This is a genomic window from Anabaena sp. CCY 9402-a, assembly GCF_963920945.1.
GTDB lineage: Bacteria > Cyanobacteriota > Cyanobacteriia > Cyanobacteriales > Nostocaceae > Trichormus > Trichormus minutissimus.
The window spans coordinates 1-57,671 of the sequence record NZ_CAWUDL010000043.1; the positions used below are offsets into that span (position 1 = coordinate 1).

General features: G+C 40.4%; 51 protein-coding genes, 1 tRNA gene, 1 pseudogene and 1 CRISPR repeat array (1 of these 54 running past the window's edge). Of the genes and pseudogenes, 34 read left to right on the plus strand and 19 right to left on the minus strand.

The genetic code is table 11. The annotated features are described in order from the left end of the window. Positions 1 to 218: 218 nt before the first annotated feature. Both ACM0OR_RS16615 and ACM0OR_RS16620 read left to right on the plus strand, forming a co-directional pair. Complete coding sequence (locus tag ACM0OR_RS16615; protein WP_414577488.1) at positions 219 to 734, plus strand: DUF192 domain-containing protein; 516 nt, start codon at positions 219 to 221, stop codon at positions 732 to 734. Positions 735 to 1,266: 532 nt separating this feature from the next. Further along, positions 1,267 to 1,458: a DUF2949 domain-containing protein gene (locus ACM0OR_RS16620; protein ID WP_242039351.1), complete on the plus strand. Its 192-nt coding sequence runs from the start codon at positions 1,267 to 1,269 to the stop codon at positions 1,456 to 1,458. A 254-nt stretch (positions 1,459 to 1,712) separates the two neighbouring features. On the opposite strand, the gene ACM0OR_RS16625 is transcribed toward ACM0OR_RS16620, so the two are convergent. From ACM0OR_RS16625 to lpdA, 3 genes are all read right to left on the minus strand, one after another. Further along, positions 1,713 to 1,946 carry a DUF5340 domain-containing protein gene (locus ACM0OR_RS16625; protein WP_190701809.1) on the minus strand — a complete coding sequence of 78 codons (234 nt, stop codon included), beginning with the start codon at positions 1,944 to 1,946 and terminating at the stop codon, positions 1,713 to 1,715. Between the two features lie 303 nt (positions 1,947 to 2,249). Then, positions 2,250 to 3,140 carry an indole-3-glycerol phosphate synthase TrpC gene (gene trpC, locus ACM0OR_RS16630; RefSeq protein WP_414577490.1) on the minus strand — a complete coding sequence of 297 codons (891 nt, stop codon included), beginning with the start codon at positions 3,138 to 3,140 and terminating at the stop codon, positions 2,250 to 2,252. A 250-nt stretch (positions 3,141 to 3,390) separates the two neighbouring features. Further along, positions 3,391 to 4,818, minus strand: a complete 1,428-nt coding sequence (gene lpdA, locus ACM0OR_RS16635) for a dihydrolipoyl dehydrogenase (RefSeq protein ID WP_414577492.1) — start codon at positions 4,816 to 4,818, stop codon at positions 3,391 to 3,393. A gap of 302 nt (positions 4,819 to 5,120) precedes the next feature. Here lpdA and ACM0OR_RS16640 point away from each other — a divergent pair, with 302 nt between their 5' ends. Further along, positions 5,121 to 6,896, plus strand: a complete 1,776-nt coding sequence (locus ACM0OR_RS16640) for an SWIM zinc finger domain-containing protein (protein WP_414577494.1) — start codon at positions 5,121 to 5,123, stop codon at positions 6,894 to 6,896. A gap of 36 nt (positions 6,897 to 6,932) precedes the next feature. Here the strand turns inward: ACM0OR_RS16640 and ACM0OR_RS16645 are convergent, their stop codons facing one another. Beyond that, positions 6,933 to 8,099, minus strand: a complete 1,167-nt coding sequence (locus ACM0OR_RS16645; RefSeq protein ID WP_414577495.1) for an MFS transporter — start codon at positions 8,097 to 8,099, stop codon at positions 6,933 to 6,935. Positions 8,100 to 8,309: 210 nt separating this feature from the next. Between ACM0OR_RS16645 and ACM0OR_RS16650 the strand changes: the two genes are divergently transcribed. Next, on the plus strand, positions 8,310 to 9,074 hold the full coding sequence (locus ACM0OR_RS16650) for a transposase (protein ID WP_414577497.1): 765 nt from the start codon (positions 8,310 to 8,312) through the stop codon (positions 9,072 to 9,074). A 52-nt stretch (positions 9,075 to 9,126) separates the two neighbouring features. On the opposite strand, the gene ACM0OR_RS16655 is transcribed toward ACM0OR_RS16650, so the two are convergent. From ACM0OR_RS16655 to ACM0OR_RS16690, 8 genes and pseudogenes are all read right to left on the minus strand, one after another. Further along, on the minus strand, positions 9,127 to 10,263 hold the full coding sequence (locus tag ACM0OR_RS16655; RefSeq protein ID WP_414577498.1) for a GUN4 domain-containing protein: 1,137 nt from the start codon (positions 10,261 to 10,263) through the stop codon (positions 9,127 to 9,129). A 344-nt stretch (positions 10,264 to 10,607) separates the two neighbouring features. Beyond that, on the minus strand, positions 10,608 to 11,780 hold the full coding sequence (gene moeB / locus ACM0OR_RS16660; RefSeq protein ID WP_414577500.1) for a molybdopterin-synthase adenylyltransferase MoeB: 1,173 nt from the start codon (positions 11,778 to 11,780) through the stop codon (positions 10,608 to 10,610). Between the two features lie 157 nt (positions 11,781 to 11,937). Continuing rightward, on the minus strand, positions 11,938 to 12,405 hold the full coding sequence (locus ACM0OR_RS16665) for a Mov34/MPN/PAD-1 family protein (protein ID WP_414577502.1): 468 nt from the start codon (positions 12,403 to 12,405) through the stop codon (positions 11,938 to 11,940). A 101-nt stretch (positions 12,406 to 12,506) separates the two neighbouring features. Beyond that, positions 12,507 to 12,809 (minus strand): hypothetical protein, encoded by a 303-nt coding sequence (locus tag ACM0OR_RS16670; protein WP_414577503.1) that lies wholly within the window; start codon positions 12,807 to 12,809, stop codon positions 12,507 to 12,509. A 13-nt stretch (positions 12,810 to 12,822) separates the two neighbouring features. Next, positions 12,823 to 13,383, minus strand: a pseudogene (locus tag ACM0OR_RS16675) (heavy metal translocating P-type ATPase); the annotation flags it as partial. A gap of 34 nt (positions 13,384 to 13,417) precedes the next feature. Continuing rightward, a complete protein-coding gene (locus ACM0OR_RS16680; RefSeq protein ID WP_414577505.1) occupies positions 13,418 to 15,142 on the minus strand; it encodes an ankyrin repeat domain-containing protein in 1,725 nt (574 codons plus the stop codon). 82 nt (positions 15,143 to 15,224) lie between these two features. Continuing rightward, entirely contained in the window at positions 15,225 to 15,956 is a 732-nt protein-coding gene (locus ACM0OR_RS16685; RefSeq protein ID WP_414577506.1) for a carbonic anhydrase, read from the minus strand. Positions 15,957 to 16,131: 175 nt separating this feature from the next. Beyond that, entirely contained in the window at positions 16,132 to 16,875 is a 744-nt protein-coding gene (locus tag ACM0OR_RS16690; RefSeq protein WP_414577508.1) for an ABC transporter ATP-binding protein, read from the minus strand. 1,223 nt (positions 16,876 to 18,098) lie between these two features. On the opposite strand from ACM0OR_RS16690, the gene ACM0OR_RS16695 reads away from it, so the two are divergent. The 13 genes from ACM0OR_RS16695 (at position 18,099) to ACM0OR_RS16755 (ending at position 35,539) form a co-directional block, all read left to right on the plus strand. Next, positions 18,099 to 20,141: a polysaccharide biosynthesis protein gene (locus ACM0OR_RS16695; protein ID WP_414577509.1), complete on the plus strand. Its 2,043-nt coding sequence runs from the start codon at positions 18,099 to 18,101 to the stop codon at positions 20,139 to 20,141. 37 nt (positions 20,142 to 20,178) lie between these two features. Further along, positions 20,179 to 21,453 carry a lipopolysaccharide biosynthesis protein gene (locus ACM0OR_RS16700; RefSeq protein ID WP_414577511.1) on the plus strand — a complete coding sequence of 425 codons (1,275 nt, stop codon included), beginning with the start codon at positions 20,179 to 20,181 and terminating at the stop codon, positions 21,451 to 21,453. Beyond that, positions 21,401 to 23,329 carry a glycosyl hydrolase family 28 protein gene (locus ACM0OR_RS16705; protein WP_414577513.1) on the plus strand — a complete coding sequence of 643 codons (1,929 nt, stop codon included), beginning with the start codon at positions 21,401 to 21,403 and terminating at the stop codon, positions 23,327 to 23,329. Before ACM0OR_RS16700 ends, ACM0OR_RS16705 begins: the two co-directional genes overlap by 53 nt. Before the next feature lie 4 nt (positions 23,330 to 23,333). Then, positions 23,334 to 24,530: a glycosyltransferase family 1 protein gene (locus tag ACM0OR_RS16710; RefSeq protein ID WP_414577515.1), complete on the plus strand. Its 1,197-nt coding sequence runs from the start codon at positions 23,334 to 23,336 to the stop codon at positions 24,528 to 24,530. Continuing rightward, entirely contained in the window at positions 24,527 to 26,020 is a 1,494-nt protein-coding gene (locus ACM0OR_RS16715) for a hypothetical protein (RefSeq protein ID WP_414577516.1), read from the plus strand. Before ACM0OR_RS16710 ends, ACM0OR_RS16715 begins: the two co-directional genes overlap by 4 nt. Before the next feature lie 28 nt (positions 26,021 to 26,048). After that, positions 26,049 to 27,233, plus strand: a complete 1,185-nt coding sequence (locus ACM0OR_RS16720; RefSeq protein ID WP_414577517.1) for a glycosyltransferase — start codon at positions 26,049 to 26,051, stop codon at positions 27,231 to 27,233. After that, a complete protein-coding gene (locus ACM0OR_RS16725) occupies positions 27,230 to 28,396 on the plus strand; it encodes a glycosyltransferase family 4 protein (protein WP_414577519.1) in 1,167 nt (388 codons plus the stop codon). The genes ACM0OR_RS16720 and ACM0OR_RS16725 overlap by 4 nt, the downstream gene beginning before the upstream one ends. A 264-nt stretch (positions 28,397 to 28,660) precedes the next feature. Further along, positions 28,661 to 29,383, plus strand: a complete 723-nt coding sequence (locus tag ACM0OR_RS16730; RefSeq protein WP_414577521.1) for a sugar transferase — start codon at positions 28,661 to 28,663, stop codon at positions 29,381 to 29,383. A 12-nt stretch (positions 29,384 to 29,395) separates the two neighbouring features. Continuing rightward, positions 29,396 to 30,088, plus strand: a complete 693-nt coding sequence (locus tag ACM0OR_RS16735; RefSeq protein WP_414577523.1) for a WbqC family protein — start codon at positions 29,396 to 29,398, stop codon at positions 30,086 to 30,088. 8 nt (positions 30,089 to 30,096) lie between these two features. After that, the gene (locus tag ACM0OR_RS16740) at positions 30,097 to 30,765 is read left to right on the plus strand and encodes a PIG-L deacetylase family protein (protein WP_414577524.1); all 669 of its coding nucleotides are present in this window, start codon (positions 30,097 to 30,099) and stop codon (positions 30,763 to 30,765) included. Positions 30,766 to 30,915: 150 nt separating this feature from the next. Then, positions 30,916 to 31,989, plus strand: a complete 1,074-nt coding sequence (locus tag ACM0OR_RS16745; RefSeq protein ID WP_414577526.1) for a GNAT family N-acetyltransferase — start codon at positions 30,916 to 30,918, stop codon at positions 31,987 to 31,989. Positions 31,990 to 32,128: 139 nt separating this feature from the next. Beyond that, entirely contained in the window at positions 32,129 to 33,280 is a 1,152-nt protein-coding gene (locus ACM0OR_RS16750) for a DegT/DnrJ/EryC1/StrS family aminotransferase (RefSeq protein ID WP_414577527.1), read from the plus strand. 72 nt (positions 33,281 to 33,352) lie between these two features. Further along, complete coding sequence (locus ACM0OR_RS16755; protein ID WP_414577529.1) at positions 33,353 to 35,539, plus strand: GumC family protein; 2,187 nt, start codon at positions 33,353 to 33,355, stop codon at positions 35,537 to 35,539. Positions 35,540 to 35,753: 214 nt separating this feature from the next. Here the strand turns inward: ACM0OR_RS16755 and ACM0OR_RS16760 are convergent, their stop codons facing one another. The 6 genes from ACM0OR_RS16760 to ACM0OR_RS16785 all read right to left on the minus strand — a co-directional run bounded on the left by ACM0OR_RS16760 (position 35,754) and on the right by ACM0OR_RS16785 (position 40,957). Further along, complete coding sequence (locus tag ACM0OR_RS16760; protein WP_190701510.1) at positions 35,754 to 35,978, minus strand: indolepyruvate ferredoxin oxidoreductase subunit alpha; 225 nt, start codon at positions 35,976 to 35,978, stop codon at positions 35,754 to 35,756. Positions 35,979 to 36,167: 189 nt separating this feature from the next. Beyond that, entirely contained in the window at positions 36,168 to 37,379 is a 1,212-nt protein-coding gene (locus ACM0OR_RS16765; protein WP_414577531.1) for an ATP phosphoribosyltransferase regulatory subunit, read from the minus strand. Between the two features lie 290 nt (positions 37,380 to 37,669). Beyond that, positions 37,670 to 38,620 carry a J domain-containing protein gene (locus ACM0OR_RS16770; protein ID WP_414577532.1) on the minus strand — a complete coding sequence of 317 codons (951 nt, stop codon included), beginning with the start codon at positions 38,618 to 38,620 and terminating at the stop codon, positions 37,670 to 37,672. Positions 38,621 to 38,747: 127 nt separating this feature from the next. Next, positions 38,748 to 39,560 (minus strand): inositol monophosphatase family protein, encoded by an 813-nt coding sequence (locus ACM0OR_RS16775; RefSeq protein WP_414577534.1) that lies wholly within the window; start codon positions 39,558 to 39,560, stop codon positions 38,748 to 38,750. A 352-nt stretch (positions 39,561 to 39,912) separates the two neighbouring features. Further along, entirely contained in the window at positions 39,913 to 40,464 is a 552-nt protein-coding gene (locus ACM0OR_RS16780; RefSeq protein WP_323267776.1) for a thermonuclease family protein, read from the minus strand. Between the two features lie 124 nt (positions 40,465 to 40,588). Further along, a complete protein-coding gene (locus tag ACM0OR_RS16785; protein ID WP_323267775.1) occupies positions 40,589 to 40,957 on the minus strand; it encodes a 2Fe-2S iron-sulfur cluster-binding protein in 369 nt (122 codons plus the stop codon). A 104-nt stretch (positions 40,958 to 41,061) separates the two neighbouring features. Here ACM0OR_RS16785 and ACM0OR_RS16790 point away from each other — a divergent pair. Further along, a tRNA-Ser gene (locus ACM0OR_RS16790) sits at positions 41,062 to 41,148 on the plus strand. 261 nt (positions 41,149 to 41,409) lie between these two features. Here the strand turns inward: ACM0OR_RS16790 and ACM0OR_RS16795 are convergent. After that, positions 41,410 to 42,276, minus strand: a complete 867-nt coding sequence (locus ACM0OR_RS16795) for a WYL domain-containing protein (RefSeq protein WP_414577535.1) — start codon at positions 42,274 to 42,276, stop codon at positions 41,410 to 41,412. A gap of 169 nt (positions 42,277 to 42,445) precedes the next feature. Here ACM0OR_RS16795 and ACM0OR_RS16800 point away from each other — a divergent pair, with 169 nt between their 5' ends. The 16 genes from ACM0OR_RS16800 (at position 42,446) to cas2 (ending at position 57,225) form a co-directional block, all read left to right on the plus strand. Continuing rightward, the gene (locus ACM0OR_RS16800) at positions 42,446 to 42,706 is read left to right on the plus strand and encodes a DUF433 domain-containing protein (RefSeq protein ID WP_414577536.1); all 261 of its coding nucleotides are present in this window, start codon (positions 42,446 to 42,448) and stop codon (positions 42,704 to 42,706) included. A gap of 2 nt (positions 42,707 to 42,708) precedes the next feature. Further along, a complete protein-coding gene (gene cas3, locus ACM0OR_RS16805) occupies positions 42,709 to 44,886 on the plus strand; it encodes a type I-D CRISPR-associated helicase Cas3' (protein WP_414577557.1) in 2,178 nt (725 codons plus the stop codon). 322 nt (positions 44,887 to 45,208) lie between these two features. After that, a complete protein-coding gene (locus ACM0OR_RS16810) occupies positions 45,209 to 45,406 on the plus strand; it encodes a hypothetical protein (RefSeq protein WP_109012385.1) in 198 nt (65 codons plus the stop codon). Positions 45,407 to 45,656: 250 nt separating this feature from the next. Further along, positions 45,657 to 45,878 carry a DUF433 domain-containing protein gene (locus tag ACM0OR_RS16815; RefSeq protein WP_414577539.1) on the plus strand — a complete coding sequence of 74 codons (222 nt, stop codon included), beginning with the start codon at positions 45,657 to 45,659 and terminating at the stop codon, positions 45,876 to 45,878. A gap of 17 nt (positions 45,879 to 45,895) precedes the next feature. Next, positions 45,896 to 46,915, plus strand: a complete 1,020-nt coding sequence (locus ACM0OR_RS16820; protein WP_414577540.1) for a PDDEXK nuclease domain-containing protein — start codon at positions 45,896 to 45,898, stop codon at positions 46,913 to 46,915. 58 nt (positions 46,916 to 46,973) lie between these two features. After that, positions 46,974 to 47,426, plus strand: a complete 453-nt coding sequence (gene mntA / locus ACM0OR_RS16825) for a type VII toxin-antitoxin system MntA family adenylyltransferase antitoxin (protein ID WP_414577542.1) — start codon at positions 46,974 to 46,976, stop codon at positions 47,424 to 47,426. Beyond that, positions 47,423 to 47,866, plus strand: coding sequence for a type VII toxin-antitoxin system HepT family RNase toxin (gene hepT / locus ACM0OR_RS16830; protein ID WP_214439767.1), 444 nt, complete (start codon positions 47,423 to 47,425; stop codon positions 47,864 to 47,866). The genes mntA and hepT overlap by 4 nt, the downstream gene beginning before the upstream one ends. After that, positions 47,859 to 51,221: a type I-D CRISPR-associated protein Cas10d/Csc3 gene (cas10d, locus tag ACM0OR_RS16835; RefSeq protein WP_414577544.1), complete on the plus strand. Its 3,363-nt coding sequence runs from the start codon at positions 47,859 to 47,861 to the stop codon at positions 51,219 to 51,221. Before hepT ends, cas10d begins: the two co-directional genes overlap by 8 nt. Before the next feature lie 65 nt (positions 51,222 to 51,286). Continuing rightward, positions 51,287 to 52,303, plus strand: coding sequence for a type I-D CRISPR-associated protein Cas7/Csc2 (gene cas7d, locus ACM0OR_RS16840; RefSeq protein ID WP_414577546.1), 1,017 nt, complete (start codon positions 51,287 to 51,289; stop codon positions 52,301 to 52,303). Next, positions 52,303 to 53,010 (plus strand): type I-D CRISPR-associated protein Cas5/Csc1, encoded by a 708-nt coding sequence (gene cas5d, locus ACM0OR_RS16845; RefSeq protein WP_414577547.1) that lies wholly within the window; start codon positions 52,303 to 52,305, stop codon positions 53,008 to 53,010. The genes cas7d and cas5d overlap by 1 nt, the downstream gene beginning before the upstream one ends. 20 nt (positions 53,011 to 53,030) lie before the next feature. Continuing rightward, positions 53,031 to 53,642 carry a 2OG-Fe(II) oxygenase gene (locus ACM0OR_RS16850; RefSeq protein WP_237990531.1) on the plus strand — a complete coding sequence of 204 codons (612 nt, stop codon included), beginning with the start codon at positions 53,031 to 53,033 and terminating at the stop codon, positions 53,640 to 53,642. Positions 53,643 to 53,672: 30 nt separating this feature from the next. Then, positions 53,673 to 54,491 (plus strand): CRISPR-associated endoribonuclease Cas6, encoded by an 819-nt coding sequence (gene cas6 / locus ACM0OR_RS16855; RefSeq protein WP_414577549.1) that lies wholly within the window; start codon positions 53,673 to 53,675, stop codon positions 54,489 to 54,491. A 149-nt stretch (positions 54,492 to 54,640) separates the two neighbouring features. Then, on the plus strand, positions 54,641 to 55,006 hold the full coding sequence (locus ACM0OR_RS16860) for a four helix bundle protein (RefSeq protein WP_414577551.1): 366 nt from the start codon (positions 54,641 to 54,643) through the stop codon (positions 55,004 to 55,006). Next, positions 55,006 to 55,641, plus strand: coding sequence for a CRISPR-associated protein Cas4 (cas4, locus tag ACM0OR_RS16865; protein WP_414577553.1), 636 nt, complete (start codon positions 55,006 to 55,008; stop codon positions 55,639 to 55,641). The genes ACM0OR_RS16860 and cas4 overlap by 1 nt, the downstream gene beginning before the upstream one ends. Positions 55,642 to 55,726: 85 nt before the next feature. Continuing rightward, the gene (gene cas1d / locus ACM0OR_RS16870) at positions 55,727 to 56,731 is read left to right on the plus strand and encodes a type I-D CRISPR-associated endonuclease Cas1d (RefSeq protein WP_414577554.1); all 1,005 of its coding nucleotides are present in this window, start codon (positions 55,727 to 55,729) and stop codon (positions 56,729 to 56,731) included. 206 nt (positions 56,732 to 56,937) lie between these two features. Then, on the plus strand, positions 56,938 to 57,225 hold the full coding sequence (cas2, locus tag ACM0OR_RS16875; RefSeq protein ID WP_414577556.1) for a CRISPR-associated endonuclease Cas2: 288 nt from the start codon (positions 56,938 to 56,940) through the stop codon (positions 57,223 to 57,225). Between the two features lie 212 nt (positions 57,226 to 57,437). After that, a CRISPR array of direct repeats spans positions 57,438 to 57,671; the repeat unit is 37 nt; unit sequence ATTGCAATTTCATTAACTCCCTATCAGGGATTGAAAC; it runs 461 nt beyond the window's last position.

Here is a 57,671-nt window from a genome sequence, read left to right on the forward strand (position 1 = left end):
GTAGTGAGTAGTGAGTAGTGAGTAGTGAGTAGTGAGTAGTGAGTAGTGAGTGCTGTTAGCGGTAGCGCGGCGTTTAGCCGGTGCTGAGTGTCTTTAATTTTGAATTTTGTAGGCGCAAGACTTGCCGTAGGCTATTTTGAATTTTGAATTATAAAGCATGGGCTATTTGTGAGAAATTTCTGTAAAATCGAAATCTAAATTACCAAATTAAAAATTGTATGATGCGTTGGTTAACTTTTATTCCGATGCTGCTGAGTATTTTTTTGATCGGGTGTTCTGTGCAGTCAACAGCTAAATCTCCTGAAAAAACTGCTCAAGTACCAGTATCATCGGGGCAAACATTACCCATTTCTGCCAAGGCAATCGTTCCCAATGGTACAACGATACAGTTAGAAGTGGCGCAGACACCTGAACAGCAATCACTTGGACTGATGTATCGCCCAGCCTTACCAGACAATCGAGGAATGCTATTTCAATTTTCCTCTGCACAACCGGTGAGCTTTTGGATGAAAAATGTCCCTGTGGCTCTGGATATGGTCTTTTTACAAAATGGTGTAGTTAAGTATATTAAAACTTCTGCCCCGCCATGCACTAGTGAACCTTGTCCTACCTATGGACCGAACGTACCTATTGATAAAGTCATTGAATTGCGATCGGGACGGGCGAAAGAATTAAATCTTCAGGAAGGTGATAGTATCAAAATTGAGTTTTTAGATACGCGAGGTTTACCGTAATTAACCTTGGTATGGCTGATTTCACAGGTCTAGAGCAAATGAGCATTCATAAGTTTTACGTAAAAAATATATCAAGTATACGTAAAACGACAAATTTTGAGGTTACTATTTAATATAATCTCAAAAATAGTTAATCCTACGATTTATCAGGTAAAATCACAACCTAACGAATTAGATAGCTAAAAATCTTACTTTTGGCATAAGTGTAATCAGTCGTCAATAAGGCAGTATTAGCTAGGGAATCTTGATTACTAGATGTGTAGTCAAAAAGCATTATAGTAGCAAAGATAAATCCATGCTTCAGAATCACTTTTAGTCAAAATAATCAGTAGGGGAATGGTGTTAGAGCTAGGAAAAGCTATTTTTTTCTAGGTTTTGCAGACGATATGCCCCTTTTTAAGGAAATTAGCTAAATTGACTAGTGTGTTTATCCGGTAATCGTAAATTCACGGGTGAAGTAATAGTTGCAGGCTACAGATAAATGAGAAACCAATACTTGACGGTACATATTAAGGAAGGAGGTGAGTTACAAATGTCACCATCAACATATTCACGACTAATTCGTTTCTTACAGGAAGATTTGTCTATTTCAGCCGCATCTTTAGGAGTGGCGTTGCGCCATCGAGAACAAGATCCGGGACCTTTACCGATGATTCTTTGGCAGTACGGTTTGATTACTTTAGACCAACTAGAACAAATTTATGATTGGTTGGAAACAGCGTAGAACATGAGTTCTCATCAAGGAGAATCAAAGTATGGCAAATCTACTCTGTCTTTTACCAAGGCTAACAGATAGAGAAGTTGATTTTTGGATTTTCTATTTATTTCCAGACGAATTCGATAAAAGAGCGAGTTAATTAGTTAACTCGCTCTTTTATTTGAGTCAGAGGGTAAGAAGAAGAAGGAGGGGAGTGGGGAAGCAGAGGAGAAAAATTAATGCCCAATGCCCAATATTAATTACGAATTACGAATTACGAATTACGAATTATTCTGATGATTAATTGACCAACGGTGTTCTACTGGTACAGAAGAACCTTGACAGCTTTCTTCTAAGTGCTTTTGTTGAACTACTGCTTTACGGAGAGTAATAATTAGTTGATTAACCTGATATCGCAGTTCAGGGTTATTATTGACTGCTGACATGGTTTGTCTTTCTAATAATTGAAGTATAAGTTCGTAGTGAATAGGTGATGGTAGAGGGATTTGCTCCATGTAGTTAATTGATGATTTCAATTAGGTAATTTTTTGATGTTTAATTTTTATTTGCTGTCAAGTCAATTTTGACACAATAAATAAATATTTAATACTAATTCAAAAAATAATTGCTACAAATGTAGGTTGGGTTGAAGAACAAAACCCAACGCCTCAAAGTCTTATCTCTGTTGGGTTCACTTCATTCAACCCAACCTACCGATCTGTTTCATTTTTTTCTAAAATTGGTATAACTGAGATTTTTAGATAATCAACTAACTAGCCCCTAGTACCGCTTATTTCCGCCAAGCTATACTAAGGTGATCAAGTAGAGGGGGAAAATAAAAGCGCGATCGCTAATTCTGGATCTGGCTGTTTGACTAAGGATTCGCCAATCAACACGGCCGCTGCACCAGCTTGTGATACTAAATTTAAATCCTCTGGGGTATGTAATCCTGACTCGCTCACAACTAGAATATTTTTTTCCTGTAATTGGTTACCCCTGGCGGCTAAAATTTGGCAAGTGGTTTGTAGATCAACAGAAAAATCTTCTAAATTCCGGTTATTGATTCCGACTAAAGATACACCATCTAAAGCCAATACACGGTCAAGTTCTTCGAGATTATGAACTTCAATCAATGCTGCCATATTAAGACTCTTGGCAATTTTGAGGAAGTATTGCAAGTCTTGATCGCTGAGGATAGCTGCAATTAATAAAACTGCATCTGCACCTCGCAAGCGGGCTAAGTACATCTGATAAGGATAGATGACAAAATCTTTACACAGTAGCGGCAAATCTACAGCAGTACGTACTTTAGATAGATTATCAAAGCTACCTTGAAAAAACTTACTATCCGTTAAAACAGAAAGACAACTAGCACCACCTTGTTGATAGGATAGAGCGATCGCTACGGGGTCAAAATCTTCCCGAAATACGCCTTTACTGGGGGAAGCTTTTTTCACTTCCGCAATTAACGCTGGTTTGGTTCTACCTTGTTTTAAGGCAGCGATAAAATCACGAGTTGGTGGTGCGGTGAGTGCTTGCTTCTGCAATTCTCGCAAAGGCACTCTTTCGCGCATTTGTTCAACTTCTATTTCCTTCTGCCAGACGATTTCCTCTAGGATGTGCTGTGGTTCTGCATCTGGTACAGCAGCTTGATAGCGCAATATAGAGACATTTATAGCCGGGTTTGGTTGACGGCGACGGATTTGCATATTCAGTGCTGAGTTGTGAGTGCTGAGTGATGAGTGATGAGTGCTGAGTGATGAGTGCTGAGTGATGAGTGATGAGTGATGAGTGATGAGTGATGAGTGCTGGGTGCAAAATGTGGTCTGATCCCCCTAAATCCCCCTTCAAAAGGGGGACTTTGATTCTAGTTCCCCCTTTTTTAAGGGGGGTTAGGGGGGATCAAAATGATGGGGGATAAGGTTATCGGACTTGTGTGTACACCGTAGCCTCTACACCCTAGACAATTGCTCGTTTATATGCTTCATCCAACACTTCTGACAGAGTTGGGTGGGCGTGAACTAGATGGGCTAGGGTTTGGACAGATTGACGGTTAGCGACGGCGGCGGATGCTTCGTGGATTAAGTCGGAGGCGTGTAAGCCAAAAATATGTACGCCTAAAACTTCTCCGGTGTCTTTGCGGTAGATGACTTTGGCTATACCGTCGGCTTCGTTTTCTGCCAAGGCTTTGGAATTGCCTTTGAAGTAACTTCTACTGGTAGCGACTTCAAAACCTTCGGTTTGTCCTAATTCTTTCGCGGCTGTTTCAGTTAAGCCAACATAGCTAACTTCGGGATGGGTAAATGCGGCGGCGGGAATGCTGCGATAATCGACTGTTCTATCATGTCCGACCATATTTTCGACAGCGATGATACCTTGGGCTGAGGCTGCGTGTGCCAGCATCATTTTGCCGTTAGCGTCACCAATTGCCCATAAATGGGGTACAACTTCACCTGCTGATAACACTGCCATGCGATCGTCAACAGGAATAAAATTGCGGCGGTCAAGTTCTACACCCACAGATTCTAAACCGAGATTTTTGGTAGCTGGGATGCGTCCTGTGGCTACTAAGCAAGCATCCACTTCGATGACATCAACATCTTCTTTGGTTTTGAAATCTGCCAATTCAATTACTACAGGCGAACCGGGAATAACTTTTTTGGCGTAGATTCCCACTTTGGTTTCAATGTCTCGGGGTGTAATGAGTACCCGTTCCGCGAGTTTAGCAATATCGCGGTCAAACCCTGGCATGAGTTGATCGAGGGCTTCAATCAAGGTGATTTCACAGCCCAAAGCTGAGTAAACATCAGAAAATTCTAAACCGATGTAACCACTACCAATAATGGCTACCCATTCTGGGAGTGTTTCTAGCTTCACGCCTTGGTCGCTAGTAAACACAGTTTTGCCGTCTACTTCAATCCCTGGGGGGACGAAGGGTACAGAACCAGGAGAAAGAATTATATCTTTAGCGGTGATGGTTTTTTCGCCACCGTCTCCTGTCACCGTGACTTTTTGTGTGCCGGCGAGTTTACCCCAACCCCTGATGATATCGACTCCCAGGCGTTTGAGGCTGTTTGTTAAATCCCCTTGAATTTTGGAAACAAGATTATTGGCGTGATCTGCGATCGCTTGACGATCAAATTCTACACCGCCAATTTGGATTCCCAAAGACTTCAGGTGATGGGCATCGCGCAGTTCCCGCACACGTCCAGATGCGGCTAACAACGCCTTAGAAGGAATACAGCCTCGGTTGACACAAGTTCCCCCCATATCGGCTGCTTCGATAATCGCTGTTTTTAAGCCGCAACTTACGGCGTGTAGGGCTGCGCCATGTCCCCCTACACCAGCTCCTATAATTACTAAATCGTAATCAAAGTCATGACTCACGTTAGTTTCCCCGTGTGCTTCGCATTATCTATTCTCAACTTCACTCGTCATCAGTGCAACCCCTATTAAAAATTCAAAATTCAAAATACCCTACGGGAAGCAAGCTACAAAATTCAAAATTAAAGAACTTCTGCCTCTTTGCTTCCCGTGCTTCCCAATCCCCAGGAGTTATTTAATTAATTTTGACTTTTGACTTGATTTGTCCCTATTCCATTATGACCGTGAAAGTATTTGCAGGGCGATCGCGCAACGAGTAATCTTGAATTAAAATCACCTATAGGATTCTTCCAGGCGATCGCTTAATGTCTTTTCCCAATATCAGTGAATTTACAGTCCGCCGTTATGCTAACTCCAAGTCTTTTCAACGCGGTGAGGCATATTTTCAATCAGGTGCTGTGACCAAAATTACCCAACGGGGTCAGCAGATACAGTCTGAAGTTGAAGGTCGTGAAGTCAAACCTTATCAAGTCTGCTTGAATTTTGACGACAAAGCCATAACCTCAGCCTACTGTAATTGTGCTTACAACTTTGATGATTGGTGTAAACATATTGTGGCGACGGCACTGGTATTAACTCGTCAACCAGATATTATTGAACAACGCCCCACCCTAGAACAGTTACTAAATCGTCTCGATGCTGTGCAGACTCAAAGGCTAGTACAGGAATTGGTGGCAGAAGAACCCCAACTAATTGATATTATTGATCAGCACGTCAGTTGGATGACAAGTCCTGTATCTAAACCCCTATCTGCCAAATCTGAACGACAAATTACTGTGAATCTCCCAGCTTTGCGAGGGCAAATTCAGCAAATTCTTCGGGAGGCGGTGAGTTATTTTGAGGAGGGGTATGAGGAAGATCCCCTGACAGAAGAATTATTTAGTTTGGTGCAAGGGGCTTTAGAGTTTAGCGAACAGGGAGAAAGTTATAATGCGATCGCAGTTCTCGAAGCTATTACCGCTACCTGTGCAGAAAATTGGGATGAGGTTTTAGAATACGGTGGTGATAATAATGAAATCGCCTGGGAATTGAATATTGCTTGGTGTGAGGTGATTCTCTCGGCCGAACTCACCCCAGAAGAAAAGGTTGATATTCAAGTCAATTTGGAAGTTTGGCAAGATGAATGGAATACTGATTTTGGTATGAGTTTAGCAGCCTTACGCCAAGGCTGGGATGATCCGCAATTGATGCAGGTTCTCCAGGGAAATATCAGTGAAAGAGGAGTTTGGGAACAAGAAATACCAGACTACGCTGATGATTTAGCCATGATTCGCCTGAAAATTCTCGAACATCAAGAACGTTATCAAGAATACCTCTATTTAGCCCAGGCAGAAGGACAAACCCAAGCCTATCTCACCATGCTAGGACGCTTAGGCAGAGTAGAAGAAGCTGTGATAGCTGCCCAGACTGAAATGAGTTCAATGGAAGAAGCCTTCGCTTTAGCCAAAACCCTCGCTGAACAAGGTTCATTACCGCAAGCCTTGGAAATTGCCCAAACTGGGTTTAAGTTATGGGGAAATTGTCAGTACGCATTAGGCATTTGGACAAGTGATTTAGCCTTAGAGTTGGGTAATAGTGAAGTTGCATTGTTAGCACTCAAGGCGGCTTTTGAAGTCAAGCCTCACTTTGTTGATTATCAAAAGATAGCAGAATTAGCCGGGGAAGACTGGGAGAACATCAAACCCGACTTATTGAAAGTTATCAGCACTTCTGAGCATTGGGAAATACAAGCAGCCAAAGTAGACATCCTGTTACATGAAGGTTTAATTGATGATGCTATTACAAGTGTTAGCGAACTGAGCCATTATCATGTAGCTTTAGTTCACCGCGTCATGGAAGCCGCCATTTCTCACAATCCTGACTGGGTGATTGCTAACTCTCGCCGCCGTGCTGAAAGAATTATGGATGAGGGGAAAGCAGAATATTATGGTGAAGCGAATGAATGGTTGAAACAAGCACGCGCCGCTTACATAGCATCTGGAAGACAAGCACATTGGGCGAGTTATCGTGAACAGTTGATGGAAATCCACGGACGTAAGCGTAAATTAATGGGGATGTTAAAGGAATGGGGTATGGAGTAAGAAATTAGCAGTTATTTAATCGTGCCTTCTTAGGAATTACGAATTATTACTAGTCGCAATACATCCACCTGCTAATAGAAATGCCAATGTCGCCCCGACTGCACCCACAATAGGTGTAATGCTTTGAGGTTGGGGAAAAACTAGGCTAAATAAACTCATGGCTAACGCAAATCCACCGAAATACATCCCCAATCCTAATCCTTTCCAGCGTTGGGACATAAGACCTAAAGCAAAGGGAATTGTGCCGTTAATAATTAAACTAAAGCCGACTATTAATAGTAATAAAAAAGGAATTAGGTTGAGAAAAACTATTAACAATAGTGAGACAATGGTGATGCCAATACCAATCAACATAGCGCGACTGTTGCCGATTTTAACAGCAAACCAACCCCCAGGGAGAGCCGCAACAGCGATCGCAAGTCCTACTCCCACCATTAACCAATCATTTTGATTAAATTGGGCTAGTAGAATCTTACTAACAACATCCATTAGCAAGCGAGAACCCCAAGCAATCCCAAAACCAGTTGCTAAAATTAGTCTTAATTCTGGCCAAGGTAACTGGATAATTTCTGGGTGACGTTGCTCACCTGGTTTATCGGGAGGTGTAACTATGCGTAGTGCAGCCGCTACAGCTAACAATACAAAAGAAGCGATCGCAAAGGCAAAAATTGACCCTAAACTTAAAATAAATTGATTAGCAACGCCGCGAAACGCCCCAATTATTCCCCCTATCAGTGTCAGCAAACTAGCTGCGATGGGTAACTCAGCTGGACGGGAATACTTAGCCAATAAACCGATAGCCGGAGAACGAAATACTGTCATTGCGATCGCCCATGCTATTAATGTTATGGGGAGGAGCGATCGTAAAACTACAGTCGGTGGTACAAAAGTAACTATGCTGGGGATAGCTATAAATAATGTCGCTGAGAGAATGACACCCCCCGAAATAAACAGAAATCTACTACCTACCCAATTTTTGGCTTGATCTGAAAGTCCCCCCATCAAAGGTTCTAAAATCACAGCCAAAGCATTTTCTATTACCAACAAACCTATTGCCAAAGATGCAGGAAAACCAAATTGGCTTAAAAGTTGAGGTAGATAAGCGTTATAAATTAGCCAGCAGAGGGTGATTGCTCCTTGCAATGCAGCTAATACCCCAACCTGCACCCATAAGATATTAAATTGCGGTTTAACAATATTCATTAATCTGTGATAAATAATTCCCGTATCTCCAAGATACCGGGATTATGAGAGCCTATTTATAAAAGAAATATTAAGTAGGGTGTGTTACGGCTGTGTAAGGATTTGGGAGTGTGTGCAAATGATATCTAGCCGTAACGCACCACTATCATACGGTGCGTTACGCTTTGCTTTAACAAAATGTAGGGGTTTAAATCCATTTGGTAATTTTTTATGTCTCGACCTCTGCGTAATTTTCAAGTAGGTTTTTGTTATCACATCACTACCCGTTGCAATAATCGGGAATTTCGCCTGACGCGGTTAGAATGTCGTGAAGTTTTCCTTTACGCCATTAAGAAAGCACAAGAAAAGTACGGGTTTAAGCTGTATGCGCTTTGCATCATGAGCAATCATGTGCATTACTTGATAGAACCACAACAGCCGGAAAATTTACCCAAAATCATGCACTGGTTAAACTGGTACACTGCTATGTGTTTTAACCGGATGATGAACCGGACGGGGCATTTTTGGGAGAAGCGATATCATAGCACGGGTTTTGCTAATACGGATCAGCGACGGGCTTTAAATACGCTGCGATATATCCACGCTAACCCCAAAGCGGCGGGAGTACAGCAAGGCTTTTTTTATGACTTCAGCAATTATGGCACTCATGACCGCTTGAGTAATGATGGTATTACTCAATGGCATCCGGCGTTTTTACTATTGGGTAGGACGCTGGAAGAATGCGCCGCTAAATATCGCCAGTTTTGCAAAAAATATCGCCCTAAGCCGAAACCTGAAAAAAGGAATCATTGGGGTAGTCGTTTTTTACCGTCGTTGAAGAATAAAGGCAAGAAGAAGTCACCGGGACAAATGAGTTTACCTTGGGATAAGCAACGAGTTACTGAAGATACTGAGGTGCATGAGGTAGCAGAAAAATTTATTCGGGCGAACTGTTATAACCCCGCAGTGCCAGGTATCGGAAATTTGAAATGTTGATTCTACCGTGCTTTAGGGGCTTGTAATAAATCTTTATAATTGTCGGAAAGCCTTAGATGTTACAGTTTACAAGTCTCCATGCGAGAGAAGACACCCCGACAAACCCCACTCCAACACCACAACCAAACCCCGAAAAAACACAAAAAGGGAGGTGTCCTTTTGGGGAGGATGTGTCAAAATTTCCATCAGAGTAGTATATCCAGTTTCCTTTCACTCTCCATCCTACGCGATCGCCAAATTTTTCCCAGGCTTCTTTGTAATACTTGCCGTCTGGTTTACCACCGACGCTCAAGTAGATTTCTTTTTGTACGCTGAAGCCAAAATGTCCGTTACTATATTTTACCCATAGGCGGTCTATAGTACGGAGGTCAGTGCAGGGGAAGTTTAATAATTCTTCACTTCTAATCCAGTCATCTTTTTCACGCCCTACTGCCTGAAGCATTACGAGATATGTTTCATAGTCTGCTTCTTTCCACTTTTTTGCTGCTAGTAGGTCGCGCAATTTCGTATAGTCTACACCTTTTTCTGAGGCTAATTCAGTTTGACGTAGTTTCTCAGCTTCTGCTTGTTCTCGTTTTAGTCTTTCTGCTTCCTCTTGTCGTCGTCTTTCAGCTTCTTGTTCCCGTTGTCGTCTCTCAGCTTCTTCTTGTTCTCGCTGTCTTTGTAAAGCCTCAGCTTCCTGTTGTCGTAGTGTTTCAGCTTCTTGTTTGCGTTGACGTTCTTCTCGTTTTTGTTTGAGTGCTTCCACAGCAGCACGAATCCCTTTCGCTACATCCGTAAAAGCATCATCTTGAGTATGCCAATACCTTGACACCACAGGTTCAGCATTTTTAGGTAAAGCTTGCAGTCTAGCAAATGGCGCACCAACCCAATCAACATTCCGCAAAATCACCGGAATTACACAAGCTTCTCCTGTATTATGGCGTTCTATTGCCCTTTTAACTTCCACATCCCAACAATACTTAGAATAAAGAAAGTCGGAACTGACAAGCAAAAGAATGATATCTGCTGTCTTTAAATTATCGTTAATTTGGTAATCCCACTCTTCTCCGGGTAGTATCTTGCGGTCGTGCCAGCTTGATATTACACGCTGATATTCCAATATAGTCAGGTGTTTAGCTAATTCATCCCGTAGAGATTCATCTTTGTGAGAGTAAGAAAAGAAAAGCTTGAAAGATTCCTCTGCCATTTTCGCGCTCAGGAGTAGGATAAATTAGGCTTAGAATAAATTATAGTGTTTTTAGCTAATTTCCCTGAGAAGCTGACTGTAAGTATATGGGTGTCGTACCCAAAAACCCTTGTTGATTTTAGCAGAGCTTGTAAGTATAACTTTTAACTAGACTCTTCATATAGTGCAGAATGTGGCTTGATCCCCCTAAATCCCCCTTAAAAAGGGGGACTTTGATTCTAGTTCCCCCCTTTTTAAGGGGGGTTAGGGGGGATCAACACGATGTGGGACTAGGTTATCAGACTTGTGTGTAAACCGTAGCCTAAAAAAGGGAACTGTAATTCTAATTCCCAGATGTCTCTAAATTAATACTCTGGAACTGAGGAATCTACTTCCCGACTCCAAGCCTGAATACCACCTTTGACGTTTGTACCCAGAATACCTGCATCTTTGAGGATAGCTAGAGCTTTAGCCGATCGCCCGCCCATCTTACAATGAGCAATTAAGCGATGACCGTTGAGTAATTCTTTGACTTTGGCGACACCATCACCATTTTCAATTTCTGGTAGCGGAATTAACACTGAACCAGGAATTTTCGCAATTTCATACTCATGAGGATTTCGCACATCTAGCAGCACAAAATCTTTCGCACCACTGTCTAGTAATTCCTTCAACTGTGTTACCGTCATTTCTTGCATATCTTGCTGTTGTTGCGCTTCGGCTGCTTTGGCTTGGGGGATACCACAGAATTGTTCGTAGTCTATCAGCTTTTCAATAACTGGGCGAATGGGGTTAGGACGCAGCTTTAACTCCCGGAATTTCATATCCAGGGCATTATAAAGCAATAGTCTGCCACTTAAGGTATTACCATTACCAAGAATAATTTTGACGGTTTCCGTGGCTTGAATGATACCAATCATCCCTGGGAGAATACCTAATACTCCGCCTTCTGCACAGGAAGGAACCATTCCTGGTGGTGGTGGTTCTGGGTATAAGTCGCGGTAGTTCGGTCCGCCTTCGTAGTTAAATACAGTCGCTTGGCCTTCAAAGCGGAAAATTGAACCGTAGACGTTGGGTTTGTCTAACAATACGCAAGCGTCGTTGACTAGATATCTGGTGGGGAAGTTATCTGTACCATCTACGACAATATCGTAAGGTCTGATAATATCTAGGGCATTCTCGGAACTTAGGCGGGTTTCGTAGAGATCAACTTGACAATAGGGGTTAATCTCGTGAATGCGGTTTTTCGCGGATTCAATCTTGGGTTTACCTACCCAGGATGTACCGTGAATAACTTGGCGTTGCAGGTTGGAAGTATCTACAACATCGAAATCAACGATACCAATGCGGCCGATACCTGCGGCTGCTAAATATAACAGTAGTGGTGAACCTAGTCCACCTGTACCGATACATAAAACACTGGCAGATTTAAGGCGTTTTTGTCCTTCTACTCCCACTTCCGGCAATATTAGGTGACGGGAATAGCGTTCGTAATCGTCTTTGGTTAACTGGATATCTTCCAGATTGGGATTGAGCATAAAAGTTTGAATGAGGAAGCGCGGATTATTGATTGTATCGAAAAATGATATCCGTCTCTATATTTAAGTTTTAAATTATGTTATCAGGAAAGTGCTGAGTTGTGAGTGCTGAGTGCTGAGTTGTGAGTTGTGAGTTGTGAGTAAAGATTACTCGTTTCTAGCTTTCTGCAACAAGTGTCTCGGCTTGAAAGTGATGAGTGTTATCAAGACTCCAAGTTTTGATGTCACCGGCTACACCCTTTTGGACGGACACTATTATATATAGGTATCCTTGCCAAGCATACAGGCGATCGCATTCTGAGGGAATGGCAGGATAGTCGGGATGGGAATGATAGATACCAATGATGCTGAGTGATTTATCCCGTGCTGATTTTTGTACTTGTAACATGACTTGGGGTGCGATCGCATATCGTCTTTCAGTGCTATGGGTTGTTTTATCGCCAGCAAAGTTATCTGCTTCGCTATTCCAAGCATTTGCTGTTGGTATGACTTCAACTATAGTTTTCACCCCATCCGCCATATATCCCAAAATTAACCCACAGCATTCATTAGGGTAGGTGCTTTCAGCATGGTTAAAGATGGTTTGCTGATGTTGTGGGGTTAATTTAATTACTCCGTGAGTCATATATTAAAGAGATATCGCGTCAATAAATATTAGGATTCTCAACTAATATGCTTCAAGTAAGGGTTATTGGCGTAGAAATTTAGTCTTTAAAATGCAATTCATCACGTCTCTACATGAGGGTTTTTGGGTTTGTCTGAACTGTGTTTAGTTCCAAATGCGAATATTCCTGTTCCAAATGCGAATATTCCTGTTCCAAACACGAATGTTCCTGTTCCAAATGCGAATGTTCCTGTTCCAAACACGAATGTTCCTGTTCCAAACACGAATGTTCCCGTTCCAAACACGAATGTTCCTGTTCCAAACACGAATGTTCCTGTTCCAAACACGAATGTTCCTATTCCAAATGCGAATGTTCCTATTCCAAAGCAGAAATTTTTGTGAATATACTCAATTAACTGTGTCACCCCATCCTCATTATTACCTCGGTGGGTCTTTGTGCATGAGGGGACGTAAACCATTTAACCCGGCTGCAATGGCTGAACCATTATGGACGACTGTCGCCGCTAGGGGATGTAGTCCTACGGTGGTGGCTAGTCCGAGTGCGGCTAAATTGGGAACTACGGCTAAACCGATATTTTGCTGAATGAGTGTTTGGGTTTGACGGGCGATCGCAATTGCTTCTACAAAACTGCTCAGGTTGAATTACGCCCTGGAATTCTTGATTGACTGCTACAATCAGGAATCATGGGCAGAAGTGCGACAATTAAGTTGCTAGGGACAATCTGCATGGTTGCATTGATGGGTTGCATACAGACAATCTAAAGGAATACCACATTGACGTAAAAAGCGATCGCTTCCTACTAAAACTTGTTCACCATCGATTTTAGCTTTGACCCCTAAGCCAATTTCATACGCAAATTCTTGACGGGACAGAATTTCTATCCCTAATTTTTCGGCATAACGTACCACGGCTTCGGCGACTGGGTGAGTTAAGCGTTGTTCGGCGGCGGCGAGTTCTATTAATGTGTAGTTAAAAACCATATAGATTGGGTTAATCCAACCTACATAGTTTTTAACTTGTGATACGACTCCAAGTGAAGGTGATTAAATCTAATAAATAATCGACTGAGTTATCTATATAATCTTCTGAGTTATCCTTACCCATTACATACAGTTTACCGCCCTTAATAGCAATTTTATCTGGTTCTTTGTAGTAAGCCTTGTGGCGACTAATCCATCCTGGTTTATCTCCAGTAGTTTCTACTTTTTCTATTTTAAATGTGTTGCAGTGTAATCGATAAACTGGAGTTTGATTATACATTCTTGTATTGGCGTATCCTAAATTACCAATAATATATATGTATTCTCCAACTAAGGTAGCAGAATGAAAATCTGTTGGGGGAAAAACATCTTTAGGATAACCAAAAATCTGGAAATTACCATCACTTTGATAAACTACAACATCATTATAGATACAAAAATTCGGGTCATAGTAATCTTCATGTTCGCCAGCAACTTCGACAATTCTGCCATCGGTTAATTGTGTAATGGTTCTACCAAATCGCTCATAGCACCATCCTTTATCTTGCCTATTTTCTGTATCGTTAAAAAATTTCTTGGCTGCATAAGCAGAACAACCATCATAAATCATCGCCTGCCAAAAAGGGATTTCCATCAACTCTGGATTAGTTTTGCCAAAGCGCGGATGTTTGCCAGCAAAATATTGCTCTGGTGATAATTGTGATAATGAAAATTTACTCTGGGTAATGCCGGTGAGCGATCGCTGTCTTAGTCGCATATCATCGTTAATATCGCTCAAGTCTTCACCAGCTGCAACTAGCATTCTGACAATTTCCAGATTACTAGCCATATTAATGGCTTTGTTATTGTAATCACCGACTCTGCCAGGATTTGCACCAGCTGCTAGTAGAATTTTGACGCAATCAGTTGCACCACTGTCTGCGGCCAGCATTAACGCAGTGTTACCAAACTCATCAGTGGCTTCAACATCAAATCCTTCTGCTATTAGCCATTGTAGGACTTCAACCCTATTGTTGGCGATCGCATACATTAATGGCGTTTTTCCGCACGTTCCAGCATCATGGTAATTTGCTCCCGCCGCTAAAAGTAATTCGGCTTTAGCTAGTTCACCCACCTGAAGACTCAATAACCACGGGGTTCTATCCTCACAATCGCGCACATTTTGATCTGCGCCTTGCTCTAGTAATAACTGGACTTGCTCTAAACTACCAAAAACTATCGCGTGCATTAATTCCGTCCATCCCAGTTGTTCTGGGTTAGCACCTGCGTTCAATAATAATTTGACAGCATCAAATCTCCCAACATCAGCCGCTACTTTAATTGCAGACTCACCATAGCTAGTCATTCCATTAACAGCAGCACCTCTAGATATGAGTAAATTTAAAATCGAGATTAAGTTTTCATCCTGAAAAATATCTCGACCATACATAGCATGAATTAAGACATCATATGTGTCTGGTGTTCGATAGTTAATATCCGCTCCAGCATCCAGAATCAATTGGATTTTATCCAGATTGCCTGACTGTACAGCCAATCCAAGTACAGTATTTTGAGGTTCTTCTTCAACAGCATTAACATTCGCGCCATGTTCCAAGAGGAAGCGAATCATATCTATACCTGCACTGGAGCTACTGACAGCACACATTAATGGTGTTTGGGGGGAATACTCTTTTGTAGAATCAATATCAACACCATTGGCTATCTCACGCGCAACTCTGGCAATATCTCCCTGCTGTACATAAATATGAATTTGCATAATTTTTCTGAGTTAACTTCTGTTATCAGGTTAGCTTTGACTCAGCTAAATTATGTAGATTGCAAAATTTTTTAGTAAAATCCTAAGTTAAAATAGAAACCTTGCCTGTATCAATGTCGTAAACTCCTCCAACGATTTTAAGTTTACCCTGACGTACCAATTTCGCTAAGATTACAGACTTTTGTAGCAGTTTTTTCGCTTGGTATTGAATATTGGCAATAACTGCTGCTTCTTCAATATTCTGAGATGTTTTTTTGACGCTGTTTAAAGCTGGTTTGATGCCTTCGATCACATAGCCAATCCTACCAGGAAGAGGTTCATTTTTCATAGCTGCTGCAACAGCACCGCATTTGCTATGACCCAAAACGACAATTAACTGCGAACCCAATACAGATGTAGCATATTCTATACTGCCAATAGCCATGTCACTGGCGACATTACCAGCGACTCGCGCAACGAATAAATCTCCAAGTCCTTGATCAAAAATAATTTCTGTTGGTACTCTAGAATCTGCACAGCCCAATATAGTTGCAAAAGGATACTGACCTTGGGTAATTGCTTGTAGACGTTTTCGTGATTGATTGGGATATTGAGGTTTACTTTCTACAAACCTTTGATTACCAAGCATCAAGCGTTTTAACGCCTGTTGAGGATCGACTACATTAGGGTTTGCTGGATTAACATCAGCAATAGTAGTTTCTTGTGTATCTTTAATCAGACTACCACCCACAGTAGTAGCTGCTAAAGCTAAACCGCTACCACCTGCTAATAACAAGAAATTACGACGACCGATAAATCCATTGATTCGACTCATTAATCTTCTTGAAAACATTTGTGATGTTGTCAGGAAGATATCAGAATTGGAGATGCTACAAGAGTACCTTTGTACACGTTTTAAGAGTGATTTAATTTTTAGGCATAGGGTAATTCAATGCGTGAATTTTGGATTTTAGATTGGTTTCCACCCAAAATCCAAAATTCCTTGTCCCCTAATGTCTCTTCCCAGCCCCCAAATACAGTTCGGCTACTTTGGGGTCAGTTAATAATTCTTGACCAGGGCCAGATATAGCATCGCGTCCAGATTCTAAGACATAACCACGGTTCGCCATTTCTAAAGCCTTACGGGCGTTTTGTTCTACGAGGACAATTGCTGTACCCCCTTGATTAACTTGTTTAATCTGCTCAAATACTTGCGTTACTAAAATAGGAGATAAAGCGGCTGAAGGTTCATCTAACACCAATAAACTCGGTTCTAACATCAAAGCTTTGCCCATTGCCAGCATTTGACGTTCTCCTCCTGAGAGTGTACCAGCACGTTGCCGACGGCGATCGCTTAATCTGGGAAACATGGTAAATATTCTATCTTTCAGGGGTTTGAGGACATCATTACGGATAAAAGCCCCCATTTCCAAATTTTCTTCGACACTCAAAGAAGGAAACACATTAGCAATTTGGGGTACGTAGCACATTCCCCGACGGACAATTTGATTAGATTTCAGTCCGGCGATATTCTCATCCTTAAAGGTAATTGTGCCTGTATGGGGTGTCAACAAGCCAAAAATGGTTTTGGCTAAAGTTGATTTACCCGCGCCGTTAGGGCCAATCACTGTCACCAATTCCCCTTGTTCAACCCGAAAATTCACACCCTGTAGGATATCAACATCTTTAATGTATCCAGCATGGACGTTTTGAACTTCTAGTAGTGGGGCTGAATTTTGTGCTGAACCTGACATAGAATCCTTGCCATCAAATCAAATATAGTGACTTTCACTATACATAGTTATAGCGTTCAGGTTAATCCATAACGCTCATTCTCCCTTCACTATCACCTGTCACCTAATCCAACTACCATGTTCTCAATGACTCTGTTATTCCTACTCATTCTGTTTAATTACTACTCATACTTGATTTAAAAGCTATTCAACTGTGTCATTCTAATCACACAATAAAGCCTCAAAGGATTGTTTTTTCGTCTTTAGGTTCTATTATAAAAATTAGCTATGTAATTTGAACCACATAAACATCTATAAAGGTTTAATGTCCTTATACATCATTAATTCTACGTTCGGAGTAATTTATTTTGCAACTTCATATTTTTGCTAAACATTATTCATATAACTGACTAAAAATTGAAGTTTTGATAAACATAAATCAAAGATTGCTTTATTCTTTTATTTTCTATTCTTTGCCAAGTTGGCGAGACTTAATCGATTATCTTCTGGTAAAACAATAATGTCTTTAGTTAAGTTCTGCACCATTTATTTTCATACAATATATCAAGTAAAGTATAAAATCAGCCAATTTTATACTGTCTTCCTAACGGTCTTTTTGCTATGTAACTTTGAAGAAACTCATATTAGTATGAGATACCTCATGTTCAGAGGAATTTATATAGCGTTTCTCGGTTGAGTGAGATACAAAAACCCCACCCACAACCCTCCCCGGAAGCAAGGAGGAGACTATGACATACCTCATCTAATTAAGAAAAGCTATATATGATTTTCAGTACACTAACACTAGATAATGGATAATTAATTTATCTGAGACTCATGTTTATCAGGACTTACGCAAAAACTCTCTCAAGCCCTTATTCCTCTGTGTTCTCTGCGTCTCTGTGGTATGCGCTACGCGCACGCTACGCGAATGTTATTCCGTAATTTGTGCGTAAGTCCTATTGATTAACAGCCCATCATTAACTTGAAGAAGAATTTAGAAGTCAGAATAGTTTAAAAGCTATGCTTAGATAAATCAGTACAAGGAAGTGGGGTATTAAAACTCACCACTTTCTACAAAATTTTTCACTAATTGAAGACCACTTGTAGAGCAAGGGTTTTAATCCTCTATTCCTCTACGAATTGGAATCCAATTCATACTGTAGCTTTTTGTGTGGAAGGGTTAATTTGACAACTAACGCATATATTCTTTGTTGATAAATCATCTAGAGGCTTGCACGGGTATGAATGACTTATTTTTGAATTACCATCAGTGGGTACAAAAACCCGTTAACCATTTCTTGAAAAGTTTTTTGAATCTCAGAAACAAATACTTAATTATCATTGATAGTATTATTTTTGTCATTACACCATTGTTAGCTTTATTCCTATCTTCAGATGGCACAATAGGTCTACGAACATATATATCTGAGCTGGGAAGAGTCACAATAATTTTTTTATTAGTCAAAATAGTTATTTTGTGGAATTTGCGTTTTTATAGATTTTACTGGCGTTATGCCAGTATTGAAGAACTAATAAATATCATCTTGTATATGGGACTTACGACGGTTATCCAAATGTTAATATTTTATAATTTGGATTTACTACCGTATTTCAATATAGCTAAATTGCCACCATCAATACCATTAATTGATGGCTTGCTTTCCTGTATTCTCGTTGGTGGAGTACGTTTCAGTATTCGGATTATAGAAAGAACCAGGCAAAAGTATACAGTATTTTCTTTACAAGAGCGTGTCCTAATTGTGGGTGCAGGTAATGCAGGAATCGACCTCGTGGAAGAAATGCAAAGAAATCCGCAATTGGGGTTCAATCCTATTGCTTTTGTTGATGATGATCCACAGAAATTACACGCCAAGATTCGCGGGATTACCGTAGTAGGCGATCGCTATACTATTCCTAACATTGTACAATCTCTGCAAATTCAGAAAGTTATCATTGCTATGCCAACAGTTGCAGGTAAAATCATTCGAGAAATCGTTGATATTTGCCAAGCAACTGGCATTCAAACTAGCACTTTACCAGGAATACATGAAATCCTCAATAATCGGGTCAGAGTAGACAGCATTCGGGATGTGAGAATTGAGGATTTACTCAGACGAGAACCAATACAGACAGATATTGAAAGAGTATCTCAATTTCTCAAAGGTAAGGCGGTATTAATCACAGGTGCAGGAGGATCGATTGGTAGCGAACTTTGCCGTCAAATTTGTAAATGTCGTCCTGCTGAAATTATGCTGATGGGACACGGAGAAAATTCTGTTTTTAATATCCAACAGGAATTAGAGCAGCTAATTTACATACTCAAAAAAGATAGCAAAGCACAACATTATACACCTCAAATTTCCAGCTTTATTGGTGATATTCGCTGTAGAGAACGACTAAAACACGCTTTTGAAAAATTCCAACCTGACGTAATTTTTCATGCAGCCGCTCATAAGCACGTCCCCCTGATGGAATTAAATTCACCAGAAGCAATCACTAACAATGTGTTGGGAACAAAAAATCTCTTGGATATGGCACTAGAATATGATGTGCAGAATTTCGTGATGATTTCCACTGATAAAGCTGTGAATCCAACTAATGTCATGGGAGCGAGTAAGAGAGTTGCAGAAATGCTAGTGCTGCAAGCTGCCAAAGATAGTGGTAAACCTTATGTTGCAGTACGTTTTGGTAATGTTTTAGGCAGTCGCGGTAGTGTTGTTCCTACTTTTAAAAGGCAAATTGCCGCAGGTGGACCAATAACAGTTACCCATCCAGATATCTGCCGTTATTTTATGACTATTCCTGAAGCCGTACAATTAGTGTTGCAGGCAGCAGTCGTTGGGCATGGTGGTGAGGTTTTCATGCTAAATATGGGTCAACCTGTGAAAATTGTGGACTTAGCAAAAGAATTAATTCATCTTTCTGGGTATGAAGTCAATAAAGACATAGATATTGTATTTACAGGATTACGACCCGGAGAGAAATTATTTGAAGAACTGTTTATTGACGGGGAGGAATATGAGCCAACCCAACATGAGAAACTCATGATTGTGAAAAATGCCAGTCGAATCTTGCCAAAAAATCTAGCCCTTAATGTAGAAGCATTATGTTCTGAAGCTAGGAATAATAATCCTAGTTCTATAATTTTTATTCTAGAGAAATTAGTGGCTGGATACAAACATGAGCAAGAAAAAACTTTTATTCCATACACAAATAATACCAGTTTGGCTAGCTCTAATTCTAAAGTAAATATCTTAGCGAGTATAGAGACTAAAGGTGTGTAATAAATTGAAAAAATAAGCACTAATTCCTCAAAAATGTATGTTAGGAAACAAGCCATTAACATTACGAAAAAACTTCTCTTGGACATTCATTGGTAATTTAGTTTATGCAGGCTGCCAGTGGGGAATGCTCGTAGTGATGGCTAAACTCGGCAGTCCAGAGATGGTGGGGCAGTTTACGTTGGGGCTTGCAGTCACAGCACCGGTAATTATGTTTACAAATCTCCATTTGCGATCTGTGCAAGCAACGGATGCTAAAAAACAATATCTATTTAGTGATTACTTAGGTCTAAGACTAATCTCAACCGTGCTGGCTCTTTTGATTATTGCCATCATTATTTTGTTAGGAGAATATCGATGGGAAACCATTTTAACTATCTCTTTTATCGGTCTAGCAAAAGCATTTGAGTCGATTAGTGATGTATTTTATGGGCTAATTCAGCAGCAGGAAAGGATGGATCGAATAGCCCTATCACTAATGCTCAAAGGTCTTTTATCACTACTATTTCTGGCACTGGGAATATATATATCTGGCAGTATTTTGGGAGGAGTAGCAGGTTTAGTCTTGGCTTGGGGTCTGGTGTTGTTTGCCTATGATATTCGCAGTGGCTTCTTAATGCTCAGGCGGAAGTCACAGTTACAACCATGCTGGCATCGGAAAACTATTACCAAACTGGTATGGCTCTGTTTGCCTTTGGGATGTGTGATGATGCTCATTTCACTCAATAGCAATATTCCACTCTATTTTATTGAGCAATATCTAGGCGAACGGGAACTAGGAATTTTTTCCGCCTTAGCCTATTTGATGGTGGCAGGAAATATGCTAGTCAATGCTTTAGGAGATTCAGCCACACCTAAACTAGCCAAATATTACGTCGCAGGCGATCGCCAAGGTTTTCGTTCACTCTTACTCAAGTTGGTGGGTATTGCAGTTCTCATTGGCGGAACAGGTGTATTAGTAGCGATCTTTGCTGGAGAGCAAATTCTTACACTGCTATATCGATCTGAATATGCAGAGCAGAATAATTTGTTTGTCTGGCTAATGGTGACGGCCGGAATGAACTATATATCCTCCTTTTTAGGCTACGGAATGACCGCAGCCCGGTATTTTCGGATTCAAATACCTTTGTTTATTACCGTAGCTAGTATCTCTGCAATAGGTTGTCTGTGGTTGTTGCCAAAACTGGGATTGCTAGGAGCGGCGATCGCTTTGTTACTAGCAGCTACTGTGCAAGCTTTGATTAGTTCGGGAGTAATTATTTATGTATTACAAAAACCCCGTACACCACCAACGATGGTGGTACAAAAAAATTAATCTGTTGATATTGTTGCTTGTCTGTCTAGCAATCACACATATACTTCCCGTTTTTGTTTCCTCGATGAATAGCACTGCATTATCTAGTGAAGGTATAGTTCAACCTTATCCTTCCCCTACTGCTGGTAAACAAAGCCATATTTATTCCGTAACAGTTAATGACAAACCTCTCTTTGTAGAAACATATAATTCCTTAAGCTACGTGCAGTTTGCCTTTGCAGGTAGGGCTGATATAGAAATTCAAATCAAAGAAAAAGTCAAAAGCTACACCCTTAGTCCCAAGAGTTATCAACTAAAATCCAACCAACAAGGTAACAAAATTTCTTTCTCATTGACTGTTCCCAGAAAATTAATTTTGCATCAGGTAAATTCATCGAATGAGAAATTATTTATTTTTGCAGAACCTCTAGCAAAAAAAACTCCCAACCTAGCTGATGCTCAGGTGATAAACATCATGAAATATCAGGTAGATAACACAGGTGAAAATGATGCCACCACAAAAATTCAAAAAGCTATTGATGAAGTTTCTGCACAAAAAGGAGTGCTTTACTTTCCACCAGGAATATACACAATCAGGCAACTTAATCTCAAAAGCAACATAACTCTGAATTTAGCTGCTGGAGCTTTATTATCAGCAACTAAAGATGAATTTCCTGCCTATGGTAAAGGCTTAATCCAAATTGAAAATGCTCAAAATGTCAAAATCATCGGTCGTGGAACTATTCATGGTAATGGGTCTTATTGGCGACCGAGAAAAGGATGGTACAGTTTAATCTTCCTAGAGAATACCAAGAATATTATTTTGCAGGATATCCTCCTCAAAGATCCCGTAGTAGCGAATGTTTGGATATCTTATTCCGAGGATATTAAAATTGATAATTTGAAAATTTTAGCAAATCCAGAGCCAGAATTCCTGAATACTGACGGTTTTAATTTTTGGTCTTCTAGAAATATCACCATTAACAATGTACTGTACCAAGGTACAGATGATGCCACATCTCATGGCGGTGACAAAAATGGTCAAATCCAAAATAATGAAAATATTAATGTTAGCAATGCTGTTTTTTATGGTGGTAATGGATTCAAAATTGGCACAACCACAAAGCAAGATGTTGTCAGGAATATTACTTATGAAAATATAGATGTTGTCTATGTCAATGAACTATCAGGCTTCTGGCCAATGACAGGAGCAAATTTTGAAAATATTTACTTCAAAAACATTCGTGTAGAAAATATTCTGGATACCCCACAAACAGATAAAGCGGCGGATTTATTTCAGTGGCGAATTACAGTCGGTGATTGGGAACTTAAATCATCACCAGACAAGTTGGGTTACATCCGTAACGTCTATATTCACAACCTAACAGCCGATCATCGCGGTGGTGCAAAGTCAGTGTTTCAAGGATATGATGCACAGCGCGACATCAGCAATATTATCTTTGACAATCTTTGTATTGAAGGCAAAAAAGCTTTAAATCCCCAAGATGCCTATTTTGATATTCGCAATAAATATGTGAATTTGAAGTTTACCACTAGCAATCCCACAATTGTGAATATTCATGCCAGCAAACTGTATGCTTCTGCGTCAAATAATGACGGAGAATTTCGGATTAAACGCACAGGTGACACGAAAAAACCCTTAACAGTCAAATACACCATTCGGGGAACAGCAGAAAATGGTAAAGATTACGAAAAAATCTCTGATGTAGTGACGATTCCCGTAGGTGCAGATGCTGTAGCGATCGCCATTCGACCCCAAGGCGATCGCCACAAGGAAGGATTGAAAACAGTCTTACTCTCTCTGGAGAATCTGCCAAACAGTACCAATTATTTGGTTGGTTCTGATTTTCAAGCCGTAGTCAATATTCGTGAGTAGTGATATGTATTCCACAAATTTAACAGCCCAACCCATAGACTCATTGATCAATCAGCGTCCTATCCGCATTCTTCATGTCGTTGGCGGGATGGTCAGGGGTGGTATAGAAACCTGGTTAATGCACATTTTGCGGCATATTGACCGCGATCGCTTCCAGATGGATTTCCTCGTCCACACCACAGAAACCTGCCCTTACGATGACGAAATTCGCAATCTAGGTAGTCAGATTATCCCCTGTCCTCTACAACGTTGGTATCCCTGGAGTTACGCCGCCAACCTCAAGCGGATTTTCTGCGAATTTGGTGCTTATGATATTGTTCACAGCCATGTCCACCACTTTAGCGGCTATATCCTCAACTTAGCAAAACAGGCGGGCGTACCTGTCCGTATTGCCCATAGTCATAATGATACTTCTGCTCAACAAACAAGCTTATATCGGCGCGGGTATAATTCCTTAACGAAATCGTGGATTGACCGTAACGCCACCTTGGGTTTAGGATGCAGTGGCCAAGCTGCCACCGATTTGTTTGGTTCTCAGTGGCAAACTGATTCTCGCTGGCAGACTCTTTATTACGGTATTGATCTAACACCCTATAAACAGGTTATCGATCCGGTAGCTGTGCGTGCTGAATTTGGCATACCTAGCGATGCCTTCGTTATTGGTCATGTGGGTAGATTTGAACCCCAAAAGAATCATAAATTTCTGATCGAAATTGCCGCAGAAATTGCCAAACGAGAACCGCAAACGCGCTTGTTGCTGGTGGGGGAAGGCTATTTGCAACTAGAAACCTACCAACAAGTTGTGCAAATGGGGTTAGGCGATCGCGTCATCTTTGCAGGTTCTCGCCCTGATGTCCCTCGATTGATGCTAGGTGCAATGGATGTGTTCTTTTTACCATCTCTGCATGAAGGTTTACCTTTGGTATTATTAGAGGCTCAGACAGCAGGACTACCATGTGTTTTTTCGGATGTCATTACTGAGGAAGTGGATATAGTTAAGCCTCTAATCACGAGAACATCCCTATCACGAACAACTTCCCATTGGGCGGAGGTAATCTTAGCACAAAGAGACGCGGTAGCTAGTATTACTCCAGCTGAAGTATTAGCCCAAGTTCAACAGAGTCCGTTCAGCATAGAAACATCCATGCAGCATTTGCAGAAGATGTATGCAACACAATTGATCAGCGAGGTAGTAGTATGAGACAACAAACACTGCACTTGCAACGCACATATCTAGATAGTCTCATCATTGCAGTTTTGATCTGCATATCGATCATATTTTTTTTCCTGCAATCTTCCGAACAGTTTTTACACTGGTTTTTAATTCCAGTTACATTGAGTGGAATTTTCATCGGTATTGATGCTGTTGACTGGTTTCGAGGTCGGTTAAATATTTTCGATCCGGTAGGAATTATCGGTTTATTGGGATTTCATTTCTTTTTCTTAGCCCCTCTACTACACGTCTATTGGAACTTGTGGATGGGAGAAGATATCATACCTCCACCTGACTGGCGACCCTGGCTAGGAGGTATGGCAATCCTTAACTTTTTAGGTCTTTGGGTTTATCGTTTTTTTCGTAATCTTCGTTGTCAGCCTCCTCAAAAGGACTCAAAAAAAACTGTTTGGATCATCAATCGCCAGCATTTTTTCCCAATTATCTGTGTAGCTTTAATTATTGCAGCTATTTTACAGGTAATGGTTTACCAAAAATTTGGCGGCATCGCTAACTATATTGAAGCTGCTACCAGGGCGGCAATGAGGGAAGGTGAAAATGAATTCCAAGGTATGGGCATTCTCTTTTTACTTTCTGAGAGCTTTCCTATTGTTTCCATGATGGGATTTGCTGTCTATGCACAAAATCAAAAACGACTGCAAAGCAAGACAGTATTAATCGTAGTGTTAATTATATTTTTAGGACTGCAATTATTTTTTGGTGGATTGAGGGGCAGTCGCAGTAACACGATTTGGGCTTTGTTTTGGGCGGTAGGAATAATTCATTTTTTGATTCGTAAAATTAGCAAGAAAGAAATTGCTATTGGGCTGGTATTTTTCATGTTTTTTATGTATATTTATGGTTTTTTGAAAACGGGAGGTTTAGAGGCAATCAATACAGCATTAGAAGGGCAAGAAGGTATTAGTAGCTTAGAAGAACAATCTGGGCGTACTTGGCAAGTTCTAATTTTACAAGACTTAGGCAGAAGCGATATTCAGGCTTTTTTACTCTATCGACTAATGAGACATGATAGCGACTATCAATATGCTTGGGGCAGAACTTATTTATCAGCATTAACTATGCTCATACCTAGCGCGATTATGCCTGAAAAGCTACCAGAAAAAACAAAGGAAGGAACAGAGGCTCAATATGGTATGGGAACTTATCATCCTCAACTCTGGAGTTCTTCAAAAGTTTACGGACTAGCAGGTGAAACCATGCTGAATTTCGGCCCATCTGTGATTCCACTTGCTTTTATTGTTTTGGGCTTGATTGTAGGAAGAGTAAGATATTGGTTCTTCACTTTACTGCCAGAGGATCAGCGATTATTATTATTGCCAATGTTGGTCAACTTTTGTTTTGTAATTCTGGTTGGTGATACAGATAATTATATCTTTTTTCTCTTTAAAAATAGTGGTGTTGCTACCTTGATAGTTTTCTTAAGTTCTGATAAAAAAACCATCAAAAATTTACCTTGATGGCTCTAAATAAAACTACGAATTAACTATGAATCTTCTCATTACACTAGAGCATCATTTTGATCGGACTCCTGATGGAGTAGTTTGGACACAAACAACCTTTCCTCATTCATTCTGGAGGCATTACCTGAAGGTGTTTGATCATGTGGGCGTGTTAGCTCGCGTTCGAGAGGTGGAGTCAGTTCCATCTGATTATCAACAAGCAAATGGCGATCGCGTATCTTTCATTGCTTTACCCGACTACATAGGCCCAAAACAGTATTTGTTGAAGGTGCGACAAGTTGAGCAGACTGTCAAAAATGCTTTTACTCTTGGTAATGCCGTGATTATGCGTGTTTCTTCACAAATTGCCAACCATCTCCAACCACTTTTAGACAAACATAATTATCCCTACGGGGTAGAAGTCGTTGCAGACCCATATGATGTGTTTGCCCCTAATTCTGTTAGACATCCCTTAAGACCTTTCTTTCGATGGCGGTTTCCTCAACAATTGCGACGACAATGCGCTGGAGCGTGTGCAGCTACCTATGTCACCAAACACGCTTTACAAGCTAGATACTTTTGTCCGAACTATTCAGTCGGAATCTCAGATGTAGAGCTTTCCGAAGAGTGTTTTGTGTTGACTCCTCGACGGTTTACCAAGTTGGACACCTTACATTTGCTCTTTGTAGGTACATTAGCTCAACTCTATAAAGCTCCTGATGTCCTGATTAATGCTGTGGCTATTTGTGTACAGCAAGGAATAGACCTGAAGTTGACTATAGTTGGTGACGGCAAGCATAGAACAGAACTAGAGGCACAAGCAGTAGGATTGGGGTTAAAAGATAGCGTCTTTTTCCGTGGTCAATTAGCTGCTGGCGATACTGTACGTGCAGAATTAGACCAGGCTGATGTGTTTGTTTTACCATCCCATCAAGAAGGCCTACCAAGGGCAATGGTGGAAGCAATGGCGCGAGGATTACCATGTATCGGCTCTACAGTCGGCGGTATCCCGGAACTCTTAGCGGCTGAAGATATGGTGCAGCCAGGTGATGCGAATGGCCTAGCACAGAAGATTAGGGAAGTGGTGACTAATCCCGAACGTATGGCCAAGATGTCAGCCCGTAATCTCCAGAAAGCCAAAGAGTACAAAAGTGAAGTGCTATATGAACAACGAATTGATTTTTATCGGTATGTGCGTGAACAAACAGAACTTTGGTTAAAACAACAATGAAAAGTTTATTAATGGTGACTACTGTACCAGATACTCTGAGTGCCTTTTTGATTCCTTTTGCTCATCACTTTCGCACTCAAGGTTGGCGGGTTGATGCAATGGCTACGGGAGTTTCTCAGAATGTGGAATGTATAAAAGCTTTTGATCAGGTTTGGGATATAGAATGGTCACGCAATCCTTTAAATCCATTGAATCTTGTCGTTGCTCCGCGTATCATCCAACAGGTAATACGGCAGGAGAAATATGATCTAGTTCATGTTCACACGCCAGTAGCAGCTTTTGTTACCCGCTATGCTCTCAAGGATTTGAATAAGCAGAACAGACTCAGGGTGATTTACACGGCACATGGTTTTCACTTCTATAACGGTGGAGAGCTTTTAAAAAATGCTATTTTCCTAACTTTGGAGAAGTTGGCTGGACGTTGGACAGACTATTTAGTAGTAATTAATCGTGAGGATGAAGAAACAGCAAAACGTTACAGATTGATTCCCCATGAAAAGATTAGATATATGCCGGGAATTGGCGTGGATTTACAGTATTACAATCCTCAAGCTGTTTCCGATGCTGAGGTTGAGCAGCTACGCCAGGAATTAGGATTAGCACCAGATACCCCATTCTTTTTATCAGTAGCTGAGTTCATCCCCCGCAAGCATCCTCAAGATGTTTTAAGGGCATTTGCTCAGTTGGCTAGACCTCAAGCCTGCTTGGCTTTTGCTGGAGATGGATTTTTAATGAATCAAATACAGAATCTGGCAATGCAACTAGGGGTGCAAAATCAAGTCCGTTTTTTGGGTGTGCGCCGAGATATTCCCGCTTTAATGCGTGCAGCCACAGCTACGATACTTGCGTCTGATCGAGAGGGTCTACCCCGGTGTGTGATGGAGTCTATGTCTATGGAAACTCCTGTAATTGGCACAGATATTCGTGGAACTAGAGATTTACTCAAAGAAGGCTGTGGTTTACTCGTCAAAGTGGGTGATATAGAGGCAATTACACAGGGAATGGCCTGGATATTAGATAATCCTCAAGCAGCTCAAGCGATCGCCAAGCAAGGACGAGAACGTATAGCCAGCTATGAACTTTCGTACATTCTGAAAGAATACGAGGCTTTATATGCTGAAGCTATCTTGGAGATTAGGACTGCGGAGCAGAAAAACCTTTGACTATTGACTCAGCACGATGCTCAACGCCCTGCTACCGCTAACACTACTCAGCACTCAGCACTCAGCGATGATTTATTAAGTCTGCATTATATGGACTTGTACTAGCGATCGCCTTTCACCCTTCATGCCATTTCTAGTATTTATCTAGCAATTTGTTGTTGCATCAAGAGATTTTACCTGTCTATCCATCGCTAGCTAGATAAAGGCTGCTAGATGGCTAATAAATGTTGTTTTTTTGTTTAGTAATATCAATATATTACACACATGAACACCAAAAATATTAATGACAATATTGTCCAAATATCTGCTACGATTAATACAGATTTTTGGACAGAAAAAAAATGGCTTAAAGTTCAACAATCTTATCTAAGCATACATAAAAATATCAGGTTGCAACTGATATGTAAACGTGCGTTTGATGTTGTAATATCTTGTATAGCGATTGTTAGCTTATTTCCTATTTTCCTTCTAATCGCTTTAGCTGTTAAACTTACTTCTCCGGGTCAGATTTTATTTTGCCAGGAACGCCTAGGACAACTAGGTAAACCATTCGTGATTTATAAATTTCGCACGATGATGGATGGAGCTATTCACATCGGTGCTGGTCTTGATACATTCAAAGGTGATCCCCGCATTACACCCGTTGGTAAGTTTTTAAGAGAATATCACCTGGATGAATTACCTCAGCTTTTCAATATTTTGTGCGGAGATATGAGTTTAGTAGGGCCTAGACCGCTATTGGTTTCATCTCTAGAAACTTATAGCAATTTACAGAAAAGACGCTTATTATTACCGCCTGGTTTGACTGCTTGGGAAGCAGTAAAGGGCGGCTTATCCAACAGCTTAGAGGAACGGTTAAATTTAGATATTTGGTATGTAGACAACTGGAATTTTTGGTTAGACATCATGATTATTTTTCGCACGATTCCAGTTGTGCTGCGCCAAGAAGGTGTATACGAACAAGATAACGGTTTATCAGATAGTTAAGGTATTTAAATAATGAAAACCGCAGTGATTCACCAACCACAGTATTTTCCTTATCTGGGATTTTTTCACAAGCTAAATCAAGGTGACATTTTTGTAGCGATGGACACTGTACAGTTTGAAAGGCGTGGTCTGCAACATCGCAATAAAATCAAAACTAGCCAAGGAAGCCAATGGATAACCGTACCAGTATGTCATCGCGCCAGGGAAGAAGAATTTATCAATACAATGGAAATAAACTCTGAATTTCCTTGGTCACGGAAGCATTGGAATGCGATTGTAACAAATTATGCCCGCGCTCCTTACTTTGCTCAATATAGCTCAGGACTAGAAAAAATATTTCAGCAAGAATGGGTGAATCTCTGTGAACTCAACATGGCAATGATGAGATGGGTAATGGAGATTTTAGAGATTAATAAACCCATTGTATATATGTCTACATTGGGGGTTGAGGGTAATAAATCTGAACTACTAATTAATATTTGTCAAGCAATAGGAGCTAATGCTTACTTGTCAGGTATTGGCGGGAGACAGTATATGAATATGGCAGAATTTGCCACTGCTGGTATAGATGTATTCTGGCAAGAGTTTAGTTATCCGACTTATACACAAATGTTTCCCGAATTGGGCTTTGCACCTAACCTGTCAATTTTAGACACTCTTTTTTGCTGTGGTTCAGATACTAAAAAATTCTTGAATGTTTGTTGAGTTAAAAAATGAAAAATCAAGTATTAGTTATTGCACCCCATCTTGATGATGAAATTTTAGGTTGTGGAGGTACAATTGCACGCTATGTAGATCATGGCGATGAGGTACATATTTTAGTAATTACTTATGGTGATCCAGAAATATATCCACCAGAAGAAGAATTACAAACTCGTCAGGAACTCAAAGCAGCTCATGAAATTTTAGGTGTATCCAGTGTGCAGTTTCTAGACTTTCTTGCGCCCAAGTTAGACACCTTTCCTGGTTATAAATTGGCTGATGCCATTAGCGGTGTAATTCGCTCATTACAACCTAATATTTTGTATTTGCCCCATCGTGGTGATATTCATGCTGACCACCGCATTGTTTATCAGGCGGGTATGGTTGCAGCACGTCCTATAAATGCTTGTTCTGTACGCCAGATTTTTTGTTATGAAACCCTATCTGAAACTGAATGGGCTTCGCCATTTGGTGATGAGGCTTTTATTCCTACGGTGTTTGTAGATATCACAAATTGTTTAGAGCGAAAGCTCAAGGCTATGGCTTGCTATCAAAGCCAACTCAAAGAAGCACCTCATCCTCGTTCTTTGCAGGCGATCGCTAATTTAGCGCAGTTGCGTGGTAGCACTGTCAGTTTACCTGCGGCAGAAGCTTTCATACTGGTGCGGGATATACATTAGGTCAAACTGGTAAAAAGCAAGTTATTTCCTAACTAACACGTTTTTTTGTTTAAAAGCCTGGCTATAGCATAGTTAGAAAATGTGTTAGTTAGGAGTTATCCAAGGATATGTGAATCAAGTATTAGATCAACAAAATTAGGGATAATAGCAATGAATATTCAAATTCTTGATTTAGCAAATCCCTTGTGGACACAAACACTAGAAAAACTTAAGCATGACGTTTATCATTTACCTGAATATGTCTATTTAGAGGCACAAAGAACTCAATCAATTGCCGAAGCTATTTTAATTAACGAAGGAGAAAAAATATTTTTTTTACCTTATTTATTGCGCCGTTGTGATGATATTTTGGATAATCATTTGACAACTCTGGAGGTTTTTGATGTTGTCTCACCCTATGGCTATCCAGGACTTCTAATTAATCAAGCTGCTTGTCACACACCTGATTTTTTAAATCAAGCATTACAACAATTAAAAACTGTATTTTCTACCAAGAATGTCTGTTCAGCATTTTTAAGATTGCATCCCATACTCAATCACTATGTTCAAGAATTTTTGCCTCCAGAAGATTATAAAATACAAGGAGAAACTGTATCTATAGACTTAACACTTTCAGAAGCTGATCTTTGGCATCAAACGAGGTCAGCACATAGGACACATATTAATAAGTGTAAACGGGCAGGCTTTATTGCAAAAGTCGTTGATTACGATGATTATTTAAATGATTTTATCAGTATATATCATCAAACAATGGATCGAGTTGAAGCTAAAAATAATTTTTATTTTAATCAAGAATACTTTACTGGCTTATCAAATCTCAATAACAAAATTCACCTATGTATTGTTGAATTAGAAAATCAAATTGCCTGTGCGTCAATATTTACTGAATGTTGTGAAATTGTGCAATATCATCTGGGTGGGACTAATAATGATTTTTTGAAGCTTGCACCTAACAAGTTAATGATTGATTATATGCGATTATGGGCTAAAAGACGTGGAAATAAAGTTTTACATCTAGGTGGTGGTGTTGGATCTGCTAAAGATAGTCTTTACCATTTTAAAGCAGGTTTTTCTCAGCAAAGGCATACATTTTTGGTAGTGCGTTTAATTATAGATGCAGAGAAATATTTTAATTTAGTACAACTCCGTGCCAAGGAATTAAAAAAATCTCCCGAAGTTTTCTACCAGTCTAATTTCTTTCCTGCATATCGTTCTTTTTCATAAAAAAGTGGATTGAATTTACTATATCAAGCTGCTCAATCCATGCGGATAAAGATGCCAGAGGCTGCTTTTTTAACAGCTAAAAGTAAATTTCCTAAAAAAAGATGTTGGATAAAAATAGCACTATATCACGAAATTTTGCATGAATAAACCTATTCTTCTATCAACGCCACATATAGGTGCTGACGAACTAGAATTCGTCAAAGAAGCATTTGCATCTAATTGGATTGCACCTGTTGGCCCTCACGTTGACGCTTTCGAGGCAGAATTTTGTCAGGTGACTAGTGCTGGTTATGCTGCGGCTGTCAGTTCTGGGACTGCGGCTTTGCACTTGGCTTTACGATTGGTGGGAGTAGAGGTTGGGGACGAGGTGTTTTGTTCTACTTTAACTTTTGCTGCTACCGCCAACCCCATAGTTTATTTAGGTGCAAAGCCAGTCTTTATTGATAGCGATCGCACTTCTTGGAATATGAACCCAGATTTGTTGCATGAAGCCTTGCAGAATCGTGCATATCAAGGTAAGTTACCAAAAGCTGTAATAGTGGTACATCTATATGGACAAAGCGCAGATATACAGCCCATCCTCCAAGTCTGCAATCAGTATGAAGTTCCCCTGATAGAAGATGCGGCAGAAAGTTTAGGTGCTACTTACAAAGGACATTCTCCTGGCACATTTGGACGCATTGGTATTTACTCTTTTAATGGCAATAAAATAATTACCACCTCTGGTGGTGGAATGTTGGTGTCTGACGACCCAGAATTGGTCGCAAAAGCTCGTTTTTTGGCAACTCAAGCCCGCGATCGCGCTCCCCACTACCAACACTCAGAAATTGGCTATAACTACCGCCTTAGCAATGTTTTAGCTGGTATTGGTCGCGGTCAATTGCTGGTTTTAAATGAGCGAGTCGCAGCTAGAAGACATAACTTTGAAATCTACAATTCTGCGTTAAGAAAACTACCAGGTTTAGAATTCATGCCAGAAGCTGATTATGGAAGAGCAACTCGCTGGCTAACTTGTCTCACTATCAATTCTCAGGCATTTGGTGCAGACCGAGAACAAGTCCGTCTAGCACTTGCCAAACAGCAAATTGAATCTCGTCCCGTTTGGAAACCTTTACACCTCCAGCCTGTGTTTTCTGAGTGTGAATGTTTTGGCGGTGCAGTAGCAGAAGATTTATTTATATGCGGTCTTTGCTTACCTTCTGGATCTAATCTGACCAGCGAAGATTTAGCAAGAGTGATTGATGGAATTACAACAATTCACTATGGTACTCACGAAAACCAAACTCATTGATTCATGGTTTAGGATTCGATGTACTTGAAACACCTAACAATTAAATTCGGTTTTTAATTATCCCAATTAATTATGGAAAATCAAGAATATAATTCTTCATTTGATAAATATTGGCACATCTTCAAGCGTCGTAGAATGTCGGCAATATTTATTTTTCTGCCTGTTTTTTTTGCTTCATCAATAGCAATTTTTTATTTGAGAAAACCTGCTTATTTAGCGGAGGCAAAACTAAAGTTTCAAAGGACAAATACTACTTCAAATTTAACTGGTTTAGGAACAGAAATAAATAAGTTGGAGTCAGTAGCACAAAATCAGCTAACTAATCCTCTCAATACAGAGGCAGAGGTGATACGGTCTACACCGCTTGTAAAAAAAACCATAGCTAGACTTAATTTGCAAGATAATCAAGGTCGTCCTTTAAAAACTAAAAAGTTTCTCAAAAAACTCAATGTAAAAGATGTTAAAGGCACTGATATTCTGCAAATTTCTTACCAAGATAGTAACCCTGAAATGTCTGCCAAAGTCGTTAATACTCTAGTGGAAATATATTTAGAGCAAAATGTATCTTCTCTCAGAGGTGAAGCATCTGCTGCCCGCAAATTTATCGAAAAACAACTGCCAGATGCAGAATCAGTTGTTCAAAAAGCAGAGGCAGAACTAGCGAGGTTTAAGGAAAACTACAAAGTTGTTAATTTACAAGAAGAAGCAACCAAAGCACTGGAAGTCATTACAGACCTACAAAACCAAATGAATGCCGCTCAATCTAGAGTTGCTGATAGTGAGGCACAGTCTCAATCAATCCGTAAACAGCTTGGTATGAACTCACAACAGGCTGTAATGATGACTTCCCTCAGCCAAACTTCCGGGGTACAAAATATTTTGCAAGAAATCCAGCAACTAGAATCACAACTCACTGCAAGGCGCAATATTTTACAAGACAGACATCCACAAATTATTGAATTAGAAGAAAGATTAACCTCATTAAATAGGCTATTACAACAACGAGTCAATCAGGTTGTAGGTACAAATCCATCTCAACTAAATCAGAACCTACAACTGGGAGTCTTACAACAACAACTATCCGGTAGGCTAGTGGAATTAGAGTCAATTCGCCTAGGTTCAATCAAGCAATTTAGTACCTTATCTAACTTACAAGTTGCCTATAAACAACGTCTGAATAATTTGCCAAGGTTGGAACAAAAACAGCGTCAGTTAGACCGTAAAGTACAAGTTTCTCAAATTACTTATTCATTGCTATTACAAAAGCTGCAAGAAAGTCGCATAGCAGAAAATCAAAATGTTGGCAACGCCAGCATTATATCCTCGGCTGAAACTCCAGACGAGTCAATGTCTTCGCCAATGATTTCTTACTTGAGTGCTGGCTTATTAGCTTTTATAGCTGCTTTAGCAACTGTGTATATTTTGGAGTCAAAAGATAAGTCTATTAAAACTATTGATGAGGCCAGAACATTGCTTGGTTTAACCTTATTAGGGGTAATTCCTAGGGTTAATAAATTGAGAAAATATGCTGATGAAGATGAAGGAATAGAGTATTATAGTCAGAGGATTATTATGAGAGATTTTCCTCGTTCTGCCATCAGTGAAGCTTACCGGATGTTAAGAGCAAATCTGAGGTTTATGAGTGCTGATAAAGAGTTAAAAGTGATCGTTGTCACTAGCTCTGTACCGCAAGAAGGTAAATCAACAGTAGCGGCTAACTTAGCGACAGCATTAGCCCAGAAAGAACATAAGGTATTACTAATAGATGCAGATTTACACCGTCCAGTACAGCATAAAATCTGGGATATCAATAATAGTCAAGGTCTGAGCAATGTGATTGTTGAACAGGCAGAGACGACAAAAGCAATTAAGCCAGTTATGGGTTATTTGGATGTCCTGACTTCTGGAGTAGTACCGCCTAATCCTGCATCTCTCTTGGACTCCAAACGCATGGCAGCTTTAATCGACACCTTTGCGACTAAATACAATTTTGTGATTATTGATACTCCAGCCTTAAATGTTGCTGCTGATGCTGCTACTTTAGGACAAATGGCTGACGGCGTTTTATTGGTAGTTCGTCCAGGGGTAGTAGATTCAGTGAATGCGGCTTTCGCTAGAGAATTTTTAGAAAAATCTGGTCAGAATGTTTTAGGACAGGTAGTTAATGGCGTGATTTCCCACAATGAACGCTACAGCTACTACTTTGCTGAGGAAGATTACCTACAAGAAAGTTTTAGTATGGCAAAAGTTAAGGTCTGAACTCAAGTGGGTGTGTGTAGGCATCCTCTAAACAGGTAATCGATAAAATATATAATTTACAAACTGCTTAAAACACTTGTGTTTTAGTTTCTCTTGGTGACATTCGGGTTTAGTCGTTGGTAATGGCTAATGGGGTAGCAATTATTATTCATTACCTGTTAACCATTACCGCCTCTCACTTGATAGCTAGCTGAAGTTGCTAGCTATGACAACATTAAGGAGTTTTTTGTAAATCAGGTCTTTCTTCTGGAACGATCGCATCTGCAACAGGGCAAACTTGAATACAGATACCACAGTCAATACAGGTAGAGAAATCAATCCAGTACCAATCAGTTCCCTTGACATTTTTACCAGGGCCTTCATGAATACAAGCTACTGGACAAGCATCTACGCAGTCGGCGACACCTTCACAGACATTAGTAACAATAGTGTGCGGCATTTGATAGATTCCCTCTCTTTTAAATCAGCTTTTTCTAGCCTAGCAGGGGATTGGGGAAAAGAAAGCAGGGGGAGCAGGGGGAGCAGAGGGAGCAGGGGGAGCAGGGGAAAAAACTACAATGCCTACCTACCTACTCATTACTCATTACTCACTACTCACTACTCACTACTCATTACTCAGCACTCATTACTACCTAACGCTCTCGATTGTAGGCGTTCCGTCGGCTTTAATCCAAGCGATTTGGGCAATATTGCGATCGCCTGCGTATTGTCTAATTGCGGCTGCATCTTTGCTACCTAAATCCATTTCTACCCGGACTAGATGAGTAGAATCACGCAGCTTTTGGGCATAGGCAAAGGCCGCAGCGTGAGTAACTGGTGTTTCGGAAACTACTAACCAGTTACTAGCCGGGGTTTCTTGCGGTAATTGTTGAGTAGATAATAAAACTTGATACAGGTCTTCAATATTAAGTACAAAGCCAATACCAGGAATATCTTCACCTTGGGGGTGATATAGTCCCAAAAGCTTGTCATAACGACCACCGCGTCCTAAAACCTGTGCTTGCGATTGGCTACTGCTGACAATTTCAAAGACAATGCCGGTGTAGTAGTCTATGGTTTGAATTAGACTGAGGTCGAGAATAATAGGAAATTCCCCCTCTGATTCTAATAACTCTACTAGAGATTTGAGGTTATTAACTGCCTCTTGTTGCTCTGCATCTAAACCCAGACTGCTGACTTTTTGTAATACATCGGCACTATTGCCACGCAAATCTAACATGATTCTGGCGCGATCGCGCAGTTCGTCAGTTAAAGGCAGAGTATCTATTGTAATGCGGTCAAGATGAGCGATCGCAGTGCGAACTTTAGCACGTAGATTTTCTGGAAAAGCATTCAATAGCGATCGAGTGATTCCAGCTTCACCTAAAATTAAATGCCAGTTCTGTAAATCTAACGCCGCCAAGCAATTGCTTACTAACAGCAACACCTCAGCGTTGGCTAGCAATCCACCTACACCTAACAACTCCACCCCAGCTTGATAAAACTCTTGCTGACGATTGTGTCTGTTTTCCCAGATACGGCGAAAGACGTTGGCATTATAGTACAGTCGTTGCGGATAAGTAGTACCCGCCATCCGTGTCGCCACAGCACGAGCAATAGAAGCTGTCAACTCTGGCCGCAATCCTAACTCTTCATCTTCAGTATTTTGTAGTTGAATCACCATCTGGCGTTGAATTGCTTCCCCCGCCATCAGGGTATCCATACGTTCCAGCGTTGAGGTAATAATCCGGTGATATCCCCAACGGTGAAACACCTGCTGTAATCTATCTTCAATCCAGCGTTTTTGAGCCACATCTAGAGGCAATAAATCCCTCGCTCCTGCGGCTGGTTGATACACCATTCATCCTCCGTTATCTTACCCCGGTTTCCTGCAAAAAGGCAGACTGCACATTGCGTTTTCTGTTCCCGCCTATGCAGCCAAGTATATGGGAAAAGGTAATGAATCAATTCAAAATTCAAAATTCAAAATTCAAAATAAATTTTAGAGCTTGTTTGAAAAGGGTCTTTCTGTGTCATGTTGAACGAAGTGAAATATCTCAGTATGCGCCTGAAACCTAGATTCTTCGCTCCGCTCAGAATGACAAATTATACCTTCTCGGACTTTTCAAACATCCTCTTAGGTGACTTTCTTTATTTTTTCTTCCCACTAAATAAACCACCAAACAACCCACCTCCAGATTTATCTGGTTGTTTTTGGCCAGAATTATGAGGTGCATTGCCCTTGGGACTACTAGATTGTTGTCCTAGGACTTTATCTAGTTTAGGCTTCCACGCCAACGCTGTTGGATCGTTAGGGTCTAATTTTAAAGCATTGTCAAAGTGGATTTTAGCCATTTTCAGTTGATTTTGCTTTAAATACACAAATCCCAGCAAACTATGACAACGACTATTTTTTGGTCCAATCTTCAGTGCATCTTGTAACTCTACTTTGGCCGGAGCAAATTGATTTTTCTTAATCAAGCTTTCAGCGCGACGGAGATATTGTTCAATGGCTGGATCTTCTTTAGGTGGTGGTGGTGGGGGTGCAGCAGGTGTATTTGGTTGGGATGAATTGGAGTTAACAGTAGATTGAGCAACTGGTGGTGGCGATGGGGCTAAAGCTTTACCAGCACTCCGCATTAAGTAAACTAAATTCAACTCGCTGATTTGAGAAATAATGGGGATTACCTGCTGCAAAGAATTGTATTGAGTTTCAGCAATTTTAGCGATCGCACTTTTATAAACATGATCAATATTAGGAGATGCTGCTAACTGTTTAGCTAAGTCGGTAGTCAGTTCGATTGAAGCTGATTCCTGTGTCAACCGCTTACCTATTTGAGACAAAACGATGATGTATTCCGAACGAGTGCGTTCTACTGATAGTGCTTCGTAAGCGGGGTTAACTAACTTCGATAATAATTCAATAGCCAGTTTCTTTTCTGTCTCAGTATGAATCACACTGCTATCAGGATGTAAAAGACGGGCAATTTTTAGATATCGCTTGCGGATTTCTCTGACATCAGCGTCAACTGGGACACACAAAATAGCGTGATTGTCTATGAACTCATATTGAAATAATCCACGGTCTATTCTTAAAGACATATAGCACTTCGCACCAAAGGAGCAGTTATGTTTTTTCTAGTTTACTTCGCTCACCAAGGTAAGCGTCAGTATTACCCTGTGATTATTATTCCCTTTGGTGAATGATTAGCTATCTGTTGTTATGTTTTTATTGCCAAGCTAATAGAGGTGGTACTTGCATTAATGCCTTACTGAGGTTGTCGTGAAGATTACCATTGGTTGCGAGAATTCTACCAGAAGCGATTTTAAATGGCGTGCCATCATAAGCAGTGACTTTACCACCAGCTTCTTGTAACAAAATTATCCCAGCCACAACGTCCCAAGGAGATATTCCCCGTTCCCAATAACCATCGACACGGCCACAAGCGACAGAAGCTAAATCTAGAGCGGCTGAACCGCTACGTCGCACCCCTTGGGTAAGATGGGTGAGGTGACAAAATTCGGCATAGTTATTATCCGATGTTTCGCGGCGATCGTAGGCAAATCCTGTCACCAACAAGCTTTTACTCAATTCAGCTGTTTCAGAAACATGAATTGGACGGCGGTTGCGTGTTGCACCCAAACCAGCAGCCGCCCGGAAAAGCTCATCATGAAATGGGTCATAAATCACCCCTACCTGCGGCGCACCATCAATTAACAAACCAATGGAAACACAAAAAGCCGGGTATTGATGAGCGTAGTTAGTCGTACCATCGAGAGGATCAATCGCCCAGAGATATTGATGATCTTGATTACCAATTTTCCCCGATTCCTCCGCCAAGATGGAATGCTCAGGAAAATGGCGGCGCAAAATTTCTAAAATTACTGCTTCTGAAGCTTTATCAGCAGCAGTCACTAAATCCCCAGGACGACCCTTTTCCGTAATCGCATCTTCTAACTTACCCAAGTACCCTTGCAAAACCACACCCGCAGCCAGTGCAGCTTCTGTTGCAATATCGAGAAAAATTTGCAGGTTAGTCAAGTTGCTTCACTCCAATTCAAAATTAACAATTCAAAATTCAAAACTTAAGAGTGGGGACAGAATTAATTAATTCAAAATTATTCTTACTCTTCCTCACAGAATTTTGTTAGCGCAGCCTTTCCGTAGGGTATTTTGCATTTTGAATTCCAAAAAAGGCATTAGTCATTGGGGATTGGGGATTGGGGATTGGGGATTGGGGATTGGGGATTGGGGATTGGGGATGATACTCTCCCTTATCTCCCACTCACTACTCACTACTCACTACTCACTACTCACTACTCACTACTCACTACTCACTACTCAGCACTCAGCACTCAGCACTCAGCACTCAGCACTCAGCACTCACTACTCACTACCGATTAAGACGACGAAACTCAGCCGGAGTCTGACGCATGGGTTTTTCTGGATTCCAGATACCTTTACCCATGATTCTCGCCCATTGTTGAGCGCGTTCTAAACGTTGATTGTATTTTTGATTAGGCGATCGCGCTACAAACAAAGCATACCCTTGTTTGACCACTTGTTCGTTTAACAACTGGTTATCTTTCCACACGTAGGCTATGGTTCGACCAATTTTGTCTTTGGCTTCGATATCAAACTCCAGGGTTACAGGTTTTTCTAAATCGCCAACCAACTTTTCTACAAGTTCCTTAGACTGATCTCCCCAGGGATACTGACGCAAATCTGGCGCATCTACACCAACTAACCGCACCTGGGAAATTAAAGTTGGTTGTTCAGCCATCCCCACCACTTCCAAAGTCTGACCACTCACTACCCGCGCCACCCTCACCTGCTTTTGATTGTTCTCAGACTGAGTTCTACCTTGACAACTCACCAAGAGTAATAAGCAAGCGAGAATGGCAAGTTTTCGCAACCAGTTTTTGAAGGACTGAGGATTGGGCATGAAACAACATTCTTTCTCCCCTGCACCCCTGCACCCCTGCTTCCCCTGCTTCCCCTGCTTCCCCTGCTTCCCCTGCTTCCCCTGCTTCCCCTGCCTCCCCTGCTTTCCTATCCCCATATCGCAACTAATCTTCATCTAACGGTAAACCCGCTTTAACTCGCCCCTTAGCGAAGTATTGCCCAAACTGGAGTTCATAAACTTCATCTTCGTCTTGGGTTTCTACTTCCAAGTCAGAACGAGCGTAACTCACGCACAACAAAGCATAACCTTGCCGACGCAATTCTAGGGACAAGCCTACTGCCTCTGGTTGATAAATATCCCCCGACACCACCCGGACAGCGCAAGTGGTGCAAGCTCCATTACGACAGGAAAAGGGCAATTCTACCCCTTGGTGTTCGGCGGTGTGGAGGATGTAGCGGTCATCTGGTACTTGGAGGGTGTACTGTTCGCCAGTGGCGCGATCGCGTACTGTAATTGTGTATGTGTCGGACATCTTAGATTTGGTTTTGAGACGTTCAGAATCAGGCTAAAAAAAATTCCCTTCTTTATCTTTGCATTTTCTGGGATTTCATGTTACTATTGTAAATCGTGACACCTGGAGAGGTGGCCGAGTGGTTGAAGGCGCAGACCTGGAAAGTCTGTTTGGGGGAAACTTCAACGAGGGTTCGAATCCCTCCCTCTCCGTTACTCAAGCTAGTTTAAATATATAGTTTGCACCCGATTTCTACAGATAGTCGGGTGCAAATTATCATATTAGACCATTCTCAATAGACGTAGGGTGGGCAATGCCGATGACATGAAGAGTGCTGAGTTGCGTTAGCGGTAACGCGGCGTTGAGCGGGTGCTGAGTTGAAAACCGCCCACGTTCGCGCAGCGTCCCGCAGGGAGGGGCAGAGCTTTTACCTATGAAACAGCCCTGATCAATCCCCTCTCTACACCACGGTTTTAGGAAAAAACTTGCAAGTCATAATTTTGACAACAACTTAAAAGCTTTTCCTTGATGAGCGATCGCACATTGTCTGGCGATACAATCACACAATCGGGGGTATATTGCATGATTTCCCGAATAAACCAAAATGTATTATGTACACGCCTCACAACTCGCCGCACTCGTTGTTTGTCTGGTAGCCATTCATTAATTTTGTCTTCTGGTTTGGCTTGATACGCAAAGCCTAAGTTATTTAATAGGTGCATTTCCACTTCTATTTGGTCTAAATGCGATCGCCATTCACCGTCAATTTGCTTAACGGCGGCATCTAGTATTCGGTCTAAACGGAAACACCAATTGTGTGTAAGTTCTGGTATATCTAAGTTTCCTGCTGTCTCCTCACACCAGCAATCAAGATACTCTCGCTTTTCATGGGGGGTAATTTTGGCATAGCGGACTGTAAAATTAAATACTCGTTCTGCTGCATCTTGATAGGAAAGTTGAAAGGGTTGCTCACGGAGAATATAGCGGTCTATTTGTACCCGCCAAGCTGGGGGTGTGTTCCCTAGGAAGGCTTGAATTTCGTTCCGCAGTGGTATTGATAGTTCACCGCGTTCTAGTAATAATTCAGCAATAATTTGCGCTTGTTCAATTTGTCCGATATCGGTTAAAGCCCCAATACACCGATGTAAGGCGCGGATGCGTGATTCTTGCCAATCATTATTTTTACCAATAATTAGCTGACGTTGTGCGATCGCCTTGATGAGTTTGGAGATATTGGGATCATCTCCCCACATCATACCGAACTCACGCGCGATCGCTTCTAGTTCAGCTTTATCTCGTTCTGATACCGACAGGGTTATAGACTGACCTTTACGACTCATTAAAAATGTCCGTACACTTTATACTTATACTCTCTTGCCAACTTCTATTTTGCGTGCCAATATAGTTTTTAACAACCAGTTACGGACACTATTTAAGTGTAATTCCGAATATAGAATTAGGAAAAGAGGATTCATTGAGAAGAATTACGACAAATTTGGAGAAGTTTCAATGACTAAGAACGATTTACTATCTCGAATTTCCATTGATCGAAATATTTGTTTCGGTAAACCTTGCATTAAAGGTCATCGTATATGGGTTACTTTAATTCTCGACCTTCTTGCAAGTGGAGAAAAAATAGAGACGATTTTAGAAGAATATCCCGGTTTGGAACGAGAAGATATCCTAGCCTGTATTGCATACGCTGCGGAGATAACAAGAGATAGCTATGTAGAAATTCCTTTAGGATTGCAAAAGGAATCAAAAAAGTGAATATTAACGAAGCATACAAAATTACTCTCAAGCCTGTTTATTCCCAAACTGTCCCAACACCTGATGGGGTGAAATTACCTAAAGATTGGTCACTTTCTTGGCATCAAGCTGCAACTTTAGAAGCGTTGCGCGATCCAAATATTGATGTCGTGTTCAACACTGCGATGACTGGCGATGGTAAAAGTCTCGCGGCTTACCTAGAAGTTCTTCAGGGCGAATTTTCTGCAATCGGACTTTACCCAACCAACGAACTCGCCCGCGATCAAGAAACGCAGATTAGAGGATATGTTGAGAAATTTCAGCCAGAGAATCAGCCGCGTGTAGTGCGCCTCAGTGGGGCTGATTTAGAGATTTATGCAGAAAATGAAGGATTGAAAAAAGGGGCTGCGATCGTAACTCTCACTAACCAGAGAGAAGCTTTATTAACCAACCCTGATATTTTTCATTATTTGCATAGAGGCGCTTATATAATTCGTGGCGATAGTCCAGATAAGCTATGGGGCAGAATTGATAAAGATTTTGACTTGTTTATTTTTGATGAATTTCACGTTTTCGCAGCTCCCCAAATTGCTAGTGTGATTAACACAATGTTGTTAATTCGCTGTACAAATCGCCGTAAGAAATTTCTGTTTCTCTCAGCTACACCAGATACAAACTTAATTGGGAGATTAGAAAAAGCAGGATTTTGTTGTCAAGAAATTGATCCTCTAAAACAAAATAAATATCAGTTTCCCGATACACCAGAACAAGGACAGCAACTGCAAACACAAGGCTGGCGGCAGGTAGCACGGACAATTACGCTGAATTTTATTCCTTTGGAACTATCGTTTAAAGCTTCGGAAACCTGGCTAAAAGAAAATAGTGATTTGATTTTGGCTCAGTTTCAGCAGTATCCAGGAAGTAAAGGCGCAATCATCCTTAACTCAATTGCAGCAGTCAAACGCCTCACACAATTTTTTCGGAAAATATTACAGCCTTACGGATTGAAAATTGGAGAGAATACAGGGCTATCCGGAAAAGGAGAAAAGGAGCTAAGTCTTTCTGCTGACTTGGTTATTGGTACTAGTACAATTGATGTTGGAGTTGATTTTAAAATCAATTTTTTAATTTTTGAATCATCTGATGCAGGTAACTTTATCCAACGTTTAGGACGCTTAGGAAGGCATGATGAATATGAGAAAGATGGTCAAAAAATTAAGTTTGAAAATTTCACAGCTTTTTCTCTAGTTCCTAACTTTTTGGTAGAGCGCTTGTTTAAAGGGGATACTCCACCGTTAGAAATAAATAGCATTTGCGATCGCCCCTCTTTTCACAATACAATTACTGAGAATTATCGACAAATCAACGATTTTCGTGGTTATTATCGTCGTTGGGGGGCTGTGCAATCATTTCGGCTGTTTTATCAGTTGAGCGATCGCACAATTAAACAACAGTATGCCCAAAGCCGAGACAAGTTTCAAGAAGCCTGTGAACAAGTATTTGAAACTAGTCTGAAGTCTGCGGCTGGACGTGTTTCGGGATGGGCAAAAGATTGGCAAGCACTTTCTGGTAAATCAGCAAATCCCATTGCTGAGGATGCTGCTAATTTTCGAGGTTCAAGTCCTTTGCAATGTGGTTTATACGACTTAACAGAAGAAAACGAGGCAGATAGGTTTAAAACCTACGATTTACCGGGTATTTTGGGAAATTTAGAAATTGAAATGTGGACGGAAGGGGCATTTATACGGACACTCAAAGAAACCGCAGAACGCACTGGACAACCCATTGCCAAAGGTAGATTTGCTCATTGCCTAGCATTTATGAAGTTGCGTTCCTACCGAGAGGAACGGCTGAACTGGAAGTTTACCTATTCTGGAAACTTGCAGCCAATTGCTGACGCTTGGAAAGTTCAGGTTTTGACAGGTGTGGAAATTTGGCAACCTGACAACTATTGGGTTGGGGAAATTAACAAACACTTAAAAAAGGAAGGTTTGGTTTGTTACGTGATTCGCCATCCTCTTGCTGAAGTGCGGATGCGGCTAAGGCTACCGATGAATTTTCAGATTTATGGCATCAGCGATCAGTATAGCTTTCATGATGCTACTGCGCCCTATGCGATCGCTTTTGGTCACTCTGCACTGCTGCTGGATACGCTGGCTTACACGTTTAAAAGCAAAGGAGATGAGATATGGGTTGTTTGAAGTTTCAATCCCTGATAGGGATTTTAGTTGATTTATGACAAGAGCTTACGGTTTTAAGCACAGACTTATTCGTTTCAATCCCTAATAGGGATTTTAAAGGATTATTTTTTGTGCGCGTAAAGCTCTATGTATATAAGGATTTCATAAAAGGTTGAATAAGTCAACGCTTATCATTTGTTGAATAAGTCTGATCTTATATAAATGCTTGACAAGAGCTATCGCATTATGTAGCGTCAGATTATACAAATTGCTGAAGTCCCTATAAAACAAGCATTTGGGCTGAAGTATTTGTATGACAAAGTTTTTAAAGGAGGTGATAATCATGCTTGTCAAATTGACAAACCTTGAGCGACTAATTTCAGTTCTCAAAGATGGTAAGTGGCATTTAGGCGACGAACTAGCCGCTAAGGTTAGTTGGCGATTTGGACACACGGTGTTTGAAGCTCGCAAGAAAGGCTACTTAATTGAAAAGCGAAAAGTTGCTCATAACCAATTTCAATATCGGTTATTGGCAGCATAACTGATGCGATAGCTTATCTGGGGATTTCTCTAGCTAAATTAGAGAATCCCTATCTAAGAGGGAAGCTCATTAGCAGCTTGCGGTATTAAGGTCAGGCGTAGGTAGTCTCTATCCCCAACAGATTGAAAGCTGATGGTTGAGCGAGTCACTGGTAACACCAAATCTTAAAGCAATAAGTTTTAAAAAAGCTTCCCTCTTTCTTAGCATCACAGGAAATAGTTAATAAACTTAAACATTTTGAAGTTGAACTATGAACGAACAAAAACTTTTGGAAAGAATTACAATCAACCCCAAAATTTTTGGTGGTAAACCAATTATTCGAGGTCGTTGCCTTGCGGTTGAACATATTTTTGGGATGTTGGCGGCGGGAGATACTATCGAAACCTTGCTAGAAAATTATCCCTGGTTAGAACGGGAAGATATACAAGCCTGTTTGCTCTACTATGCGCGTCGGCTAGTTGGTGATGAATAAGTTGAACCTTTTCCGCTATGAGTAACCCCATTTCAGACAATTACAGACATTTGCTAATGGAAATAAAACAGCGTATTCGTTCAGCCCAGTACGAAGCACTAAAGGCAGTTAATCGGGAAATGATTAACCTCTACTGGGACATTGGACAGATAATTGTTACTCAACAGCAGGGCGCTAGTTGGGGAAAATCCGTAGTAGAACAGTTAGTAAAAGACTTACAAACAGAGTTTCCAGAAATTAGCGGATTTTCTGCTGCTAACCTCTGGCGGATGAGGCTTTTTTATGAATCATACGTCAACAATGAAAAACTCGCACCAATGGTGCGAGAAATTGGATGGAGTCACAATCTGGTCATTGTAGAGAAATGCAAAGATGACCTAGAACGAGAATTTTATATCAGAATGACTCGTAAATTTGGCTGGACAAAGAATGTTTTGATTCACCAAATTGAAAATCAAACCTATGAAAAAACTCTGTTAAATCAGACTAACTTTGATAAAATTGTTCCAACAGAAATCCGTAATCAATTAAAACTAGCTGTCAAAGATGAATATACTTTTGATTTCTTGGAACTAGCAGATGAACACAGTGAACGCCAGCTAGAACAGGCAATCTTAACAAGAGTTGAACCATTCTTGCAAGAAATGGGTGGGATATTTGCTTTTATAGGTAGTCAATATCGGCTACAAATTGATGAAGAGGAATATTTTATAGATATTTTATTATATCATCGCCGCTTAAAGTGTTTGGTAGCGATAGAACTTAAAATTGGTAACTTTTTACCTGAATATGTAGGCAAGATGCAGTTTTATTTAGCTGTTTTAGATGACACAGTAAAGCTACCTGATGAAAATCCTTCCATTGGGATTATTCTTTGCAAGTCTAAGCAGAGAACGATTGTTGAATATGCGTTGAAGGAATCTAATAAACCAATTGGTGTAGGAACTTATCAAGTGGTTTCAACATTGCCTCAAGAATTAAAAAATCAGCTTCCGGCTCCAGAGCAAGTTGCCAAATTACTGGAAGGATTTGAATAGAATTATAAAGTGAGCTAATAAATGTTGACGATTATTTATCCGTATGGAGAATCATCAAATGCAAAACAATACACCGACAATTGCAGAGTTACAAGAACTTTCCTTACAAATACCAGAAAAAATTCCTTACTTAAAAATGTTAATTTTGTTTGGTTCTAGAGCTACCGGTAACACTCACGCGAAAAGTGACTGGGATTTTGCAGTTTTGTGCGATCTAGAACAACGTGAAGCTTATGTAAAAAATAATAGCTTCCTTTGGTTTGAATTACCTATAGTTCTTGGCGAACTATTAAAATTAAATTCTGATCAAATTGACGTTGTAGAACTTAATCAATGCTCTGAACTAATATCACATTTTGTTGCTCGTGATGGGAAGCTTTTGTATGAAGATAATCTAGGAGAATTTGAAAAATTTAAACAAAGATCGCTACTGAGTAATTCAGAGCTTAAAAAAATTGAAAATATTAACCGACAACATATTGAACAGTTTCTCCAAAGGTGGGGTGTATGACCAAGATAGATACTGTGATTGTCACAACTAGGTTGGATTTTATTGCTCGTTATCTTGATAATCTCAAAAGATTTGAGCAAATTAGTTTAGATGATTACCTGCTTGACTTTGATACTCAACTAATTACCGAGAGACTTTTACAATTAATGGCTCAAGCAGCCATAGATATCAACGACCATATATTATCTAAGCTAAATCCAGGTAAGTCAGAAACCAACTTTAATTCTTTTATTATTCTTGGTCAATACAGTGTAATTACTGTTGAATTAGCCAGACAAATAGCACCATCATCAGGATTAAGGAATCGTCTTGTACATGAATATGACGAGATAGATCCACGGCAAGTTTTTAAAGCTATCAGTTTGGCATTACAACAATATCCGCTTTATGTGCGCCAAGTTAGTTCTTATTTAAATTCATTGAGTCAAGAAGATGGCTAAAAAAAATAAAACTTCAGATGAGTATCAACAATTATCACTCTTAGAAACAGAAAATTATGTAAATTCTGAAGTAGTAGATGATGATTGGTTATCGGGGGATTTTGGATTTGATGGTGATTCTTCAGACCGCACTATTGAAACTGAAGGCGAGTTACTAACACTCAAGCTATTACGAGAAGCAATTGAAGCTCAAAATCCAGATGATAAGGTAATGGCAGACTTTGCCAAGTATGTTTTACCAAATCTATTGCGTATAGCAATTGGTGTAACGGCGAAAGGCGGTAAGTTTTTTGATGAAATTGACCAACAGCGAGAAGCTGAAGGAAAAACTAAAGTCAGACGAGATAACGCTGCTGATCAATCGCTTAATACTCACTTACTCAATGGATTATTCCCAGCAAATTTAATTGAGAAACGTTTAGAAAAACTCAATACCACAGTGCAGCGAGTGGTGAAAGAGCGAGAACGGCGTTTGGTAATTGCTGGATTTATTTTACATGATTTTGAAAAGTTTCCTGATGTACCTGAAAACTGTCGCAAACTACCGCTAACAGAACATCGTGAAATTATTGATAAAAAAGTTCACCAGTTAGGACTAGATAACTTTATAAATCCAGAAAATCCTGATGCTTATCGAGAGTATCTAGATGATTTGTTGTGCATGGCTTATAATGCTCAACGTCGCTGGGATACTAACTGGAATTTTTCTGAATTCGGGTTGAATCCTCTCCTCAAAGACCGTACCCTTCGCAGTTTATCTGATTTAACTTGTTTGGCTGATTCTCTTGCCTCAATCGTTAAACATCCCCAGGATGCAGAACATCCTAGACTCAAAGAAATCATCCACAGCCTCAGTGATGGACAATTAAAATTTACCTATCACAGCATTGCTGAGAATCGTGGTGTTTTAACTAATGTGGTGAATAATGCTTTAATTCAGGCTCATACTAGTCTCAATACTGATGAGCATACCTACTATGAACCTTTGTTATATCTGCCGACAGGCGTAATATACTTGGCTTCGCGCAATGCTCCAGCTATCTCGCCGGAAGATTTACCTGACCGTGTAGTGAACAGTATTAAATCGCTTTGTGCCGGTCAATTACGCCTCAGACAAACAGGATTTGGTAGAGATGGCAAGGGTATGAAATATGCCGAATATTACAACTTATTTTTTGATGATATAGGCTTGATGAAAGTAGCTTTAGATGCTACATTACGCATCTTAAACCCTAATAAAGGCTCTGTTGCTAAAAGTCGCAGCGAAAATCTGAATAAGTTTCAGCAACAAAATGTTTTATCTGCTGATTATGACTTCAAATTTGAAGACGATATCCGCATTGACCAAATAGCAGAGTTTGGTGATTTAGTTAGCCGTAAGATTTGGGAAGAGACAGTTAATCGCGTTGATTCTGCTCGTAAGAAAGATAAAAAACTGCCAGCAGTTCCCGATTTTGATTTAACTCACAAAGTTGCAGAATTTTGGAATTTAGCAGAATGTTTACCCCAAATTAGAGAAGTTCAACGCATTAATGAAAGTCTCAAAGAAAACAAGTTAAAAGGGAATACTGGAGGAGTACCTTATGAATGGTATTATCTGGCGGCTAAATATTTAGAACATCATCCAGGAATTGAAGATATACGCCAACCTTGTCAGCAAGTCATTGGCTATTTGACAACCTTAATTTCTCCGATAATTTCTCAGTATGAATTGCCTGATGGTTGGGATGATTTAAGACTTTGGGTAAAACGAGTTGTGATGTTACCAGGAACTAATCAAGAGCCATCTGTTAAAACTCAAGTTGAAACATTCTTAGATGAGTTAAGTAATTACAATGCTGCGAAAAAAGCAGGGCGAGGGAAACAATTAATCTGCTCAATTTCTCATTCTGCTTACACGGTTACTGAGCAAATGGAATCAGCAGTTTTATTTACACCTCAAGTTTATACAAACAAGCAAATGTTAGGAGGTTCTAACGCTAAACGCAATATCTCCAGTATTGCAGGTGTGGAGATGATGTTGAGGCAAATATTAATGAATCAAACTCAAGCTGTAGGTAAGCGATTTGAAGATGGTAAATATCGCTATCTCTACTTTTATCCTACTTATTACTTTACTCCAGAGACTAATAAGTTTTTGCAGAAAGCATACAATGGTATTGCTCAAACTCGCTTTGATACCAGCGTTCGCAATCATTTTATCAGTAAGGATTTACAGGCGGACTTGGGGCGCGATCGCTACCAAAGTGTAGATGGTTTCTTAATTGATGAAAACCTCCAACGTGACAAAGACCGCACCTTTAAGCTTTCCTATCCTGAAGACCAGCCTTTAACATTTTACTTCATGGCACTTCCCCCAGGAAGAGACAGCACCGATACAGAATCTTGGGTAATGCCAACTTGGTTAGCGTTTGCTTTCCCGATGATTTTAGATGTTAAAACTGTGGTTTCAGAGTCACCGATTCCACCTTTTAATGATGGGGCTGAATTTGAGGAAAGCGTTTTCCTTGATAGTGCGCCTCATGCTTTCCGCGCTTTAGTAAGGCGCGATCGCTTCCGTCTTGACTACATCCTCGAAGGCTGGAACGAAAACGGTATTCAATACCCAGCACCTTTAAATGTGCTTACCGCCGCTTATGCCATTCATTTAGATGTGAATGCACGACAGGGTAAGTCTGGTTACGATGCCAACTGGGGGAGATTTACAGAACTGGCTAAAGATTTTGAAACCAGTCCGTTGTACGTCTTTTCTTATCTCAATCGCTGGGTGCGTAACCAGGGTTCGGAAACAGCGCGAATCGAGAAAATTAGGCTTTATGCCTACCATTTTTATCCTTGTTTTGACCCTTATGTGAAATATGACACTAATATGGAGCAATTAATTGTGGGAGAAGCATCAAGTCTCAATCATCCTAAGAAATTAACAGATTTATACCGCAGATTTTACCGAGCTAATAAACGTTATAATCCTAAGTCTAATGCTGTGTTGAAACCAGTTGATATTGCGGCTGAAACTATACTCAAAGCTGAGTCAAGTGTGTTTCAGGGAGAAACATTAGTTGCGGCTGTTGCAGCAGAAGTTTTTAAACTCATGGATCGCGTTCATTCTTCTACTGCTGAAGGACGTTGGATTATGAGCAAACGAGAAGAAGAACGGCAAGCTGTTTTAGATTTTGCCAAGTATTTTGTAGTGGAGGTATTTGATAACGCATTTGCAGGCGATCGCGCTCGTTTGGCAGGTCGTCAACTCAACTTAATTCGAGATACCTGTGAATTTCTTTATCGTCTTGAAGATGATAAAGAAAATGCAGGTAAAAATGAAAAATCTGCGGAAATAGATAACGAGAATGAGTAGGGATTTTTCCTTAGCATTTTTGCTGGAAAGGTAAACAATTAGGAAATAATTTTTTGGAGATAATCATGGCAATTTTAAAAACTATTGAATCTAAATTCTTTCAAACTGAGATTCCTTACAAACCAATGGGTAAATATGTTCATTTCTTAACTATTCGCATTACTGAATCTTATCCTCTATTTCAGACAGATGCAGAACTGAATAAAGCACGGGTAAGAGCAGGAGTTAAAGACAAAACCACAATTAGCCGTTTGTCAATGTTCAAGCGCAAACAGTCTACTCCAGAGCGTTTAGTTGGTCGGGAATTGCTGCGTAATTATGGATTAATGACTGCTGAAGAATGCGAATACAACGTGAATTTTGCAATGGATAATCCTGATTGCATCATTTACGGATTTGCTATTGGTGACTCTGGTTCTGAAAAATCAAAAGTTGTGGTAGATACGGCATTTTCAATTACAGCTTTTGATGAATCACACGAAACTTTCACCCTTAACGCTCCTTATGAAAATGGCACAATGGCTTCCAAAGGTGAAAATGGTTCTAAACCTGGTGAAGTTACCAGTCGAATTAATCAGCAAGACCATATTAGACCGCAAGTTTTCTTTCCTAGTATTGTCACCTTGAAAGACCCCACTGAAGCTAGCTTCCTTTACGTTTTTAATAACATTCTCCGAACTCGTCATTATGGAGCGCAAACCACCCGTACAGGCCGCGTCAGAAATGAGTTGATTGGTGTTGTATTTGCAGATGGAGAAATTACTAGTAACCTGCGTTGGACTCAAGCAATATATGACCAAATGAAATCTAATAATACTATAAATCCTCCCGATCCACTAGATGAAGATGATGTAATCACTGCTGCAAAAAATGCTATTGAGGCGTTAATGGCTGATGAGTTTATTGTTCACACAGATTTCATTGGTGATGCTTTTGTATCCCTAATTAATGAAGTAAAAACTTTAACAGGAAGTGAGAAAGGTATTCAGGCAATTTTGCAGAAGGCTGATGCAGAAGCTAAGGATTATGCCAAGAAGCATATTAGCAAGAAGAAAACTGCTGCTAAAGCGGGGAAAGAGTAATGGTGTTTATTTATCGCTGTCAATTAGAATTGCATGACAGCCTTTATTATGCCACGCGTGAAATCGGGAGATTATACGAAACAGAGCCAATAATTCACAATTACGCTCTCTGTTATGCACTGGGTTTAGTTGATAGCCAAATCTACTCTACTACCGTTGCTGAAGAACATTCCTATCGCTATTTTTGCCCCGAACAAGTGCCAAAATATGAGGAACATTTAACACCCCTAAACCATCAGAAAATATATGTAACTCCGGCGCGTTCTATAAGACATTCTGCGATTCTCAATACATGGAAGTATGCTAACAACAACTATCATGTGGAGATGGAGAAAACGCAGAAAAATATCCCTAGTTTTGGGAGAGCCAAAGAAATAGCACCAGAAAGTCAATTTGAGTTTTTTGTGATTTCCCAAAAAGAACTCAAATTACCAAAATGGCTTCGCTTGGGTAAGTGGATGAGTAAAGCTGAGTTGACAGTTGAGCAACTACCTAAACCTCAAAATGCTGAAGGTTTATTCACCTGCAAACATCCCTTAAATCCTTTAGATGTGATGTTTACTAATCAAGTGATTAGCTACGATGTGGTGAATATGCCTCCAGTTAGTTTAATTCAGAATGTGCAAATGCGAGGGCAATATTACCAATTTACTGAGATGAAAGACATCAAAATTCCGGCTCGAATGGCTTATCATTTTCGTAGTTAATAATTACTGTGCGATCGCTTGTGAAACACTATCAGCAACAACCCAACGCCTTCCCCAGCGATTATCTCAGCCACTTGTGGGGAGAAATCCATGCTTGTCCTTACTTTGCAATCAACAACCTCAACCGCGACTTTGTGGGGACTAAGGGATTTTCTGTGGTGTTTGTGCGATCGCACCTCTCTACAGTAGAACAACAGTTCCCCTACTTCAAACCTTACCTAGATTTAGCTCTCCAGCCTAACTGTAACGCTTTCTACCTCAATCCTTTACTACTCAAGGAAGGCTCTCGCGTTGATCCGCATATCGATCGCTCTCTGCGTTCCTACTGCAAAACCATAGAACCGCCTACCCTTGTGAGTGTTCTATATGTGCGTGTACCTCTCAACATGGAAGGGGGAGAATTGATACTCAAAGCACACAAACGCCAACTTGGACAAGTTAAGCCGCAAATGAATACTTTACTCTACTTTCAAGGTGACTTAACCCATGCTGTCAACCCTGTCAAAACCCCAGGATATCGTCTGAGTTTGGTTTGCGAACAGTATAGTTTAAGTGATGTAGAACTCCAGGAAATCCCACCCTTTACAGTAGAGTCGCGGGTTGCTCAGTCTACAACAAAAAAACGCAAATAGGCTTTTGAATTTTGAATTTTGAATTATTATATGCCTCATAGCCTGATTCTCAACCTACTTCCCCAGTCTCCCATCTACCCCCAATTCCTCACAGGTAGACACTACCATGCTCTATTCCTCACCCTAGTTAGTTCTGTTGATCCAGCCTTGGGGGAATATCTGCACAATTCCAAGGCGGATAAAGCCTTTACCCTCTCACCCCTACAAATACAACAACGAACAAAACCACATCACCACAGCTTGCAATTGAGTCATCAAAAACCCATCCCGGCTGGAACTCCCTGCTGGTGGCGTGTTTCTCTACTAGATGACACCTTATTTAGTAAGCTAACTCCACTGTGGCTAAATCTCAACCCTGAACACCCTTGGCATTTAGGGTCAGCCAACTTGTATATTACCAGCATTCAAGGCACACCCCAATCAATGCAACCCTGGGCGAATGCTTGCAGCTATGCTCAATTATATGCACAAGCCAGCGAGAGCGATCGCGCCTTAAACTTCCTCTTCGCCACCCCCGTAGCCTTCCGCCAAGGGACATACGATACATTTTTACCCACTAGAGAATGTATCTTTAACAGTCTTCTTAGCCGTTGGCAAAAATATAGTGGAATTGAACTCAGCAATATATCATTTGAATCAATTTATCCCAGTTCTTTTAATATTAATACCGAAATAGTCCGCAACTACGACAGCAAATTTATAGGGTGCATTGGTGAAATTAGCTATCGCATTTTAGGAGAAATTGAACCAAATACAATTAAACAAATTAACGCTTTAGCTGACTTCGCCTTATATGCAGGAATCGGGCGAAAAACAACAATGGGAATGGGAATGGTAGTAAGAAGGTGACAGGGGACAGGTGACAGGTGACAGGGGGGATATTAGGAAGGGGATAGGTTAGAGGTAATAGATAGCTGGGAATACTACTTATATAGAAATCCTAAATTTGGGATATCTAGAACATTCTCATGGCTATAACCTGTCGCCTGTAACCTATTATGAAAATCGAATCACATCGAGATTTAATTGTGTGGCAGAAATCAATGGATATGGTGGTTCAAATATATCAATTAACTAACACTTTTCCAAGTACAGAAACTTATCGAATTACGTCACAAATTACTCGTGCAGCAGTATCTGTTCCTGCAAATATCGCGGAAGGTCATGCACGCGGGGGAAGCAAAAATGATTATGCCCATTTTCTGGCAATATCTAAAGGCTCATTAATGGAAACAGAAACTTTTTTGATGCTTGCAGTACGGCTCAACTATCTAACTCCAGATCAAGCTAATCCAACATTATGTCTGATTACAGAAATCAGCAAAATGCTAACCTCTCTTCGTTATCGAATATTAAAGAGCTAATGACTAATCTACATATCACTAATCTGTCACCTGTCACCTGTAACCTGTCACCTGAAGATTACATTTCCATCGCAGCCTTAAACCAATATGCCTATTGTCCTCATCGCTGCTGGCGGATGTTTTGTGCTGGAGAATTTATTGATAATCAATACACAATTGAAGGGACAAGTTTACATGAACGAGTTCATACAGTTGGGGAAATAAATCGTGAGGATACTTGGCAAGTTCGCGCAATTTGGTTGAAATCTGACAAGTATAAACTAATAGGTAAATCAGATTTAATTGAAGCCGAAAACGGTGAATATTATCCCATCGAATACAAGCGGGGACGTAAAGGTGAATGGGATAATGATGAAATGCAAGTCTGCGCTCAAGCCTTGTGTTTAGAAGAAATGACAGGCAAAACTATCAACACAGGCTACATTTATTATGCTCATTCACACCAACGTCAGTTAGTAGAAATTAATCAAGAATTACGTCAAACTGCGATTTCTATTATTGCATCTGTGCAGCAATTACTATTTACAGGTTTGATGCCAACACCTATTAAAACTAAACGTTGTGATGGTTGCAGTCTTTACGCTTCATGTTTACCACAAGCAATTGATAAAGTTAGGCGTTATCAAGAAATCTAGGTGATAGGGGACAGGTGACAGGGGACAGGAAAGAGAATGGACTTTCTTAAAATTTGTTGTTTGCAACTGAATTAGGAAACATACTATGGGAACAGTTTACATTACTCAAGATGATGCTTTTATCGGTAAAATTGATGAGCGTCTTAACGTCAGGTTTGATAAAAAGACAATTTTAGATATCCCACTTTTAAAAATTGATGGGGTTGTAGTTTTAGGACGTGCGACTGTTTCACCGGCTGTAATTTCAGAATTACTGGAACGTCACATTACATTAACATTTCTGACTGATACAGGTCGTTATTTGGGACAATTACAGCCAGAGGTTACTAAGAATATATTTGTTCGCAAGGCGCAATGGCAAGCGGCTGGAGAATCACCCCAAGCTATTCATTTGGTACAAAGTTTTGTCAGAGGTAAACTGAAAAATTACCGTCATTTATTGCTGCGTCGCCAGCGAGAAACTACAGATTTAGATTTATCCAAGAATATTACTCGCATTGAGCAGGCGATCGCACCAATTGACACAACACATAATATAGATTCCCTGCGAGGCTTGGAAGGTGCTGGTAGTGCGGCTTATTTTGGTTGCTTTAATGAAATTATTCGCGTCATGGAATTTGAATTTACTCACCGTAACCGCCGTCCACCTAAAGACCCCGTGAATTCCTTACTCAGCTTTGGCTATGCTTTGCTGCGTCATGATGTCCAAGGTGCAGTTAATATTGTTGGTTTTGACCCCTATTTAGGTTATTTGCATTGTGAACGTTATGGTAGACCATCTCTAGCACTAGATTTAATGGAAGAATTTCGTCCTATAGTCGTTGATGCGGTGGTGTTATCTGCATTAAATAAACGCTTGTTGACACCTACGGATTTTGTCACAGAACCTTTGAGTGGTGCAGTTTCCCTGATTCCTGAAGCGCGAAAAACATTTTTGAAGTTATATCAACAGAAGAAGCTTTCGGAATTTAAACATCCAGTGTTAGGACGCAAATGTACTTACCAAGAAGCCTTTGAATTGCAAGCTCGATTAATGTCTAAATATCTCATGGGTGAAACGGAAAAGTACCCTCCTTTGGTTTTGAAGTAAGTAACGCGATGTGCAACTTATTCTTCATACCCCTCTCCAAACCTCTCCCCTAAAAGGAGAGAGGCTTTAATTTTTACTCCCCTTCCCTGGTAGGGAAGGGGTTGGGGGTTAGGTTTGAGAGAAAATTGCACACGGCATTAAGTATAAGGGGAATGGAGACTGGTATTTTTACTCAGCACTCATTACTTAAAAGGTAGACAGTAGAGATGAATGTTGTTATTTCTTACGATATTTCAGAAGACAAGCGGCGTACCAAAATCCACAAGATCCTCAAGTCTTACGGGCAGTGGGTGCAGTATAGTATATTTGAATGTCAGCTAAATGATACACAGTATGCTAAACTGCGATCGCGCCTCAATAAGTTGATTAAAAGCGATACCGACAGCATCCGTTTTTATTTCTTATGTGCTTGCTGCTTTGGTAAGGTTGAACGTATCGGCGGCGAACCAGTCCGCGATGACACCATTTTCTTTGCCGAATGCGCGGATGGGTAGGTGTTGAAAAAGCAGTTTCTACAAAAATGGTTGCAACTCTCTCTGTATAAGACTTTCAACGATTAACTCATGCTAAAATACCCGCGCTCCTTATATAGACTGACTTTCAGCCATTTTTATCTTGCTGTTTGGCGATCGCTTGTGTTATCATTCCACTATCCGCGATTCCGTACCTTGAAAACTTCATATAGCTTGCCTTTCAGCCTTCCGCAATTGCAATTTCATTAACTCCCTATCAGGGATTGAAACAAAGGTTGATTCACTTTGAGAAACCGAACCGCCTTCACCATTGCAATTTCATTAACTCCCTATCAGGGATTGAAACTGAATACTATTGTAACACAAGCATTCAAAGAGTGCAAATTGCAATTTCATTAACTCCCTATCAGGGATTGAAACCGGTTTCTTTCAAAGCAGTGTATTTCTACTATTGCTTATTGCAATTT

What these genes read in the sequence shown, in the direction of transcription:
- ACM0OR_RS16615 (WP_414577488.1), top strand. Translation starts at nt 219, where the DNA reads ATGATGCGTTGGTTAACTTTTATTCCGATGCTGCTGAGTATTTTTTTG.
- ACM0OR_RS16620 (WP_242039351.1), top strand. Translation starts at nt 1,267, where the DNA reads ATGTCACCATCAACATATTCACGACTAATTCGTTTCTTACAGGAAGAT.
- ACM0OR_RS16625 (WP_190701809.1), bottom strand. Translation starts at nt 1,946, where the DNA reads ATGGAGCAAATCCCTCTACCATCACCTATTCACTACGAACTTATACTT.
- trpC (WP_414577490.1), bottom strand. Translation starts at nt 3,140, where the DNA reads ATGCAAATCCGTCGCCGTCAACCAAACCCGGCTATAAATGTCTCTATA.
- ACM0OR_RS16640 (WP_414577494.1), top strand. Translation starts at nt 5,121, where the DNA reads ATGTCTTTTCCCAATATCAGTGAATTTACAGTCCGCCGTTATGCTAAC.
- ACM0OR_RS16645 (WP_414577495.1), bottom strand. Translation starts at nt 8,099, where the DNA reads ATGAATATTGTTAAACCGCAATTTAATATCTTATGGGTGCAGGTTGGG.
- ACM0OR_RS16650 (WP_414577497.1), top strand. Translation starts at nt 8,310, where the DNA reads ATGTCTCGACCTCTGCGTAATTTTCAAGTAGGTTTTTGTTATCACATC.
- ACM0OR_RS16655 (WP_414577498.1), bottom strand. Translation starts at nt 10,263, where the DNA reads ATGGCAGAGGAATCTTTCAAGCTTTTCTTTTCTTACTCTCACAAAGAT.
- moeB (WP_414577500.1), bottom strand. Translation starts at nt 11,780, where the DNA reads ATGCTCAATCCCAATCTGGAAGATATCCAGTTAACCAAAGACGATTAC.
- ACM0OR_RS16665 (WP_414577502.1), bottom strand. Translation starts at nt 12,405, where the DNA reads ATGACTCACGGAGTAATTAAATTAACCCCACAACATCAGCAAACCATC.
- ACM0OR_RS16680 (WP_414577505.1), bottom strand. Translation starts at nt 15,142, where the DNA reads ATGCAAATTCATATTTATGTACAGCAGGGAGATATTGCCAGAGTTGCG.
- ACM0OR_RS16685 (WP_414577506.1), bottom strand. Translation starts at nt 15,956, where the DNA reads ATGAGTCGAATCAATGGATTTATCGGTCGTCGTAATTTCTTGTTATTA.
- ACM0OR_RS16690 (WP_414577508.1), bottom strand. Translation starts at nt 16,875, where the DNA reads ATGTCAGGTTCAGCACAAAATTCAGCCCCACTACTAGAAGTTCAAAAC.
- ACM0OR_RS16695 (WP_414577509.1), top strand. Translation starts at nt 18,099, where the DNA reads ATGAATGACTTATTTTTGAATTACCATCAGTGGGTACAAAAACCCGTT.
- ACM0OR_RS16700 (WP_414577511.1), top strand. Translation starts at nt 20,179, where the DNA reads ATGTTAGGAAACAAGCCATTAACATTACGAAAAAACTTCTCTTGGACA.
- ACM0OR_RS16705 (WP_414577513.1), top strand. Translation starts at nt 21,401, where the DNA reads ATGTATTACAAAAACCCCGTACACCACCAACGATGGTGGTACAAAAAA.
- ACM0OR_RS16710 (WP_414577515.1), top strand. Translation starts at nt 23,334, where the DNA reads ATGTATTCCACAAATTTAACAGCCCAACCCATAGACTCATTGATCAAT.
- ACM0OR_RS16715 (WP_414577516.1), top strand. Translation starts at nt 24,527, where the DNA reads ATGAGACAACAAACACTGCACTTGCAACGCACATATCTAGATAGTCTC.
- ACM0OR_RS16720 (WP_414577517.1), top strand. Translation starts at nt 26,049, where the DNA reads ATGAATCTTCTCATTACACTAGAGCATCATTTTGATCGGACTCCTGAT.
- ACM0OR_RS16725 (WP_414577519.1), top strand. Translation starts at nt 27,230, where the DNA reads ATGAAAAGTTTATTAATGGTGACTACTGTACCAGATACTCTGAGTGCC.
- ACM0OR_RS16730 (WP_414577521.1), top strand. Translation starts at nt 28,661, where the DNA reads ATGAACACCAAAAATATTAATGACAATATTGTCCAAATATCTGCTACG.
- ACM0OR_RS16735 (WP_414577523.1), top strand. Translation starts at nt 29,396, where the DNA reads ATGAAAACCGCAGTGATTCACCAACCACAGTATTTTCCTTATCTGGGA.
- ACM0OR_RS16740 (WP_414577524.1), top strand. Translation starts at nt 30,097, where the DNA reads ATGAAAAATCAAGTATTAGTTATTGCACCCCATCTTGATGATGAAATT.
- ACM0OR_RS16745 (WP_414577526.1), top strand. Translation starts at nt 30,916, where the DNA reads ATGAATATTCAAATTCTTGATTTAGCAAATCCCTTGTGGACACAAACA.
- ACM0OR_RS16750 (WP_414577527.1), top strand. Translation starts at nt 32,129, where the DNA reads ATGAATAAACCTATTCTTCTATCAACGCCACATATAGGTGCTGACGAA.
- ACM0OR_RS16755 (WP_414577529.1), top strand. Translation starts at nt 33,353, where the DNA reads ATGGAAAATCAAGAATATAATTCTTCATTTGATAAATATTGGCACATC.
- ACM0OR_RS16760 (WP_190701510.1), bottom strand. Translation starts at nt 35,978, where the DNA reads ATGCCGCACACTATTGTTACTAATGTCTGTGAAGGTGTCGCCGACTGC.
- ACM0OR_RS16765 (WP_414577531.1), bottom strand. Translation starts at nt 37,379, where the DNA reads ATGGTGTATCAACCAGCCGCAGGAGCGAGGGATTTATTGCCTCTAGAT.
- ACM0OR_RS16770 (WP_414577532.1), bottom strand. Translation starts at nt 38,620, where the DNA reads ATGTCTTTAAGAATAGACCGTGGATTATTTCAATATGAGTTCATAGAC.
- ACM0OR_RS16780 (WP_323267776.1), bottom strand. Translation starts at nt 40,464, where the DNA reads ATGCCCAATCCTCAGTCCTTCAAAAACTGGTTGCGAAAACTTGCCATT.
- ACM0OR_RS16785 (WP_323267775.1), bottom strand. Translation starts at nt 40,957, where the DNA reads ATGTCCGACACATACACAATTACAGTACGCGATCGCGCCACTGGCGAA.
- ACM0OR_RS16795 (WP_414577535.1), bottom strand. Translation starts at nt 42,276, where the DNA reads ATGAGTCGTAAAGGTCAGTCTATAACCCTGTCGGTATCAGAACGAGAT.
- ACM0OR_RS16800 (WP_414577536.1), top strand. Translation starts at nt 42,446, where the DNA reads ATGACTAAGAACGATTTACTATCTCGAATTTCCATTGATCGAAATATT.
- ACM0OR_RS16810 (WP_109012385.1), top strand. Translation starts at nt 45,209, where the DNA reads ATGCTTGTCAAATTGACAAACCTTGAGCGACTAATTTCAGTTCTCAAA.
- ACM0OR_RS16815 (WP_414577539.1), top strand. Translation starts at nt 45,657, where the DNA reads ATGAACGAACAAAAACTTTTGGAAAGAATTACAATCAACCCCAAAATT.
- ACM0OR_RS16820 (WP_414577540.1), top strand. Translation starts at nt 45,896, where the DNA reads ATGAGTAACCCCATTTCAGACAATTACAGACATTTGCTAATGGAAATA.
- mntA (WP_414577542.1), top strand. Translation starts at nt 46,974, where the DNA reads ATGCAAAACAATACACCGACAATTGCAGAGTTACAAGAACTTTCCTTA.
- hepT (WP_214439767.1), top strand. Translation starts at nt 47,423, where the DNA reads ATGACCAAGATAGATACTGTGATTGTCACAACTAGGTTGGATTTTATT.
- cas10d (WP_414577544.1), top strand. Translation starts at nt 47,859, where the DNA reads ATGGCTAAAAAAAATAAAACTTCAGATGAGTATCAACAATTATCACTC.
- cas7d (WP_414577546.1), top strand. Translation starts at nt 51,287, where the DNA reads ATGGCAATTTTAAAAACTATTGAATCTAAATTCTTTCAAACTGAGATT.
- cas5d (WP_414577547.1), top strand. Translation starts at nt 52,303, where the DNA reads ATGGTGTTTATTTATCGCTGTCAATTAGAATTGCATGACAGCCTTTAT.
- cas6 (WP_414577549.1), top strand. Translation starts at nt 53,673, where the DNA reads ATGCCTCATAGCCTGATTCTCAACCTACTTCCCCAGTCTCCCATCTAC.
- ACM0OR_RS16860 (WP_414577551.1), top strand. Translation starts at nt 54,641, where the DNA reads ATGAAAATCGAATCACATCGAGATTTAATTGTGTGGCAGAAATCAATG.
- cas4 (WP_414577553.1), top strand. Translation starts at nt 55,006, where the DNA reads ATGACTAATCTACATATCACTAATCTGTCACCTGTCACCTGTAACCTG.
- cas1d (WP_414577554.1), top strand. Translation starts at nt 55,727, where the DNA reads ATGGGAACAGTTTACATTACTCAAGATGATGCTTTTATCGGTAAAATT.
- cas2 (WP_414577556.1), top strand. Translation starts at nt 56,938, where the DNA reads ATGAATGTTGTTATTTCTTACGATATTTCAGAAGACAAGCGGCGTACC.